42 protein-coding genes, 1 tRNA gene, 1 rRNA gene, 3 pseudogenes and 1 CRISPR repeat array are annotated in these 45,392 nt (G+C 72.2%); of the genes and pseudogenes, 13 read left to right on the top strand and 34 right to left on the bottom strand.

The genetic code is table 11. The features are described 5' to 3' along the window. The 5 genes and pseudogenes from HF577_RS16350 to HF577_RS40185 all read right to left on the bottom strand — a co-directional run. A partial coding sequence (locus HF577_RS16350) for a transposase (protein ID WP_169396712.1) occupies positions 1–153 on the bottom strand: 153 nt, incomplete at its 3' end. 20 nt (positions 154–173) lie between these two features. Further along, positions 174–638 (bottom strand): AMP-binding protein, encoded by a 465-nt coding sequence (locus HF577_RS16345; RefSeq protein ID WP_169396711.1) that lies wholly within the window; start codon positions 636–638, stop codon positions 174–176. A 668-nt stretch (positions 639–1,306) separates the two neighbouring features. Further along, positions 1,307–2,064: a CRISPR direct-repeat array (repeat unit 28 nt; unit sequence GTGCGCCCCGCGGACGCGGGGGTGGTCC). Between the two features lie 43 nt (positions 2,065–2,107). Further along, positions 2,108–2,704, bottom strand: a complete 597-nt coding sequence (locus tag HF577_RS16340; protein WP_169396710.1) for a ParB N-terminal domain-containing protein — start codon at positions 2,702–2,704, stop codon at positions 2,108–2,110. Between the two features lie 325 nt (positions 2,705–3,029). After that, positions 3,030–3,563, bottom strand: coding sequence for a hypothetical protein (locus HF577_RS38435; RefSeq protein ID WP_246266445.1), 534 nt, complete (start codon positions 3,561–3,563; stop codon positions 3,030–3,032). A 137-nt stretch (positions 3,564–3,700) separates the two neighbouring features. After that, a pseudogene (locus HF577_RS40185) lies at positions 3,701–3,904 on the bottom strand (ATP-dependent DNA ligase); the annotation flags it as partial. Positions 3,905–3,991: 87 nt separating this feature from the next. Between HF577_RS40185 and HF577_RS16330 the strand changes: the two are divergent. The 7 genes and pseudogenes from HF577_RS16330 (at position 3,992) to HF577_RS16305 (ending at position 11,290) form a co-directional block, all read left to right on the top strand. Next, positions 3,992–4,837 (top strand): phosphotransferase, encoded by an 846-nt coding sequence (locus tag HF577_RS16330; protein ID WP_312859170.1) that lies wholly within the window; start codon positions 3,992–3,994, stop codon positions 4,835–4,837. A gap of 530 nt (positions 4,838–5,367) precedes the next feature. Next, positions 5,368–6,855: a tyrosine-type recombinase/integrase gene (locus HF577_RS39740; protein WP_312859169.1), complete on the top strand. Its 1,488-nt coding sequence runs from the start codon at positions 5,368–5,370 to the stop codon at positions 6,853–6,855. 249 nt (positions 6,856–7,104) lie between these two features. Next, entirely contained in the window at positions 7,105–8,613 is a 1,509-nt protein-coding gene (locus HF577_RS16320) for a serine hydrolase domain-containing protein (RefSeq protein WP_211174367.1), read from the top strand. A gap of 91 nt (positions 8,614–8,704) precedes the next feature. Then, positions 8,705–8,899, top strand: a pseudogene (locus HF577_RS40180) (nucleotidyltransferase family protein); the annotation flags it as partial. A 137-nt stretch (positions 8,900–9,036) separates the two neighbouring features. Then, positions 9,037–9,222, top strand: a pseudogene (locus HF577_RS40175) (nucleotidyltransferase family protein); the annotation flags it as partial. Between the two features lie 569 nt (positions 9,223–9,791). After that, positions 9,792–10,043 carry an excisionase family DNA-binding protein gene (locus HF577_RS16310; RefSeq protein WP_246266443.1) on the top strand — a complete coding sequence of 84 codons (252 nt, stop codon included), beginning with the start codon at positions 9,792–9,794 and terminating at the stop codon, positions 10,041–10,043. Beyond that, complete coding sequence (locus HF577_RS16305; RefSeq protein ID WP_169396707.1) at positions 10,040–11,290, top strand: site-specific integrase; 1,251 nt, start codon at positions 10,040–10,042, stop codon at positions 11,288–11,290. The genes HF577_RS16310 and HF577_RS16305 overlap by 4 nt, the downstream gene beginning before the upstream one ends. A gap of 50 nt (positions 11,291–11,340) precedes the next feature. Here HF577_RS16305 and HF577_RS16300 read toward each other — a convergent pair. From HF577_RS16300 to HF577_RS16280, 5 genes are all read right to left on the bottom strand, one after another. Next, positions 11,341–11,414: transfer RNA gene (locus HF577_RS16300), tRNA-Pro, on the bottom strand. A gap of 218 nt (positions 11,415–11,632) precedes the next feature. Further along, positions 11,633–12,673 carry an alpha/beta fold hydrolase gene (locus HF577_RS16295; RefSeq protein ID WP_169396706.1) on the bottom strand — a complete coding sequence of 347 codons (1,041 nt, stop codon included), beginning with the start codon at positions 12,671–12,673 and terminating at the stop codon, positions 11,633–11,635. Then, positions 12,670–13,917: a formamidase gene (fmdA, locus tag HF577_RS16290; protein ID WP_169396705.1), complete on the bottom strand. Its 1,248-nt coding sequence runs from the start codon at positions 13,915–13,917 to the stop codon at positions 12,670–12,672. Before fmdA ends, HF577_RS16295 begins: the two co-directional genes overlap by 4 nt. 47 nt (positions 13,918–13,964) lie before the next feature. Then, complete coding sequence (locus tag HF577_RS16285; protein ID WP_169396704.1) at positions 13,965–14,249, bottom strand: FmdB family zinc ribbon protein; 285 nt, start codon at positions 14,247–14,249, stop codon at positions 13,965–13,967. Positions 14,250–14,308: 59 nt separating this feature from the next. After that, positions 14,309–15,370 (bottom strand): substrate-binding domain-containing protein, encoded by a 1,062-nt coding sequence (locus HF577_RS16280; protein ID WP_169396703.1) that lies wholly within the window; start codon positions 15,368–15,370, stop codon positions 14,309–14,311. Between the two features lie 146 nt (positions 15,371–15,516). Here HF577_RS16280 and HF577_RS38420 point away from each other — a divergent pair, with 146 nt between their 5' ends. Continuing rightward, on the top strand, positions 15,517–15,969 hold the full coding sequence (locus HF577_RS38420) for a MarR family winged helix-turn-helix transcriptional regulator (RefSeq protein ID WP_211174365.1): 453 nt from the start codon (positions 15,517–15,519) through the stop codon (positions 15,967–15,969). A gap of 6 nt (positions 15,970–15,975) precedes the next feature. Here HF577_RS38420 and HF577_RS16270 read toward each other — a convergent pair whose 3' ends face one another. The 3 genes from HF577_RS16270 to HF577_RS16260 all read right to left on the bottom strand — a co-directional run bounded on the left by HF577_RS16270 (position 15,976) and on the right by HF577_RS16260 (position 19,365). Then, positions 15,976–17,133 carry a sensor histidine kinase gene (locus tag HF577_RS16270; RefSeq protein WP_169396702.1) on the bottom strand — a complete coding sequence of 386 codons (1,158 nt, stop codon included), beginning with the start codon at positions 17,131–17,133 and terminating at the stop codon, positions 15,976–15,978. Between the two features lie 48 nt (positions 17,134–17,181). Continuing rightward, complete coding sequence (locus HF577_RS16265) at positions 17,182–17,838, bottom strand: response regulator (RefSeq protein WP_169396701.1); 657 nt, start codon at positions 17,836–17,838, stop codon at positions 17,182–17,184. 96 nt (positions 17,839–17,934) lie between these two features. Beyond that, positions 17,935–19,365 carry an alpha/beta fold hydrolase gene (locus HF577_RS16260; RefSeq protein WP_169396700.1) on the bottom strand — a complete coding sequence of 477 codons (1,431 nt, stop codon included), beginning with the start codon at positions 19,363–19,365 and terminating at the stop codon, positions 17,935–17,937. Between the two features lie 198 nt (positions 19,366–19,563). Here HF577_RS16260 and HF577_RS16255 point away from each other — a divergent pair, with 198 nt between their 5' ends. Together HF577_RS16255 and HF577_RS16250 are read left to right on the top strand one after the other, a co-directional pair. Next, positions 19,564–21,063 carry an ATP-binding protein gene (locus HF577_RS16255; protein ID WP_169396699.1) on the top strand — a complete coding sequence of 500 codons (1,500 nt, stop codon included), beginning with the start codon at positions 19,564–19,566 and terminating at the stop codon, positions 21,061–21,063. Between the two features lie 9 nt (positions 21,064–21,072). Then, the gene (locus HF577_RS16250; protein WP_169396698.1) at positions 21,073–21,738 is read left to right on the top strand and encodes a response regulator transcription factor; all 666 of its coding nucleotides are present in this window, start codon (positions 21,073–21,075) and stop codon (positions 21,736–21,738) included. Between the two features lie 31 nt (positions 21,739–21,769). On the opposite strand, the gene der is transcribed toward HF577_RS16250, so the two are convergent. The 8 genes from der to HF577_RS16210 form a co-directional block, all read right to left on the bottom strand. Further along, complete coding sequence (gene der / locus HF577_RS16245; protein ID WP_169396717.1) at positions 21,770–23,194, bottom strand: ribosome biogenesis GTPase Der; 1,425 nt, start codon at positions 23,192–23,194, stop codon at positions 21,770–21,772. A gap of 71 nt (positions 23,195–23,265) precedes the next feature. Continuing rightward, positions 23,266–23,907, bottom strand: coding sequence for a lysophospholipid acyltransferase family protein (locus tag HF577_RS16240; protein WP_169396697.1), 642 nt, complete (start codon positions 23,905–23,907; stop codon positions 23,266–23,268). Then, positions 23,904–24,575 carry a (d)CMP kinase gene (gene cmk / locus HF577_RS16235; RefSeq protein WP_169396718.1) on the bottom strand — a complete coding sequence of 224 codons (672 nt, stop codon included), beginning with the start codon at positions 24,573–24,575 and terminating at the stop codon, positions 23,904–23,906. The genes HF577_RS16240 and cmk overlap by 4 nt, the downstream gene beginning before the upstream one ends. Positions 24,576–24,724: 149 nt before the next feature. Then, positions 24,725–25,087: a chorismate mutase gene (aroH, locus tag HF577_RS16230; RefSeq protein WP_169396696.1), complete on the bottom strand. Its 363-nt coding sequence runs from the start codon at positions 25,085–25,087 to the stop codon at positions 24,725–24,727. A gap of 2 nt (positions 25,088–25,089) precedes the next feature. Then, positions 25,090–25,887, bottom strand: a complete 798-nt coding sequence (locus tag HF577_RS16225) for a pseudouridine synthase (protein WP_407692212.1) — start codon at positions 25,885–25,887, stop codon at positions 25,090–25,092. 44 nt (positions 25,888–25,931) lie between these two features. Further along, entirely contained in the window at positions 25,932–26,630 is a 699-nt protein-coding gene (scpB, locus tag HF577_RS16220) for an SMC-Scp complex subunit ScpB (protein ID WP_407692214.1), read from the bottom strand. Further along, positions 26,563–27,417 (bottom strand): segregation and condensation protein A, encoded by an 855-nt coding sequence (locus tag HF577_RS16215; RefSeq protein ID WP_211174372.1) that lies wholly within the window; start codon positions 27,415–27,417, stop codon positions 26,563–26,565. Before HF577_RS16215 ends, scpB begins: the two co-directional genes overlap by 68 nt. 2 nt (positions 27,418–27,419) lie before the next feature. Then, positions 27,420–28,262, bottom strand: a complete 843-nt coding sequence (locus HF577_RS16210; RefSeq protein WP_407692213.1) for a ParA family protein — start codon at positions 28,260–28,262, stop codon at positions 27,420–27,422. A 222-nt stretch (positions 28,263–28,484) separates the two neighbouring features. Between HF577_RS16210 and HF577_RS37520 the strand changes: the two genes are divergently transcribed. Next, the gene (locus HF577_RS37520; protein WP_211174364.1) at positions 28,485–28,649 is read left to right on the top strand and encodes a hypothetical protein; all 165 of its coding nucleotides are present in this window, start codon (positions 28,485–28,487) and stop codon (positions 28,647–28,649) included. A gap of 4 nt (positions 28,650–28,653) precedes the next feature. Here HF577_RS37520 and HF577_RS16200 read toward each other — a convergent pair whose 3' ends face one another. Then, positions 28,654–29,568, bottom strand: coding sequence for a site-specific tyrosine recombinase XerD (locus HF577_RS16200; RefSeq protein ID WP_312859166.1), 915 nt, complete (start codon positions 29,566–29,568; stop codon positions 28,654–28,656). Between the two features lie 114 nt (positions 29,569–29,682). Next, a complete protein-coding gene (locus tag HF577_RS16195; RefSeq protein WP_169396714.1) occupies positions 29,683–30,669 on the bottom strand; it encodes an LLM class F420-dependent oxidoreductase in 987 nt (328 codons plus the stop codon). A 200-nt stretch (positions 30,670–30,869) separates the two neighbouring features. Between HF577_RS16195 and HF577_RS16190 the strand changes: the two genes are divergently transcribed. Continuing rightward, positions 30,870–31,796 carry a 2-deoxy-5-keto-D-gluconate 6-phosphate aldolase domain-containing protein gene (locus HF577_RS16190; RefSeq protein WP_169396692.1) on the top strand — a complete coding sequence of 309 codons (927 nt, stop codon included), beginning with the start codon at positions 30,870–30,872 and terminating at the stop codon, positions 31,794–31,796. A gap of 56 nt (positions 31,797–31,852) precedes the next feature. Next, positions 31,853–32,374 (top strand): DUF1707 domain-containing protein, encoded by a 522-nt coding sequence (locus tag HF577_RS16185; protein WP_169396691.1) that lies wholly within the window; start codon positions 31,853–31,855, stop codon positions 32,372–32,374. Between the two features lie 8 nt (positions 32,375–32,382). On the opposite strand, the gene HF577_RS16180 is transcribed toward HF577_RS16185, so the two are convergent. From HF577_RS16180 to rrf, 11 genes are all read right to left on the bottom strand, one after another. Continuing rightward, complete coding sequence (locus HF577_RS16180) at positions 32,383–33,015, bottom strand: NUDIX domain-containing protein (protein WP_169396690.1); 633 nt, start codon at positions 33,013–33,015, stop codon at positions 32,383–32,385. Then, complete coding sequence (locus HF577_RS16175) at positions 33,012–34,727, bottom strand: CTP synthase (protein ID WP_169396689.1); 1,716 nt, start codon at positions 34,725–34,727, stop codon at positions 33,012–33,014. The genes HF577_RS16180 and HF577_RS16175 overlap by 4 nt, the downstream gene beginning before the upstream one ends. A gap of 152 nt (positions 34,728–34,879) precedes the next feature. Beyond that, entirely contained in the window at positions 34,880–35,800 is a 921-nt protein-coding gene (locus HF577_RS16170) for a copper transporter (RefSeq protein ID WP_169396688.1), read from the bottom strand. Then, positions 35,797–36,981: a putative cytokinetic ring protein SteA gene (gene steA, locus HF577_RS16165; RefSeq protein ID WP_169396687.1), complete on the bottom strand. Its 1,185-nt coding sequence runs from the start codon at positions 36,979–36,981 to the stop codon at positions 35,797–35,799. Before steA ends, HF577_RS16170 begins: the two co-directional genes overlap by 4 nt. A 140-nt stretch (positions 36,982–37,121) precedes the next feature. Continuing rightward, the gene (gene recN / locus HF577_RS16160; RefSeq protein ID WP_169396686.1) at positions 37,122–38,945 is read right to left on the bottom strand and encodes a DNA repair protein RecN; all 1,824 of its coding nucleotides are present in this window, start codon (positions 38,943–38,945) and stop codon (positions 37,122–37,124) included. A 34-nt stretch (positions 38,946–38,979) separates the two neighbouring features. After that, on the bottom strand, positions 38,980–39,894 hold the full coding sequence (locus tag HF577_RS16155) for an NAD kinase (protein WP_169396685.1): 915 nt from the start codon (positions 39,892–39,894) through the stop codon (positions 38,980–38,982). Then, positions 39,891–40,682, bottom strand: a complete 792-nt coding sequence (locus tag HF577_RS16150) for a TlyA family RNA methyltransferase (protein ID WP_169396713.1) — start codon at positions 40,680–40,682, stop codon at positions 39,891–39,893. Before HF577_RS16150 ends, HF577_RS16155 begins: the two co-directional genes overlap by 4 nt. 2 nt (positions 40,683–40,684) lie before the next feature. Then, positions 40,685–40,867: a hypothetical protein gene (locus HF577_RS16145; protein WP_169396684.1), complete on the bottom strand. Its 183-nt coding sequence runs from the start codon at positions 40,865–40,867 to the stop codon at positions 40,685–40,687. Continuing rightward, entirely contained in the window at positions 40,864–41,979 is a 1,116-nt protein-coding gene (locus HF577_RS16140) for an HAD-IIA family hydrolase (protein WP_169396683.1), read from the bottom strand. Before HF577_RS16140 ends, HF577_RS16145 begins: the two co-directional genes overlap by 4 nt. After that, positions 41,976–43,580, bottom strand: a complete 1,605-nt coding sequence (locus HF577_RS38415) for a tetratricopeptide repeat protein (protein ID WP_246266442.1) — start codon at positions 43,578–43,580, stop codon at positions 41,976–41,978. Before HF577_RS38415 ends, HF577_RS16140 begins: the two co-directional genes overlap by 4 nt. A 1,734-nt stretch (positions 43,581–45,314) precedes the next feature. Continuing rightward, positions 45,315–45,392: ribosomal RNA gene (gene rrf, locus HF577_RS40330) — 5S ribosomal RNA — on the bottom strand; the annotation flags it as partial.

Raw genomic sequence — 45,392 nt, 5'->3', positions numbered from 1 at the left:
ATCCCGCCACGCCACCCCGGTCTTGGCCTTGTACAACATCCCGTTGATCACCCGCCGGTCATCCACCCGCGGACGGCCCGCCACACCCGAGGGCGGCAGCAACGACTCGATCTCCCGCCACTGCTCGTCGGTGAGTTCATGCCTGCGCACCACAAGCGCAAGATCAAACCAGATCAGCCAGACCCGCTTTGAGGACACGCCCTAGCGACGAGGCCGTCCAAGTGGTGCATACCCGACGGCGCCGGCCCGGTCCCGTCGACGATGACCTCGCTCACGACCGGGGCCAACTCACGGATGTCACTCACGAGCGGCGCGAACGTCTCGTCGACCAACAGAACGCCGGTGCCGGAGTCCTCGAGGGAGAACGCAATCTCGGAGACGGCCCATCGGGTGTTCACGGGAACAAAGGCGGCGCCCGCCCAGCAGGCGGCGAGCATGAACTCGTGGTAAATGTCCGAATTGGCGGAGAGGATGGCCACGCGGTCCTCGGGCTGAACGCCAAGCCCCCGCAGGAGACCGGCCAGGCGCGCTACTCGATCGGCCGACTCGGCCCACGTCCGGGTGCGCTCGCCGAGGATGGTGGCGGGTCTGTTCGGAATCTGCTGCACCGCGCGATGAAGGGCCTGGGTCAGTTCCACGACACCTCTCCTCTTCAGACGAATTGACGCCTGACTGAACGGGGAGCCCGGGCTACGTCGACCCGCTCCTATACCGTTGAACCCGCATGCTCTCGCGACGCTACCAGGAGAGATCGGGGCGGAAAGGTTCGAGCGTGCGTTGCTGGCACTTTGCCCGATTATTGCCGAGCGGGTCGGGGCACGTGGCACCAAATCATTTCACCGTCTCGCACGGCGGCGGTAAGGTCGGTAGAGTCAATCGACGTGGCACTGGTCGCTGGGGCCGCAGTCGCCGAGGAAGGCGTCACGCCGCCCCGTCGGGTCATGACGCCGCTCTCACCCCTGTTTACTGGAGGTCTCCACGGGAGTCTTCCTCGGCAAAGCGTCAGCCTGCGCCGGCGGCTGCTCTGGATCCACACCGTGGAATAGCCAAAGCAGACGAGTGATCATCGTCTACGCGGCCGACACCGAAAAGGCCTCTATTCCAAGATCCACCACCACGGGTGGACATCCGTCGAGGTCGAAGCCTCGCCCTTCGTGCTCCGACCCAACAGCAACAACCTCCGCCCCGGCAGAACATCCGGGCCAACCCAGGGCTGGAGCAGCGCAAACCGCCGACAGCGGTTCCGAGGGGCGGTAAGTCGATCTAAATTCGCTCAACGCTCGCGAGAACCAGCAGCTCAACAAGTGTGCGCCCCGCGGACGCGGGGGTGGCCCCACCTCGTCGGTGTGGGCGGCTCTGTCGGTGATGTGCGCCCCGCGGACGCGGGGGTGGTCCCCTCGGGCCGGCGCTCGTGTCGATCCTGCAGATGTGCGCCCCGCGGACGCGGGGGTGGTCCCGGAGGCGGCGATACGGTCCCGGTAGTCGATGAGTGCGCCCCGCGGACGCGGGGTGGTCCCGGGGCGATGACCATGGCTGCGTCCGGGTCGTCGTGCGCCCCGAGGACGCGGGGGTGGTCCCGCCTCCGTGGCGCTCTCGGCCAGCGGGACCCTGTGCGCCCCGCGGACGCGGGGGTGGTCCCCAGTCGCTCGCTCATCACGTCCTCGGTAGTGCGTGCGCCCCGCGGACGCGGGGGTGGTCCAAGTCCCAAAGATCGCGGCGGCACCAGCGGCGAGTGCGCCCCGCGGACGCGGGGGTGGTCCCGTGCGGACAAGAATCACGAGCGGGGTCAGGCGGTGTGCCCCGCGGACGCGGGGGTGGTCCCACCGGCCCCCAGCACGGCATGGTCACCGGCGGGTGCGCCCCGCGGACGCGGGGGTGGTCCTCGGCCCCAGGACGAGAGCAGCGTCCCCGTCAGGTGCGCCCCGCGGACGCGGGGGTGGTCCCCGGCTCCGGGGGTGTCGTAGCTGTACTTCCCGGTGCGCCCCGCGGACGCGGGGGTGGTCCCGCGGTGTCTTCACCGGGAACATCGATCCTAGGTGCGCCCCGCGGACGCGCGGGTGGTCTCAAGTCCTGGTCCTGCCCGTTGATGCAGATACGCCAGCCGTCATCACCGGTCCGGCGCCAGTCGCTGAAGCTGCGGGTCGTCACGAGCAGGAAACTGCCGTTGCTCCCGGCGAGCGCGGTCACCACGGTGAGCCATCCACGGCGATGTGCGACCTCGTGATAATGCAGGCCCAACGGCTCCGCGCCGGTGTGGCGGCAGATCTCGACGAGCAGCCCACGCGCAGCGTGGTGCGCGCCGAGCATGCCCACACTGCCCCGAAGCGGGATGTTCGATCCGCTCGATCTGCCCAGCGCCGTCCTCCTCAGCCGGATCAACCTCCGGGTCGACCAGGACCCGCACCAGCGCCTGGCCGGCCTCGATCGCACCCAAGGTGCGACGCTTCCCCTTCCGCACCACCAAAGCCCCATCGGCGCGGCGGCGGACCTGGATCGGCTCTCGGACACCCCGGTCACGGATCGACCGCACGAACTCCCGGTCAAGGACCACAGTGCCGCGGACGTTCGCGCCGATGATCAGCTGACGTGGATCGACCTGCAGCAGCTCCCCGAGCGGAGCGCCAGGGACCGCCGCGCCGCCGTCGTGCTCGGCCCTGACGTCGGCGGTCGCCTCGTTTTCGTCGTACTGGTGATCGTCGGTCATGGACAGGCTCCTTCGTAGTGGCCGCGTGCCCTGCGGGGCGGCGGCGGTTGGTCCCGGTGTGGGACGCACCCGGCAGGCAGCGCCCGCCCGGTCGGCCGGGGGTTCCGGGCTGGCCTGCCCGGCGTGGACCAGCACTCGACAACGCAGATCCGACTGGTCGGGCCAAGCTGCGGGTTCACCCGGCGCAGGCCGGCCAGGGTTCATCGGCCACTAGATCGGGCGGCGCTGCCACACTGCGTCGGCCCACCCGCAAGGACCACCGACCTGACACCACGGGACGCAGCCGCTGCCGAATCAGCCGCAGCACCGCGCGAGGTACTCAGCGCTACGCAGACGAGGATCGGGACACAGGTGGAGCGATGGACACGTCGCTCGGCCACAGGTCCCGCCGGACGCGGATGAACCTGGGCGGGTGGCGCCACCGATGATCCTCGAACGCCGTGTCGACATCGAGCTCCACGACGGTCGTCGGTGCGACCTGAACGTAGGTCACCGGTTCGCTGGGGCGCTGCCCGAACCGGCTGGAGGCAATGGCCGGGGGCCACGGATGCTCGGTACCGGGGGCGGTCAGAACCGCGGCGATGTCGTCGCGGGCAGCGCGGGGCAACGGGCTGGTCCGGCCGGCAACCCGCAGCCGGCCACGATAATCAGTCCGACCGACGATGAGCGCCTCAGGCTGTACCAGCGTGCCCAACACACCGCCGACAACGGCTTCCGCGGTGAAACGGGTACGGACCTTCCGCCACATCCTGCCGCCCGGCCGGTAGACGTGGTCGAGCCGTTTCGCCACGACGCCCTCGATGCCGGCGTCGGAGTGGTTGAGCAGCCACGCCCGCGCGACGGCTGGCTCGGTCGACATCGGCATGAGGACCAGGCCATGCGGGAGCCGGCGGGTGAGGAGCTCCTCGAGCAGTGCCCGGCGCACGCTGTAGGGCCGGTAACGATTGCCTTGCCGTCGAGGGCGAGGACGTCGAACACCACATAGGACGCCGGCATGGCGAGGGACAGTTCCCGAGCTCGCGAATCGGCAGGGTGCAGCCGCCCTTGCAGCGCGGCGAAGTCCATCCGGCCCTCGTGCCAGAGAACCAGCTCACCATCCAGCACCACATCGACGTCCAACTCGCTGACGGCACAGACGATCTCGGGAAAGTACCGACCCAGCGGGCGCTGCTGACGCGACTGCAGCGCGACCCGATCCATGCCGCGGTAGGCGAGGCAGCGAATAAGCGAATAGTTGACTGAACTCCGACCTTAGGCTGAGTCCGGTTCGGCGGTGATGGTCGCCGCGTGGTTGGTGTTGCCGGGTGGGTGGCCTCGTTGGACGGCATGATCGGGATCGAGAGCGAGATCACCGCGGGTCTTGTCCGTGACCTGTTGCGGGACCAGCATCCGGACCTGGCCGAGCTGCCCCTCCGCGAGGTGGAGGGCGGCTGGGGCAACCAGATGTGGCGCCTCGGGGACGAGTTGGCCGTGCGGATCCAGCGCATGGACATCGACCCCGATCACCAGCTCAACGAGCGCCGGTGGTTGCCGTTGCTCGCCCCGCGCCTGCCGCTGCCGATCCCTGTCCCGGTGCGGAGTGGTGCGCCCTCCGAGCGTTTCCCCAAGATGTGGACGGTCATGACGTGGGTGGCCGGCCTGCCTCTGGACCAGGGGTCGATCACCCGCGGCGAGGACGCGGCCGACACCTTGGCGGCGTTCCTCCGGGCGCCGCATGTGGCACCGCCCGCCGATGCACCGGTTGCTAGGGATGGCCGCGGCGCGCATCCCAAGGACTCCACGAACGGCTTCAACCACTTCTTCGACTCCGTTGGCGCTGACGCGATCGGCTCCAACGCTGCCGACGTCCGGGCCGTCTGGGACGACGCCGTCGCGGCCCCCGCGTGGGAGGGTCCGCCGGTGTGGGTGCACGGCGACCTGCATCCCGCGAACGTTGTCGTCGCGGACGGGACGTTGGCGGGCGTTGTCGACTTCGGCGACCTGTTCGCCGGCGACCCGGCGTTGGACCTGGCGGCCGCCTGGGTGTTGCTGCCGGCGGGCGCGGCCGCACGCTTCTTCGCCGCGTACGCGGAGGCTGATGAGGCGACGGTCCGGCGCGCCCGCGGGCTGGCCGCGCTGAAGAGCCTCTCCTGATGCTGATGGGTCAGAACGGGGACCGCGGCCTGCCCGGCGGCAAGCCGGCGTGGGGTCCGGCGGGACGGGCGGCGCTCGACCGGGTCCTGAGAGAGCGTCTCACCCGATTCCATGAGTAGATCCGCGGCATACGCCCGCGATTGGGCCCGCGACTGGGCCTGCGGTGCCGCCGCTCACTGAGCTGATCTGATCAGAGGGAGCTGGTCGGGCTGGGGTGCGACGTTGCGAAGGCAGGAGCCGCTGAACCCCACCGTTGATCCGGCGACTCGCCGCCAGAACGGCAGATCGACGGCCTGATGCGCAACTCGATCCTCGCAGTAGCGTGCCCGCGCCACCCATCCAGGGAGTATCGGGCGAGAACCGGCGCGTCTGGCGCTGGGCAACCCGCGGCACCGCAACGCTGGCCGGATGGTGGTCGCCGGCCAAGTCGGACGGGTCGAGTCGCGGGAGACGGGCCTGCGCTGGCGGGTGGCCTTTCCCGACACCGAACACCTCACCCCATCCCGCCGAGCGGGGTCCGGGATCTGCTGGTGGACTACCTCGGCGAGCTCAAACCGGGCATGGACTACGGCTCCCTGCAGGGGCTGGCCTACCGGCTGGTCCGCCTGTTCTGGTGGGGGATCCTGCAGATCAACCCCGACCAGACCGACCTACGCATCGCCCCTCAGACCGCCACGCGCTGGAGGGAGCGGTTCGCCGTCACCACCGACGGGCGGCCACGCGGGGAGCTGCATTCCACCCTGCTCGCGATCCGAGGTCTCTACCGCGACCTCGCCGAGTGGTCCCACCACGACCCCGTCCGCTGGGGCATCTGGGTCGCGCCATGTCCGATCCCGAGAACTGAGTCCCGGGCCGCCGCGACCGACCAGCGCCGGCGCAAGGCACGGATGCAGGCCCGGACCCGCGTGCTCACCCCGCTGCTTCCCGCGTTCGTCGCCGCTGGCGAGGCCCGCCGCGACTGGGGCAAGCGCCTGCTGGAATCTGCCCAAGCCACCCCGGAAGGCGAGCAATTCGTCGTCGACGGCGTCACCTTCGCCCGCTCCCGGCCGCACCCCCGCAGCCACTACGAGGTTCAGAAGGCCTCCCAGCTCTGGGCCGAAGTCCTCCACACCGAGCCCGGAGCCCGCGCCGTCCCACTCCACGGCGGCCGCGCGAACATCACCATGCTCGAACAGGACGCGTTCTGGGCCTGGGGCCTCGTCGAGACCCTGCGCCACACCGGCATCCGGATCGAGGAACTCCTCGAACTCACCCAGCTCTCGCTGCGCCACTACACCCCGGCATCGACAAACACGCTGGTCCCACTGCTGCACATCGTTCCGTTCAAGACCGACGCCGAACGGCTCATCCCCATGAGTCCCTTGCTGGTCACCGTCCTGCTCGCCGTCCAACGGCGCGCCAAGAACGGCACCGCGCACGTCCCGCTCTCGGTCCGCTACGACCCCCACGAGAAGACCCACGGCCAGCCGCTGCCGCACCTGTTCGCCCGCCGCCGCGGCACCCGCCACGAGGTCATCTCCATGTTCGCCGTCCGCACCCTGCTCGGTGTCACCGCCGACTGGGCCGGCCTCACCGACAACGGCGAACCGGTCCGGTTCACCCCGCACGACTTCCGTCGCCTGTTCACCACCGAGCTCGTCGGCGCCGGCCTCCCGCTGCACATCGCCGCCTCGCTGCTCGGCCACCTCAGCCTCGACACCACCCGCGGCTACACCACCGTGTTCCCCGAACACCTCATCGCCGCCCACGAAGCGCTCGTCGAACGCCGCCGCGCACTGCGCCACAGCGCCGAGCAGCGCACCGCCACCGGCGACGAGTGGGCCGAGTTCGAACAGCACTTCCTGCTCCGCAAGGTCGCCCTCGGCGACTGCCACCGTCCCTACGGCACCCCCTGCGTCCACGAACACGCCTGCACCCGCTGCCGCTTCCTCCGCGTCGACTCCGCCCAACTCGGACGCATCGAGGAGATGACGACCAACGCCGAAGCCCGACTCGCCGAGGCCCGCGACAACGTCTAGCTCGGCGAGTTCGCCGCCCTCGAGGAAAGCCTCACCCACCTCCGCCGCCGACGCGCAGAAGCCGAAGCCGGACGCACACCCTCCGCGGCGGAGGTCAGTTGAGGATGCAGAGCCGGCAACTGACCGGGTGATCAGCGCCGACGATCACAAACCGTTCGCGCCTGCCGAGTTGCCGTCTCCGGCGGGGCCGCTGCCGTTCGTCGCCGAGCTGCCTGGCGATTGGACAGTGTGATCGACATGATCGCGCGCATGACGAGCGACGAGCTGCCGGGCTGCGCGATCGTTTCCGGGATGCCGGGGATGCCTTCTCAGCGTGCCCTGTTGCCGCGGACGACACCGGCCGCCGTGGGGGTGTCGTCCCGCGCGGTCGCCGCGCTGCTGGACCGGCTCGAAGCGCAATCCATCGAATGCCACTCCATCATGGTGGTACGCCACGGTCACGTCCTCGCCGAAGGCTGGTGGGCGCCGTACTCGGCCGAACGCCCACACCTGCTCTACTCGCTGACCAAATCGTTCACCTCGGTCGCCGTCGGGCTGGCGATCGCCGACGGGCTGCTCTCGCTGGACGACCGGATGGTGGACGTACTGCCCGACCACGTTCCGGCTGACATCTCCGAGCAGGGACGCCGCATCACCGTCCACCACCTGCTGTCCATGACGGCCGGACACGACGCGGACAGCCTCGACGGGGCCTGGCAACTGGAACCGGGCGACCTCGTCAAGGGCTTCCTGCGCGTACCGTTTCCCGAGGCCGAGGGAACACGGCACACCTACGACAACTCGACCACCTTCGTCCTGGCCCGGATGGTGGAACGGGTCACGGGCCGCGGCCTGCCGGAGTTCCTCGACGAGCGTCTCTTCACGCCGATGGGTGTCGACCACGCCGAGTGGGACCGGGTGGCCAGCGGTGCCGCCTTCGGGTTCCACGGGCTGCACCTCACGACCGAGGCCGTCGCCGCGTTTGGCGAGCTGCTGCTGCGCGGCGGCCGTTGGGGCGAGCGGCAGCTCGTTCCGCGCGAATGGGTGGAGCTCGCGACCAGGCGGCACGTCGAGACGCTGCCTCCCGCGGACGGAGCCGGAAACCCCGACTTCCTGTGCGGTTACGGGTACCAGTTCTGGATGTCGCGGCACGGCTACCACGGAAACGGGTCCTTCGGCCAGCAATGCGTGGTCGTCCCGTCGCACGATCTCGTGGTCGCCGTGACCAGCGGCCACCCGAACGAGGACTCGCCGGCACAGGTCGTGCACGACGCCATCTGGGAGTGCCTGCTACCCGGCGTGAACGGGGCGGGTGACGCCGGGGGGGACGGCACCCGGGACGACGAGCTCCTCGCCGAGCGGCTGCGCCGGCTGTCCTTCGCGCCCGTGTCGGGTTCGGCCGAGCCGGGCCGTTCGGTCACGGCGAGACTCGACGCCTCCGCCGAGGGTTCGGCACTGCCCGACGGGACCAGGGTGGTCGTCGATCCCGTCGATGGTGGCTGGCTCCTGCGACTCGGGTCGTGCCTCGACATCGAGGCAGGCCACGGCCGATGGCGGGAGAGCTCGCCGCTCGGGCGCCCCGTCGTCGCGGCCGGCGCCTGGCAGGGCAGCACGTTCGTCGCCGAGCTCTACGTCATCACCACCCCGCACCGGGTGCGGCTGGTGGTCGACGCCGAGGCGCAGACAGCGGTGGCGACGTGGAGCACCGTGCCCCTGACCGGCCCCAGCCTGGAACGGCACGTGACGTCGCCGCTGATGACACAGCCCGACCTCGCGTAGGTGATCTCACACTGCACTGCACGCATGCCCCGGCGTCGATCCTGCCCTGGCCGACGAGCTGATCCGGCGGCTCCGGCAGGAGCCATGGGTGATGCGTGTTCTGCACGTAATCGAACGCAGCGGATTGCCCGACGCTTGGGCCGGCGCTGGAGTTCTCCGCGACATCATTTGGGGCCAACTCAACGGCGGTTTTGACCCCAGCGTCGTCCGCGACATCGACGTCGCGTTCCACGACCGCTCCGACCTGGGTCGGCGACGTGATGAGACGGCAGAACAAAGGCTGCGCACCTTGGCCCAGGATCTTGCTGGGAAGCCACCAATCAGGCCGCAGTTCACACCTGGCACCACCAGTACTTCGGGGGCCCGCCCGTGGAGCCGCTCACCACCGTCCACGATGCCGTTGCGACCTAACCGGAGACCGCCACCGCTGTTGCAGTCCGAAGTACATCGGACGGCATCGACGTCTGCGCCCCGCACGGCGTCGCCGACCTGCTTGAAGGTGTCTGGCGTCGAAACCCCACGCGGGTCACCGGCGCAGTCCCGCGAGCGCGACTTGCCCGCCAGCGTCCCGTTGAACGCTGGCCCAGCGTAATCGTCTTGGAGCCGTGAGGGTCGGTCACGGACCGGGCGTGAGCCCGGCGAACCAGGAGCGATGCATCGAAGGCGGCACACGACCAGGCTCACCCGATCGTGGAGTTCAGTTAAGGAAACCGTCCATTTCGGTTCCACGGGCCAACCGACAGGGTGGCTCGTCGGGAGCCGCAGTGCCGGCACCGCGATCATCGGGCGCATCGGGTACTCGACACCCGCTATGCCACCCCTTCGCCCATTCAGGGACAGTAAGCAGGTCACAGTGGGTTCGAGCTGCCGGACCGGCTGTGGTCACGGCGGTGGCTAACCGGTTGCTCTACGTCTGCAGTTCCTTCTGATCCGCGCGCCGAGATGCGGGCTCGCCACGGCACCTTCGATGCCAGCGCCCTCCCAGGTGGTTTGACGACAGTTATCCACAGTTGATCAACGCTAGTACCGATGCGTGGTCACAGCGACCATGCTTCGGCCTCGTGAAGGCTGCGAGCCACCACCAGATAGCCACGAACAGACCACGTGGCGAGCACTCGCGTCGGCAGGCTAATGGGCGACTTTCCCTGCTCCGTCCATCGTACCTGCTGGAGAAATCGATGAAGGCAAACGAGCGCCGTTTGAGCACCGCCGAAGGCGCGGAAATGAGTCAGAAGGAACTTTACCGAGTCAGCGAGGCAATGGACCTGCTGTCGCTGGGCCGCAGCGTAATATACGAGCTCCTCCGGAGCGGGCGACTTCGATCGGTGCGCGAAGGACGGACGCGCCTGATCCCGGCCTCCGCGATCACCGAATACGTTGCGCTTCTCGAACGAGAGGCCGATGCCAATGGCTTCGGCGCGGCGTCATGACATCTCGTCGAGGCCGGGGCGAGGGCGGGCTGCACTGGGATGAGCAACGGCAGCGATGGATCGCAACAGCCAGCCTCGGGTTCGACTCCCGCGGCAAGCGAATCACACGTAAGGCCAGTGGCCACACCAAGACGGATGCCAAGAACAAGCTCCGCACCATCCTCCGCGAGCAGGAGGACGGCCTCTCCGTCACGGGAGCTCAGAACTACACCGTCGCCGCCGCCGTGCGGGACTGGCTCGCGTTCGGACTTGTGGGCCGATCGGAGAGCACGACCGCGAATTACCACACCATCGCCGAGACGCACATCATTGCGCCGCTCGGGGCACGCCGGCTCCGCGACCTCTCGGCGGACGATGTCGACCGTTGGTTGAGCGCGGAATCTCGCAGGGTCAGCACGCGCACGCTCCGGCTCATGCACTCGCTGCTCAACCGCACGATGCGACACGCGATGGCACGCGACAAGGTGAAGCGGAACGTGGTGTCCCTGTGCGATGTACCAACCGGGATCCAGGGGCGGCCGTCGAAGTCGCTGACCTTCGAGCAAGCCGAAGCTGTCCTGGCCGCAGCGGAGGATTCGCCCCTCCACGCGTACATCGTGATGTCGCTGCTGACCGGCGCCCGAACCGAAGAACTGCGCGCGCTGCACTGGCGCGAGGTCGACCTCGAGGGGCGTCCGGACGCCAGCCCGCCGATACCCCCCTCAGTGGCGGTCTACCGCTCCGTCCGCGCCGGCGGCGACACCAAGACCGTCACATCACGCCGGCGACTCGCGATGCCGCAACGCTGCGTGGATGCCCTGCGCCGCCACCGCGACCGCTTGCCAGAGCCACCACCACCCGACGCACTGGTGTTCGCCACCGCCAACGCCACCCCACTCGACGCCCACAACGTGCGTCGGTCGTTCCGCCGCGTGATCGCCACCACCAGCCTTGACCCCACAGCCTGGACACCCCGCGAACTCCGCCACAGTTTCGTGTCCCTGCTCTCGGCGTCAGGAGTCCGGATCGAGGACATCTCCCGCCTGGTCGGGCACAGCGGCACCGCGGTCACCGAGCGGGTCTACCGCCATCAGCTGCAGGCCGTGCTCGACGAGGGCACCACCGCGATGGACGACCTGTTCCCCCACAACGAGCCCGACAGTCACTCACATAGTCACTCAGCAAGAAACCATGATCGAAAGCCAGCCGCGCCCGGCTTCAGTCCAAAGCCGGCAGCGACCCCACCTACACAGCATTTTCGCAGGTAGAAATGCTGATGGGCGGCTCCCCCGACGAAAGGGAACCGCCCATCATGCCGTCGGGACGACAGGATTTGAACCTGCGACCCCTTGACCCCCAGTCAAGTGCGCTACCAAGCTGCGCCACGTCCCGGCCGCCCCCGAAGGAGCGAGATCAGCCTACCGCATGGCCGATCGGCCCCCACCGGCCGGTCGTGGCTCCCCCCAACTGGCCCGGTAGTCCGCACTTTCCCGTCGGTCACCCCGGTGCGCCGGGGATCACGACCCGGCCAGTCTGTGCCGCACGGGCCCGGCGCACTACCGCCCTCGGTCGCCCAGCGGGGGCGACCTTGGTGGGTACCGATGGGTAGCTCAGATGCCCGAGGGCCGGCCCAGCAACTCCGACACTCCTTGGTCGATGAAGGCCGTGTCGACCGGATTGACGCCACCACCGGCGAAGTGGCCCCACACGCCGGGGATCACGCGCAGCTCCGCGTTCGGCATCTGCGAGACGGCCCACTTCTCGTCCTCGGGCGGGAAGTAGAGGTCCTTCTCGGCCGGCATGACGAGCGCGCGGGCCCGGATGGAGGCCAGCGCCTCCTCGGTGGAGGAGAAGCCCGGGGTGGTGCCGACGTCGCCGTGCCACCAGGTGTCGAGCATCGTCAGCAGGTCGTTGGGATCCTTGTCGACGACGAAGATGCCCTCCCAGAAGTCGACGATGAAGTCCTCGAGGGAGGTGTGCCCGAGCTCGCGCCAGACCTCGTCGTAGTAGAAGGCCTGCGAGAAGCCCCAGCCGGCGTAGACCCGGGCGAACGCCCGCAGGCCACGGGCGGGCAGGGCGTCCGGCGCGTACAGGCCCTCGGCGAACGCGGCGTCGGCGCGGAGGGCGTGGGCCAGCGAGTCGAGGAACACCTGGTTGTGCGGGGCCGTCCGGGGCGAGCCGCAGAACGGCAGGATCCGCTGCACCATGTCCGGGTAGCTCACCGCCCACTGGTAGCTCTGCCCCGCGCCCATCGACCAGCCGAGCACGAGCGGGAGCGTCTCGATCCCGAACACCTCGGTGACGAGGCGGTGCTGCGACGTCACGTTGTCGCGCACCGTGATCGGCGGGAAGCGGCTCCGGTCCCACGGCGCCGGCGTGTTCGACGCCGACGAGCTCAGGCCGTTGCCCAGCATGTTCGGCACGATGATGAACCAGCGGTCCGGGTCGAGCGCCATGCCCTCGCCGATCAGCCACTCGTTGTCCCAGTGCCGCCCCGAGTACCAGGTCGGGTAGACGATCGCGTTGTCCTTCGCCGCGTTCAGCGTGCCGTACGTCTGGTAGGCCACCTTGGCCGGGCGCAGCGTCGCGCCGCACTCGAGGGTGAAGTCCGGGATCTCGTGGACGTCGTACGGCGCCTCCCGGCCGGTCATGACGACACCGCGCAGCTCCCCCGGTCCGTCGTGACGGGACCGGAGGCGGACGGCCGGATGTCGAAGTCGAAGATCGCCGTGGGCAGGTAGAGCGAGCAGCAGGCGTTCGGGATGTCCACCACCCCGCTCACGCGGCCCTCGATGGGTGCGGCCCCGAGCAGCAGGTAGGCCTGCTCGCCGGAGTAGCCGAACTTCTTCAGGTACTCGACGGCGTTGAGGCACGCGTTGCGGTAGGCGACGGTGGCGTCGTTGTAGAGCTGGGTGTCGGTCGTGTGGTCGACGCCGATCCCGATGAACGTCACGAACTCCGAGTAGCGCGGCTCGACGTTGCCCGGCATGAGGATCGGGTTGGTCGTCACGCCGTAGGTCTCCATACCGCCCTTGATCAGGTCGACGTGGAAGTCGATGAAGCCGCCCATCTCGATCGCGCCGCAGAACGTGATCTCGCCGTCGCCCTGGCTGAAGTGCAGGTCGCCGCCGGAGAACAGCGCGCCGGGGACGTGCACCGGGTAGAAGACGCGCGAGCCGCGGGTGAAGTTCTTGATGTCGTGGTTGCCGCCGTTCTCGCGGGCCGGGACCGTGCGGGCGCCGTCGCGGGCGATGGCGGCCAGGGTGTCGCCGGTGGCCGTGCCGCCGAGGGTGGACTCCTCCAGCGGCGGCAGGGCCAGCGGCGGGACGCGGTCGGGGTCGGTGGCGATGAGCGCGCGCTCGCGGTTGTTCCAGCGGGCCAGCAGCTCGGCCGACGGCGCGGTGCCGAAGAGGCCGGGGTGGGTGATGCCGGTGAACTCGACGCCGGGGATGTGCCGGGAGGTGGCCTTCTGCCCGGAGAAGTCCCAGATCGCCTTGTAAGCGTCGGGGAAGGTGTCGGTGAGGAAGCCGCCGCCGTTGGCCTTGGCGAAGATCCCGGTGTATCCCCAGCCCTGGCCGGGGGCCTCGCCGACCTCCTGGGGGACGGGGCCGAGATCCAGGATGTCGACGACGAGCAGGTCACCCGGTTCGGCGCCTTCGACGTGGATGGGACCCGAGAGCATGTGCGCCCTGGTCAGGTCGACGTCGCGCACGTCGTTGGCGGAGTCGTTGTTGCCGATCTGGTTGTCGGTCCACTCGCGGCACTCCACCCGGATCGACTGGCCGGGCCGCACGGAGACCGCCGGCGGGATGTCGGGGTGCCAGCGGTTGTGTCCGGGCACGGCCTGGTCGCGCATGGACTTGGCCTGGTCGACGGAGAAGACGACGTCGGGCATGAGGGACCTCCAGAAGGGGGTACGGAGCAGGCGGTGCGGGTGGCGCGTCAGGGCCGGGGAAGGCGGGCGTGGCGCGGATCTTTGGTGACCGGCGTGGCGCGCCGGGACCGTCCGGGTAGGGACGTCACGACGTCGGGCGAGTCGGCGCTGCGCGCGCCGGCGTCGAGGGCTCGGCGCACCGCCGGGTCGAGGCTGCGCAGGGCGGGGCCGCCGAAGACCCGGCGCGCGGGTTCCCCGCAGTCCGGGCACCGGGCGGGCTCTCCGGCTTCGGCCATCGGCCGGACGAGGTCGAAGGTGTCCCCCGCGGGGCACCGGTATCCGTAGGTCGGCACTCGTCACCTCCTGAAGAACCGAAACTGTCAGATGAAACTATTTTGATGAGTAGTACCCGTCAAGGCGTGAGCTGGGCGACGACGTCCAGGCCGAGCCCGTCGGCCCTGGCCAGGTACACGCTCTGCAGCAGGTGGTTGCCCGCCATTCGGACGCTCCCCCGCGGACTGTCGTAGGCGAGGGTCTCGGCGGCGGCGGCGAGCTCGTCGGACCCGAGGCTGCCCGCCCTCTCGGCCATCCTCGCCAGCAACGTCACGCCCTCGTAACAGGATTCGCCGAGCGATCCGGGCACCGGAGCCTGCACGCCGAAGCGGGCGGCGTAGCGGCGGGAGAAGTCGAGTCCGGACGACGTGGGCAGCGCCTCGAAGTAGCCGGACGCGGCGTAGAGATCATGGGTAGCGGCGGCGCCTGTGGCGAACACCATGTTCTCCTCCATGAGCGGGCTGAGCCGCACGCAGGCGCTGTCGAGCCCCGCGGCGGCGAACGCCCGGTTGAACCGCACCGCGTCGGAGCCGACCAGCAGCATCAGCACACCGTCGGCACCGCTGCGCTCCACGCGGTGCACCGCGGCCGCGAAGTCCAGGGTGCCCAGTGGCACGAAGACCTCGTCGAGGATCCGGATGTCCGTGCGGCGGCGTGCGTAGTGGCGGGCCACCGCGGCCGACGCGAGCGGCCACACGTAGTCGTCCCCGACCACGCACCACGTCCGCACGCCCAGCTCACCCGCCATCCAGCGCAGCGCGGGCAGCAGTTGCCGGTCGGGGGTCTCCCCCGCCAGGTAGACGCCCGGGGTCCGCTCGCCACCCTCGTAGAGGGGGCTGTAGACGTAGGGGGCGCGGCCGGACACGATCGGCGCGACCTGCTGGCGGACCGCCGAGATGTGCCAGCCGGTGACCGCCTCCACCGCGCCGGCGCTGAGCAGCCCGTCGATCTCCCCGGCCACCGCGCGGGGCGCCCGTCCGCCGTCGACGACCCGCAGCCGCACCTCCCGCCCGAGCATGCCGCCGCCTGCGTTCACCTCGTCGACGGCCAGCAGGCCGCACGCCTCGCAGGACGGCCCGACGATCGCCGCGGGGCCGCTGCGCGGCACCACGAAGGCGACCTCCAGCGTGTCGCGTGCCATGCCCACCCCCGGTCCCGCACGGTGTCCGGTGTCGAGGTGATTCCTGCTCGGTCTGCTCTGCTGTGACGTCCTGCCGGTGACGGTGCCCGTGCCGAGGACAGTGTTTACGATGTCGGCTCCGGCGTCACGCGCCGAAGGAGGATGACGTGACTGCTTTCCGAGCGCCCGCGGCGCAACCCGCCGCGCTCGCGCCCGTACTGCCGGAGCTGCTGAACCAGGTGGCTCACCAGGCCTCCCGCCGGATGGAGGCGGCCCTCGGCCCGGACGGCCCCACGCTCGACCAGTGGCGGGTGCTCACCCTGCTCAGCGACGGCGCGGGCCATCCGATGACCGAGATCGCGAGCCACGCGATGGTGCCGGCCCCCACCCTCACCAAGATCGTCGACCGGCTGGTGGAACGGGCGCTGGTGTACCGGCGGCCCGACGAGACCGACCGCCGTCGCGTGCTGGTGTTCCTGTCCGACCACGGTCGGGCCCGGTACGAGCGGCTCGCGCCGGCCGTGACCCGCGTGGGGGACGAGCTGGCGGACGAGCTGGGCACCCAGGACGCCGCCCGGCTCGTGGAGCTCCTGGAACGCCTCCGCGCCTCGCCCGGCTGACTCCGGCTACGGGGCCGCCGTCTCCTCCGCACGGGACGGCTCGGCAGCGGGCGGCAGCGCCACGGGCTCGTGGCGCAGCGGGAAGATCGCCCGCACGGCGAACCCCCCGCCGGCCATCGGGCCCCACGACAGCTGCCCACCCACCGACGCGACCCGTTCGGCCAGGCCGGTCAGGCCGGCTCCGCCGCCGCCCACCGTGTCGCGCCGCGCGCGAACCGGGCGCGCCGGGGCCGTGTTGCGCACGCGTACCTGCAGCTCCTGCGGCTGCCACTGCAGCTCGACGCGAACCGCGGAGCCCGGCGAGTGGCGGGCCGCGTTGGTGAGCGACTCCTGCACCACGCGGTACACGGCACGCCCGACGGCGGGACCGACCTCGGTGGGCGTCCCGCTCGGCAGCAGCTCGACGTCGACACCCGCGGCCCGCGAACCGGCCACCAGCGCCGCGATCTCGGTGAGCCCGGCGGCGTGCTCGCGCCCGTCGAGCAGTCCGAGCGCGACGCGCATCTCCGCCAGCGCCCGCTTCGCCAGTGTGCGGAGCTGCTCGGCTCCGTGGCGCGTCTCGTCCTCCTTGGTGGAGGCGGCGATCGCCGCCGCTCCGACCGCGATCAGCGTGGCGTGGTGCCCGACGGCGTCGTGGATCTCCCGGCCGATCCGGGCCCGTTCCTGCGCCCGCGCGGCTTCCTGCGAGGCCGCCAGCGCCTCCTCGCGGGCATGTTCGAGGTCGTTCAGGCTCTCCGTCAGCCGTTCCCGGGTGGACATGAGCAGGCCCAGCGAGGTGGGTGCGATGGCGTACAGCGCCACGAACGCCACGGTCAGCACGATCCGCTGCCAGGGCAGTGCCTGCGTCAGCAGTACCGGCGTGACGGCCGCGACGACCGGCGGCACCAGCCACGGCGCCGTGGCGTAGGCGCGGCCGGCGCGCCTGCCGAGCGTGTAGAGCGCGACCAGGGTGGCGGGCCAGCCGAGGCCGCCTGCGAGACCCCACAGCGCGCCCAGGACGGCGAGCGGGGGCCAGATGTGACGCAACGGCAGCAGCCCGCAGGCCACCAGGGCCGAGACCACGGACCACGAGAACGGCGGCTGCGCCCACAGGACCGCAACCGCCGGGACCAGCACGGCCGCGAGCTCCGTCCCGAGGCCGCGCAGCCGCTTCCCGCTCACCATCCGACTCCCCCCGATCGGTCCCCCGTCACACGCTTCCCCGGCCGCTCCTCAGACGAGCCCCCAGCTCTTCGCCAACAGCGCGACCTGCACCCGGTTGTCCGCGCCCAGCTTGATCAGCAGCGCTGACACGTACTTCTTGACCGTGGCCTCGGCCAGCCCGAGCCGGGACGCGATGGCGGCGTTCGAATCGCCGGCCGCGAGGCCGCGCAGCACCTGCTGCTCGCGCAGCGTCAGGCCGGCGGGCTGCGGGGCCCAGCCCGTGGCGAGATGCGGGAGCAGGCGGGCGGTGATGCGCGGATCGAGCACGGCCCCACCCGCGGCGAGGTCACGCACCGCCCGGACGAGCGCATCGGGGTCGGTGTCCTTGAGCAGGAAGCCCTGCACCCCGATACGCAGCGCCTCGGCCACGTAGTCGTCGAGGTCGAACGTGGTGAGCACCGCGGCAGCCGGGGCGTCGGGACGCGACCGCAGGATCCGCAGCGCGGTGAGCCCGTCGGTGCCGGGCATCTGGACGTCGGCCAGCACCACGTCCGGTCGGTACGCGTCGACGGCGGCGAGCAGCGAGGCGCCGTCCCCGGCCACTCCGACGACCCGGACCGCGCCACTCGCCTCGAGGACGGTGCGCAGGCCGGCCAGCATCAGCGGCTCGTCATCGGCGAGAACCACACGTACGGGCCCCGGTCCGCGCCCCACGTCGACCGCCATGTGGCCGAGCGTAACCGGAGGAGCACAGGACAACCCATCCGTGCCTGCCCTTCCTCGGCCACTTCACCCCAACCCGCCCCGCATCGGCGCACGGCGTCACCGATCCGGCAGGTCCGCCGGGCACCCGGTACCCACCGGAGGCACGGTCAGCTCGGTCAGGTACCGGTCCGCATGGTCGATGACGCATCCGCTTCCGGACTGGTACAGGACGTGGCCGGGACCGGCGTAGTGGATCACTGACGAGCCGGGCACGGCTGCGACCAGCACGTCCATGGTCGGCGTCTCGTCCGGCGAGCCCGCGCCCAGTAACGGCGGAAGTTCGGCGCCCGACAGTGGGGCCGGCGGGTTCACCGGTGGTGTGGGCCAACCCGAGCAGTCCAACCGGAGAAAATGCGTGAGGCCGGAGAAGTTCGGCGACCAGGCCACGGCGCGCTCCTGGGCCTGTGCGTAGTCGTCGTAGTTGGCGTATCCCCAGCCGTCGTGGCAGTGGACCGCGGCGCCACCGGGAAACATCGGCTGCTTGGGCATCACCGCGAAACCCGAGCCGTCTCCGTTGCGCGCCAGGTCGATGGCCGCCGCGAACTGCTGCGGGGTGTCCCCCAGGGCCATCGAGTTGAACTTCAGGTCGAACCCGGCCAGCGCCGCCTCTGGCCCCTTGCCCGGCACCGGGATCGGCGAACGGTCGGCGGCGGCGACCAGCGACTGCCACACCGCCGGCACGTCCTCGCCGTGGAGCGCGCAGTCGGCAGTGGTCGCGCACCAGTCGGCGAACCGGGCGAACCGCTGTTCCACCTGCTGGTAGTGCAGGCGGTCGGCCGCGGCGCGGTCGGCGGTGTGGTCGGGCACACCGTCCAGGAATACGGCGCGCACCCGGTCGGGGAACAGCCGGGCGTAGGCGACGGCCGGCACCCCACCGTACGAACTGCCGATGAGGCTGAGCTGCGGCTCGCCCATGGCGGCGCGGACCGCGTCGATGTCGCGCGCCACGGACGCGGAGTCCAGATGGTCGAACCGCTCCGGGTCACCGGCCCGGCACTGCTGCATCAGCGCCTGGTTCTGCGCGGCCTGGGCCTCGTACTCGTCCGCGGTGCGCGGGGGAATTTGCACGGGGCCGGGCTGGTAGCACCCGGGCGCCAACGCACCGATGACGTTGCGGGGATCGAACGTCACCACGTCGAACCGTTCGCGCAGGGCGGTGAAGGTACTGGCGACGTGCTTCAGCTCCCCGATCCCCGGACTGCCCGGGCCGCCGGGGATCGCGAACACCGTGCCGATCCGCCGGGACGGATCGGTGCCGGGCAACCGGGCCAACTCCAGTGTGATCGTGCGGCCGGCCGGTTGTGCCCAGTTCACCGGTACGTCGATCGCGGCGCACTGCATGCCCGGCGGGTTGTCCTCGCCCGGGCACGCCCCCCAGACGAGGCCGGGATCGGCAACGGCGACGGCGCTGCCGTCGTCGGCACACGCCGACATCGTCATCAGTCCGGCCACCACCAGGGCGGCGATCAACGATCTCGCACTGCGCATCGACTCTCCAACCACCGTCACTTCGGGACCTGCTCAGAGTCAGGTCGCCGGGGTCCGGCGCGCGTCCCGCTGCAGGACGGTCCCGATCTCCGCGCAGGTACGACGGACGTGGCCGCAGGGTGACCCGCAGGTACGGGGTGCGATCTCCTCCGGGGTAGGACGCGTCACGGGCATCCCGGCTCTACCGTGGGCGGCGCCATGGCAGCAGGAACCGACGAACCCCCGCCGCGCCACCCGGCGCACGGCCTGCTCGACACCGTGGCGGCCACGATCTGGTCCGGCCGGCTCAGCCCGCCGGACGGCCGGCTCCGGTTGCCGAGCGGACCGGTACGACCACGCCGGGGTCGGCTGGTCGGGGGCGTCTGCGCCGGGCTCGCCCGGAGCCTCGGCTGGAACGTGTGGTTCATCCGCGCGCTGCTGCTGATCATCAACGGCCCGCTGTACGTCCTGCTGTGGGTGCTGATGCCACCGGAGGGCCCGGACGGTCGGGCGACCGACACGCGTGGCCGCAACGTGGTGGTGTGGCTCGCGCTCCTCGGGCTGGGCGCGGGCACGGCCGCAGTCACCGCTGCGCAGCTGGCCGGCACCGGGGTGCCGACCGGCCCGGCGATCGTGGTCGGCGTGGCCGTCGGCACGGCCTTGCCGGTGCTGTCGTGGTCACCGTTGCTCGCGTGGCGCATCCTGGCGGTGGCCGAACTGCTCGGGCTGGTGGGCTTCGCCCTCTGGACCGACGGAGTCGTCCTACGGCTCTGGCCGTGGCCCATCCCCGGACTGTTCCTCCTCGCGCTGGTGCTCTTCCTGGTGGCGCTGCGCTACGAGCGGCGGATCGCGGCGTGTGCCGGGGCCGTGACGATCGTGGTCGACGTTGCGGTCGCACCGGCGCTGACCGCCGTGCCGCTGTACGCGCCACTGCTGCTCGCGCTGGTGATGGCCGCCGCTCTCGTACTGGGCGACAGCATCCGCACCCGGCGGCACGTCGAGCGGCGGCTCGCACAGGAGACCGATCGTCGACGTCAGGACCTCGCCCGCCAGGCGGTACTCGAAGAGCGGGCCCGCATCGCCCGGGATCTGCACGACGTGGTCGGCCACCACATGTCGATGATCGCGATCCAGGCGGAGGCAGCCGCATACAAGGTCCCGGACCTTCCCGAGCCGCTGCGCGTGCCCTTGACGATGATCAACCAGGCCGCGCGCGCAGCCCTGGCGGAGACCCGCAGGATCGTGGGCCTGCTGCGCGTCGACGACGCCGACGGACCCGCGGATGAGGACGCCGAGCCCGACGCCGAAAGGTTTCCCCCACCGGGGCTCGACGGCCTCGACGACCTGGTCGAGCGGGCCAGACGGTCAGGAATCGACGTGAGCGCGTCCGTCCTCGGTATCCCCGTGCCGTTGCCGATCGCCGTTGACGTCTCCGCGTACCGCATCGTGCAGGAGGCGTTGACCAACGTGGCGCACCACGCACCGGGGGCCAGTGCAGAGGTGGTCATCGGCTACCACCGGACATCGCTCGCGGTGCGGATCACCGATGACGGCCCGGTGCAGGGTCACCGCAGCACCACCGGCGGGGGCGGTCACGGACTGGTCGGCATGCGTGAGCGGGTCGCGATGCTGGGTGGCCGGCTCAGTGTCGGCCCGGCCGACGCCGGCGGCTTCGTGGTGTCGGCGCAGCTGCCAATCGGTGCCGAGAATGGACACTAGGTTCGCCGCATGACCATCTCCGTCGTGATCGCCGACGACCAGCTGATGGTGCGTGACGGGCTGGCCACGCTGCTCGCGGCCGCACCGGACATCGAGGTGATCGGGCAGGCGGCCGACGGACGCCAGGCCGTGGACATCGCGCGTGCCCTCGCGCCGGACGTGGTGGTGATGGACGTCCGCATGCCGGTGCTCGACGGAATCGCGGCCACAGCGGAACTGCTCGGTGACCCGCCGCACGAGCACGGCCCGCGCGTACTCGTGCTCACCACGTTCGATCTCGACGAGTACGTCTACGACGCGCTCGGCGCCGGGGCCAGCGGGTTCCTGCTCAAGGACGCTCCCACCGCCGACCTGGTCCACGCCGTCCGGGTGGTGGCAGGCGGCGAGGCGCTGCTCGCGCCGTCGGTCACGCGACGGCTCATCGCCGACTTCGCCAGGCGGCGGCGCGCCGGCACGACGCGTCCCGAGGCCGTCGGTGCACTGACCCCGCGTGAGCTCGAGGTGCTGCGGCTGGTCGCCCGCGGCATGTCCAACGCCGAGATCGCCGCGGTGCTGGTGGTGCGCGAACAGACCGTCAAGACCCACGTGGGCCGGGTGTTGATGAAGCTGGGCCTGCGCGACCGCACCCAGGCCGTGGTGTTCGCCTACGAGAACGGCATCGCCGCCCATGCGTAGCGAACCGACGGCACGGGCAGACGAGCCGCACTCAGCTCTTCCGCCCCCGCTTCTCGCGCACGCGCACCGAGATCCGCACCGGCGACCCGGTGAACCCGAACTCCTCGCGCAACCGGCGCTCGAGGAACCGCCGGTACCCCGCCTCCAGGAACCCGCTGGTGAACAGCACGAACGTCGGAGGGCGGGTCTGGGCCTGGGTGGCGAACAGCACCTTGGGCTGCTTCCCGCTGCGCACCGGCGGCGGGGTCGCCGCGATCACCTCGGCCAGCCAGCCGTTGAGCCGGCCGGTGGGGATCCGCCGGTCCCACGACGCCAGGGCGGTGCGCAACGCCGGCGCGATCTTGGCGACCGACCGCCCGGTCAGTGCGGACACGTTGACCCGCTCGGCCCACTGCACGCGCACGAGGTCCCGCTCCAGCTCCCGCTTCATCGCCAGGCGCCGGTCCTCGTCGACGAGGTCCCACTTGTTGAACACGAGAACCAGTGCCCGGCCGGCCTCCTCCGCCATGCCGATCACGCGCTGGTCCTGCTCGGCGATGGGCTCACTCGCGTCGATCAGCACGACCGCCACCTCGGCGGCCTCGATCGCCGCCCGCGTGCGCAGGCTCGCGTAGTACTCCATGCCGCTCGCCATATGGACGCGCTTGCGCAGGCCCGCCGTGTCGACGAACCGCCACACCTCGCCGTCGAGATCGACGAGCGAGTCGACGGGGTCGACGGTGGTGCCGGCGACGTCGTGGACGACCGACCGGACCTCGCCGGAGACGCGGTTGAGCAGGCTGGACTTGCCGACGTTGGGCTTGCCGACGAGCGCGACACGTCGCGGGCCGCCCACCCCGGTGCCCGGAAGGTCACGCGGGCTCTCCGGCAGCGCGTCGAGCACGGCGTCGAGCAGGTCGCCCGACCCGCGCCCGTGCAGGCCGCTGACCGGGTGGGGCTCGCCGAGTCCGAGGCGCCAGAGGGCGGCCGTGTCGGAGGTCAGCCGGTCGTCGTCGACCTTCGTGGCGGCGAGCAGGACCGGACGGTCCGAGCGGCGCAGCACCCTGGCCACGGCCTCGTCGGTGGCCGTGGCACCGACGCTCGCGTCGACCACCAGCAGCACCGCGTCGGCGGTCTGGATGGCCATCTCCGCCTGAGCGGCGACAGCGGCCTGCAGTCCGGTGGCGTCGGGCTCCCACCCGCCGGTGTCGACGAGGGTGAAGCGGCGGCCGTTCCACAGGGCGTCGTAGGCGATCCGGTCGCGGGTGACCCCCGGGATGTCCTGCACCACCGCCTCGCGGCGCCCGATCAGCCGGTTGACCAGCGTGGACTTGCCGACGTTCGGCCGCCCGACGACGGCGAGCACCGGCGCGGGCAGCAGCCCACCCGACTCGGGATCGCCGTCCGCCCCGGACGGGTAGCCGTCGTCCTCGTCGGCGCTCACGAACTCACCGGGATCGAGTCCCAGTGCCGCCATCGCGGCCACGTCCCCGCCGTCGCTCGGCCGGGCCTCGTTGCTCGGCCCCACCTGCGGGCCCTCGGTACCACTCACGTCCTGCTCCGAACATCATCGAGTTCTCGGACCATCCCGGCCAGTGCGGCCCGGACGGTCTCGGTGGCGGTGGTCAGGCCGGCCCGGCCACCACCGGCGGGGATGGTCAGCGACTCCCCCACCAATACGTCCACGTGCGGTCGCCATCGCCTCCCCGACCCGTTGCGGCGTCGGGTACCCCGGCAGACCACCGGAAGCACGACCGCACCGGAGGTGCGGGCCAGCCACGCGGCCCCGTGCTGGGCCGCGACGACCTCGCCGCTGCCGCGGGTGCCCTCCGGGAAGACCCCGATCAGGCCCCCGGCGCGCAGCACGTCGACCGCCACCGTCAACGCCCGCCGGTCCGGCGCCCCGCGGAGCACCGACAACTGCCCGATCCGCCGCAGCCACCAGCCGAGCGCTCCGGCGAACATCTCCTGCTTGGTGAGGAACACCGCGCGGCGCCCCAGTAGTCCGAACAACAGCGGTCCGTCGACCAACGAGCTGTGGTTGGCGACGAGCACGACCGGCCCGGACGCCGGGATGCGCTCCCGGTGGTGCACCCGCACACGGAAGAACGGGCCGAGCAGCCACGTGCCGATCCAGCGGGCCAGGTCGTGCAGCCACGGCCACGTGCCCGGCGGCAGATCGGCGCTCACGTCACCAGACCTCGCTCCCGCACCAGTCGCAGCAGCTCGGCCAGCACGTCGTCGACACTGAGCTCGTCGGTGTCCAGCACGACCGCGTCGGACGCGACCTGCAACGGCGAGGTCCTGCGCGTGGAGTCGAGCCGGTCGCGGCGCCGGACATCGGCCAGCACGACGGCGATGTCCCCGGTGCGTCCGGCCTTGCGGTCCTGGGCGCCCCGACGGGCGGCCCGGACGTGCTCCGAGGCCGTGAGGTACACCTTCAGCGGGGCGTCCGGCACGACGACGCTGCCGATGTCCCGGCCCTCCACCACGATGCCGCCGTCCACCACCGCGTCGGCCACGATCGTGCGCTGCCGCGCCACCAGCGCCGCACGCACGGCAGGCACGGCCGAGACCGCGCTCACCGCCGCCGTCACCGCAGGCCCCCGGATCTCGGCCTCGACGTCCTCACCCGAGAGCAGGATCCGCGGAGCGTCCGGGTCGACCACCGACTGCAGGTTCGGAACAGCGCCGAGCGCGATGCGTTCCGCCGCAGGGTCGGCGCCGTCGAGGCCCGCGCGCAGCACCGCGAGGGTGAGCGCCCGGTACATGGCGCCCGTGTCGAGGTAGGCGGCAGCGCAGGCACCGGCCAGCCGCCGTGACACCGTGGACTTCCCGGTGCCCGACGGGCCGTCCATCGCCACGACCCCGCGCAACCGCCCTGTCACCGTTCGCCCCTGTCCGGGCCAGCGGCCCACCACCTGCCGCGCGCCGACCGCGGATCGCCGACCATCATGCCGTGCGGGCCGCCGATGATCTCAGGTCGGGGGCCCGGCGAGCCCGCCGCCTACTGGGGCAGGTCCGTACGCAGGGCCGTCGCCCCACGCAGGTAGACGTGCCGCACCTCCGCACGCGCCCGCTCCGTCTCGACGTGTGCGAGCAGCCGCAGCGTGCGCGGCAGAGCCCCCGGCACCGCGATCTCCGACGCACAGAGCAGCGGCACATCGGTGAGGCCGAGCATCCGCGCCGCGTAGGCGGGGAACTCGGCGGTGAGATCGGGCGTGGCCGTGAAGACGATCGAGATGATGTCGTCCGCGGTGAGCCCGTTGCGGTCGAGCACCGCGGTGACCAGCTCGGCCGAACCGTCGAGGATCTCCTGGCGGGTGTCCCCGTCCACCTGGATGGCCCCGCGCACAGCACGAACCGCCACCTCTACATCCCCACCGAGCGGTACAGCGATCCCACCTCTTGCTGCGTGAGCGGGCGGAACCGGCCCGGCCGCTGGTCGCCGAGGCGTACGTCGCCGATCGCGGTGCGCACGAGCCGCTGCACCGGGAAGCCGACCTCGTCGAGCAGCCTGCGCACCACGTGCTTGCGCCCCTCGTGGATCACCAGCTCGACCAGCGAGCGGCCCGGGGTGGAGTCGACCAGCTTGAACGAGTGCACGGTGACCAGCCCGTCCTCCAGGTCGACGCCGTCGCGCAACCGGCGCCCGAGGCCGTGCGGCACCTGGCCCATGACCTCGGCGAGGTAGGTCTTCTCCACCTCGAACGACGGGTGCATCAGCCGGTGGCCGAGCTCGCCGTCGTTGGTGAGCAGCAGGAGGCCCTCGGTCTCGGCGTCGAGCCGCCCGACGTGGAACAGCCGGGCGCGGGGCGCGCCGTCGAAGTGCTCGTCGACGATGCCCCGCTCGACGACGAGGTCGCCGACGCAGGGCCGGCCCCGGTCGTCGGACATCGTGGAGAGGATCCCGCGCGGTTTGTTCAGGGCGAGGTGCACGAGGTCGTCGCGCAGCACGATCCGGGCGCCGTCGACGTGCACGACGGCCGTCTCCGGGTCGACCCGCCTGCCCATCTCGCGCACGATCTTGCCGTCGACACTCACCCGGCCCGCGGCGATCAGCTCCTCCGCCGCACGCCGGGACGCGACGCCGGCCTGGGCCAGCACCTTCTGCAGGCGCACGCCGTCGGGCCGGGCTCCGGTCGTCATTCCACTCATCTCAGTGCTCATGTCTCGTACTCATCGGTGGTGCTCATGTCTGGGCGCCTTGGTCGTCACAGCTCGTCGATCGCGTCCACGTCGGGCAGCAGCGGCGCCAGCGCGGGAAGCTCCTCCAGCGACGACAGCCCCAGCCGCTCGAGGAACAGCTCGGTGGTGCAGAACAACGTGCCCTGCGTGGAGTCGTCGACCCCGGCCTCCTGCACCAGCCCACGGGTGAGCAGGGTGCGCAGCACGCCGTCGCAGTTGACCCCGCGCACCGCCGACACGCGGGCGCGCGTGACCGGCTGCCGGTAGGCCACCACAGCCAGCGTCTCGAGGGCGGCCCGGGTGAGCCGGGCCCGCTGTCCGTCGAGCAGCAGGCGTTCGACGTAGGGGGCGTACTGGTCACGGGTGTAGAAGCGCCATCCCGCTCCGACGTGGCGCAGGTCGATGCCCCGCCCGGCTTCGGCGTAGCTCACCGACAGGCGCTGCAGCGCAGCCCGCACCCGCGCGACGGGCTGCTGCACGGCGAGCGCGAGCGTCTCGTCGTCGGTGGGTGCGTCGACCACCAGCAGCAGCGCCTCGAGCGCCGCGTCGAGCTCGGTGTCGCTCAGCACGACCTGCTCGACAGCGGCGCCGTCGGGGTCGGGGGCGCCGTCGGGCTCGGGGGTGGTGGTCACATCGGTGAGGCTCACGGGCCTGTCGTCACTCATCCCGCTCGTCGGGGCCGGCCGCTGCGGTATCGGGCCCGGATGCGTGTCCGGGCTGGTCAGCCGGACTCCAGCGTACCGTCAGCTCGCCGAACGGCTCCGGCTGCTCCAGATAGACGCTCGCCTCCCGGTACAGCTCCAGCAGCGCGAGGAAGCGGGCGACCACCTCGAGCGGCCCGGCGCAGTCGGCGGTGAGCACGGCGAAGGTGGCGACCCCCAGCTCGGCGAGCCGCTCTCGCAGCAGCGCGGCGTGCTCGGCCACCGACACCTTCGCGAAGTGCAGGTGGTCGAGCCCGACGGTGGGCGGCGGCTTGGGTCGGAACACCGAGGCCGCGAGGTCGGCGAACGTCTCGGGGTTGACGCCCAGCAGCACCTCGGGGAGCAGCACGGCGAAGCGCTCCTCCAGCGCCACCGACCGGGGGAACCGGCGCATCGCGCCGGCCTCGAGCTCCACGAACAGCGCCGCCACCTGCTTGTACGCGCGGTACTGCAGGAGCCGTGCGAACAGCAGGTCCCGGGCTTCGAGCAGCGCGAGGTCCTCGGCGTCCTCCACCTCGGCGTCGGGCAGCAGCCGGGCCGCCTTCAGGTCGAGCAGGGTGGCCGCGATCACCAGGAACTCGGTGGTCTCGTCGAGGTCGGCGTCGTCGCCGAGCGCGGTGAGGTGCGCGATGAAGTCGTCGGTGACGGTGTGCAGCGCCATCTCGGTGATGTCGAGCTCGTGCTTCCCGATCAGCTGCAGCAGCAGGTCGAACGGGCCCTCGAAGTTGTGCAGGCGCACCTGGAACCGGGGGCGGGTGCCCTCGGCCAGTGGCGGACCGTCCCCGATGGACGACCCGGTCTCATCGAGCAGCGTCACCGTGCGATGACCTCACGGGCCAGCAGGCGGTACGCCTCGGCACCGTTGGACGTGGGGGCCCACGAGGTGATGGGCTCGCCCGCCACCGTGGTCTCCGGGAAGCGCACCGTCCGGTTGATCACGGACTCGAACACCAGGTCACCGAACGCCTCGATCACCCGCTGGCGCACCTCGCGGGTGTGCAGCGTGCGTGGGTCGAACATCGTGGCCAGGATGCCGAGGATCTTCAGGTCGGGGTTGAGCCGCTCCTGCACCTTGTCGATCGTGTCCATCAGCAGCGCCACGCCCCGCAGGCTGAAGAACTCGCACGCCAGCGGGATGAGGATCTGGTCGGCGCACGCCAGCGCGTTGATCGTGAGCAGCCCGAGTGACGGCTGGCAGTCGATGAGGATGATGTCGTACTTGTCCAGCACCGGCTTGATCGCGCGGCCGAGCGCCTGCTCGCGACCGACCTCGGTGACGAGCTGCACCTCGGCGGCGGACAGGTCGATGTTGCTCGGCAGCAGGTCCATGCCCTCGACGGAGGTCTCGAGGATCACGTCCTCGATCTCCACGCCCCGCTCCATGAGCAGGTTGTAGATCGTGGTGTCGAGCTCGTGGGCCTGCACGCCCAGGCCGACCGAGAGTGCACCCTGCGGGTCGAAGTCGACGAGCAGCACCTTGCGGCCGTACTCGGCGAGAGCGGCACCGAGGTTGATGGTCGACGTCGTCTTGCCGACGCCGCCCTTCTGGTTGGCGACCGCGATGACCCGCGCCGGGCCGTGCTCGGTGAGCGGAGCCGGTTCCGGGACCTTCACATACGGCCTTCCCGCAGAGTCGGCAGCCACGTCCGGCTCGATACCGTCGTGATCGTCGGCATAGCTATCCTCGTCGAGCGGCTCCGGTTGGGGGGCGAAGGGCCGCGGTGTGTCCAATGCGGGCTCCGGTCTCTGGCGGGCGACCCCACGGAGGGCCGATCCGGGCAGACTAGGAGGCCGACTTGACGACGGGCAACGCGCCCCGCCGTACGGCGGCCGACCGATCGACCTCAACTGGCCGACCGGAGGCCCACGTTACCCGTGGTGACGGCCGGCCGTTCGGGCGGCGCCCGCTCACACCGGACGGGTGATCAGCTCACCAGCAGCCACGCGATCACGTACGGCGTCGCCATCGCCCGGGAACGCGGCATCCCGGTCCACACCCGGCTCGAGGACGTGCCCGGCTGCGCCGTGGCGGCCGGCGGCTGAGCACCTACCCGAGAGCCCGCGGGTGCGACGTCGCGTAGACCTCGCGCAGCGTGTCGACCGTGACGCTGGTGTAGATCTGCGTGGTGGTCACCGACGCGTGGCCGAGCAGCTCCTGCACCACTCGGACGTCCGCTCCGCCCGCGAGCAGGTGCGTGGCGAAGCAGTGCCGCAGCGTGTGCGGCGAGACGGCGGCAGAGAGCCCGGCCGCCTCCGCCGCGGCGCGCAGCACGTGCCAGGCACTCTGCCGGGACAGCCGCCCGCCGCGGGCGTTGACCAGCAGTGCCGGGGTGCCCCGTCCGCGGGCGGCGAGGCCGGGACGCGCCCGCACCAGGTAGGCCTCGACCGCGGCGAGCGCGGGGCGCCCCACCGGGACTATCCGCTGCTTGCCGCCCTTGCCGCGCAGCAGCACCGTGCGGTTCGCGGCGTCGAGGTCGTCCCGGTCGATCCCGACGGCCTCCGAGATCCGCGCTCCGGTGGAGTACAGCAACTCGAGCAGGGCCCGGTCACGCAACGGTCCCGGCCCCTCCCCGATGCACCCGGCCAGCAGCTGTTCGACCTGGTCGAGGGACAGAGCGCGGGGCAGCCGCGCCGGCAGGGCGGGCGGGCGCACCTCACGGGCGACGTCCTCGGCCAGCAGGCCGTCCCGCACCGCGAACCTGTGCAGTCCGCGCACGGCCGCGAGGGCACGGGCGGCCGAGGACGCCGCGAGCGGGGACGGACCGCTGCGCAGCGCCACCACGAACCCGGCGACGTCGTCCTCCCGCACGGCGGCGAGGTCGTCGATCCCGCGGGCCGCCAGGTGCTCGAGGTAGCGCCGCAGGTCGGTGCCGTAGGAGCGCAGGGTGTTGGCCGCACTCCCCCGCTCCACCATGAGGTGGTGCAGGAAGGCCTCCACGACGTCACCAGGCCGGGCACCCACGGGAGCATCCTGCCGCACGGACCCGCCCCCACCTTGCAGCAAAGCCACTTTCACGCAACGACGTTGCATGAAAGTGGCTTTGCTGCAACGGGGCGGGGGCCGGTCGGGGGCCGGTCAGCTCAGCGCCGGGATCACCTCGCGCTCGAACATCTCGATGCCCGAGCGGTCGTAGGCCGCCTCCGGGAAGTTGAAGATCCCGTAGGTCAGGCCCATCTCCCGCAGCGCCCCGAGCCGCTCGACGATCTGGGCCGGGGTGCCGAAGGTGGTGGTGCCGCGCGTCTCGTTCACCACGGCCTCGGCCTTCTCCGCGCCGATGTACGGCTCGATCCGCGCCCTGGTGGCGGCCAGCCGCTTCTCGGCGTCGGCCTCGGTCTCGCCGATGGCCACGCGGAAGTTCGACGAGCGGACGATGGCGTCGAAGTCGGTGCCGACCGTCTCGCAGTGCTGCCGCAGCAGTTCGGACTTGTGGGTGAAGACGTCGGGCTCGCCGGTGAAGTTGGTGTAGCGGGCGTACTTCGCCGCGATCTTCAGCGTCACCTTCTCCCCGCCGCCCGCGATCCACAGCGGGATGCCGCCGTCCTGCAACGGCAGGGGCCGGACGATGGCGTCACTCACCTGGTACTGCTTGCCGTCGAGCGTCGCACGGCCCTCGGTCCAGGCCTGACGCATGATCTGGACGCCCTCGTCGAGCATCTGCAGGCGCTCCCGGGCGGGCGGGAACCCGTAGCCGTAGGCACGCCACTCGTGCTCGTACCAGCCGGCGCCGATGCCCATCTCGATGCGGCCACCCGAGACGATGTCGCAGGTGGCGGCCACCTTCGCCAGGTAGACGGGGTTGCGGTAGCTCATGCAGGTGCACATCTGCCCGAGTCGCACCCGCTCGGTGACGGCGCCGAACGCCGACATGAGCGTCCAGGCCTCGTGGGTGGCCTCCTCGGTGGGGACGGGCACGGTGTGGAAGTGGTCGAAGACCCAGATCGACTCCCACGGGCCGGCGTCGGCGTGCTGCGCGAGGCCCTTCATGGTGTGCCACTGCTCGTGAGGGTCGATGCCGACGAGGTCGTGTCGCCATCCTTGGGGAACGAACATTCCGAAGCGCATTCCGGTCACGGACTTCCATACTAGTCTCGATCACCCGTTGACACCGAACGTGCACGGCACGACGTGCAGTCCGCGTCGGGGTCCTCTCGACGGCCGCCGGATCGGCACACTGGACGTCGATACCCGACAGCGGCCGCTGTGCTCGCTCATGCCGCGCGCCGCGGCGCCGCTCCCGCCACCGCACGTACGAGGGAGACGACATGAGCACCGCCCCGACGACCACGCCCGCCACCGTCGCACCCGACCTCCTGATCCTGGCCATGGACCACCGCGCGTCGCTGGCCCGGACCGTCTACGACTGGCGAGACCCCCTGACCGACGAGCAGGCGGCACGGATCGCCGACGGCAAGCAACTGGTCTTCGCGGGCCTTCGCGCCGCGCTCGACCGCGGTGCCCCGGCCGGGGCCGGGGTGCTGGTCGACGAGCGATTCGGCGCGCCCGTCGCCAGGGCGGCACGCGGGGCAGGCCTGAGCCTCGCCATGCCGATCGAGCGCTCCGGGCAGGAGTGGTTCACCCTGGAGTACGGCTCCCTGTCCGACGGACAGTGGCTGGAGCACGTCGCCGACTTCGACCCGGACTACGTGAAGGTCCTGGTGCGCGACAACCCCGGCTTCGATCTCCGGGCCCGCCGCGAGCAGCAGGACGCGCTCGCCCAGGTGACTGGTGAGCTGCACCGGGCCGGACGACGGCTGCTGCTCGAACTGCTGGTGCCGCCCACGCCCGAGCAGCACGAGAACCTCGGCGACGACTACGACCGCGCGCTGCGTCCCCCGCTGACCGAACAGGTCATCACCGACATGCAAGGGGCCGGAGCAGCACCGGACATCTGGAAGATCGAGGGCCTGGACCTGGCCGAGGACGCCGAGCGCGTCGTCGCCGCCGCGCGTCAGGGCGGCCGCGACGACGTCCGGTGCGTGGTGCTGGGACGCGACGCCGACCAGTCACAGCTCGACCGCTGGCTGCGCGTGGCCGCCGGGGTCGACGGCTTCCACGGCTTCGCCATCGGACGCACCATCTGGGAGAAGCCGCTGCTCGCGCACGTCCGCGGCGAGCTCGACGAGACCGGCGTGGTCGATCAGGTCGCCACGGCCTACCGGCACTACGCCGACACCTACCACTCGGCCTGAGCGGCGGGGGGGCCGGAGCTGACCAACGGGAAGAAACGCCCGGTACCGTCGCTCCCATGAGCACGTCCGACCCCCGTCCGATCCGGATCGGCAACGCGGAGCGGGAGGCCGCCGTGCGCGCGCTCGGCGACCACTACGCACAGGGCAGGCTCGACCAGGACGAGTTCGAGGAACGTGTGACCGCGGCGTACGCCGCCCGCACCTCCCGCGATCTGGCGCCCCTGTTCGAGGACCTCCCCGGCGGCGACGAGCAGCCCACCACCGTGCTGCCGGCTCCGCCCGCCGTCGCCGCGCCGTTCTCCCCTGCCGCGCGTCACCCGCACGACCTCGCGGCGCCCTACGGCCGCGACCCGGCGACCGGCGCGCCCTACTCCGACCGCTACAAGGTCGCGGCCGGGGTGATGCAACTGCTGCTGCCGTTCGGGATCGGGCGGTTCTACACCGGGCACACCGGCATCGCGGTCGCCCAGCTCGTGCTGAGCTTCGCCGGGATCGGCCTGCTCTGGGCGTTCATCGACGGCATCGTGATCCTCGCCGGCCGGCCGACCGACCGCCACGGACGCCCGCTGCGTCCCTGAGGCGGGCGCTACTTCCGGCGCGACCGTTCGGCGAACTGCGTCGGCCTGTCCGGCCACGCCGCGTCGGCAGGCCGCGCTGCCGTCGGCGCTCCGGAGAGGACGTGCGCCGCGAGCACCCCCGCCACCGTCGCCGCGTTGACGATCGTGCCGGACAGCACCATCCGCACCGCGACGGACAGCGAGACCCAGCGCGTGGTGAGGTCGGACTCCTCGTCGTCGCCCAGGTCCGGCCGGCCCACCTCGGTGATGCCGCGCGCGAGGTAGATGCGCACCGACTCGTCGGAGAACCCGGGGGACGGCACCACGTCGAGCAGCGTGGACCAGTCGGCGGCGACCAGCCCGGCCTCCTCAGCGAGCTCCCGCTTCGCCGTCTCGAGCGGGTCCTCCCCGTCGACGTCGAGCAGCCCGGCAGGCAGTTCCCACAGCCGCCGCCGCACCGCGTGGCGGTACTGGTGGATCATCATCAGCCGGTCGTCGGCGTCCAGGGCCGCGATCGCGACGGCTCCCGGATGCTCCAGGATCTCCCGGACGGCCACCTTCCCGCCCGGCATCACCACCTCGTCGGAGCGCAGGGCCATCACCGCACCGGCGTAGATGTCCGTGCTGGCCTTCACGGGGAAGTCGTGGCGGGGAGCGCTCATGACGCGGCCCCGTTGACGGCCGCCGCCGCGCGTTCCCGGGGCGGTAACTCCACCGGCAGCCGGTCGGCGGCCCGGTAGTCGAGGGCGGCCCGCACGAAGGCGCTGAACAACGGGTGCGGACGGGTCGGGCGGCTCTTGAGCTCCGGGTGGGCCTGGGTCCCGACGAAGAACGGGTGCTTCTCCGCCGGTAGCTCGACGAACTCCACCAGCGTGCCGTCGGGCGACGTGCCCCCGAACACCAGCCCGGCCTCCTCCAGCCGCTTGCGGTAGGCGTTGTTGACCTCGTAGCGGTGCCGGTGCCGCTCGGACACCTCACGGGTCCCGTACGCCTTCGACACGACCGTGCCGGCACCGAGGACGGCCGGGTAGGCGCCGAGCCGCATCGTGCCGCCCATGTCACGCTCGCCGGCGACGACGTCGCGCTGATCGGCCATCGTGGAGATCACCGGGTGCGGGGTGCGCTCGTCGAACTCGCTGGAGTTGGCGTCCCCGAGGTTCGCGAGCGACCGCGCCGCCTCGATCACCATGCACTGCAGCCCGAGGCACAGCCCGAGCGTCGGGATGCCGCGGGTGCGGGCGTGCCGGACGGCGCCGAGCTTGCCCTCGATGCCGCGCACCCCGAAACCGCCGGGGATCAGCACCCCGTCCATGCCCTCCAGCGCGGCCGCCGCCCCCGCGGGGGTGCGGCACTCGTCGGACTGGACCCACACGATCTCGACACGGGCCCGGTGGGCGAACCCACCTGCCCGCAGCGCCTCGGTGACCGACAGGTAGGCGTCCGGCAGGTCGACGTACTTGCCGACCAACGCGATACGCGCCGTCTCGTCGGGGTGGTGCACGCGGTCGAGCAGGTCGCCCCAGACCGTCCAGTCGACGTCGCGGAAGGGCAGGGAGAGCCGCCGCACCACGTAGGCGTCGAGCCCCTCGCGGTGCAGCACGCGGGGGATGTCGTAGATCGACGGGGCGTCCGGCGCGGCGACGACACCGTCGGTCTCCACGTCGCACATGAGGCTGATCTTGCGCTTCATCTCGTCCGGGATCTCCCGGTCGGCACGCAGCACGAGCGCGTCGGGCTGGATACCGATGTTGCGCAGCGCCGCGACCGAGTGCTGCGTCGGCTTGGTCTTCAGCTCGCCCGACGGCGCGAGGTAGGGCACCAGTGACACGTGCAGGAAGAAGCAGTTGTCCCGCCCGACGTCGTGGCGGACCTGGCGCACCGCCTCCAGGAACGGCAGCGACTCGATGTCGCCCACCGTGCCACCGACCTCGGTGATCACGACGTCGGGAGTGGTCCCGTCGTCGTCGGGTTCGCCCATCGCGAGGATGCGGTCCTTGATCTCGTTGGTGATGTGCGGGATGACCTGCACGGTGTCGCCGAGGTACTCACCACGGCGCTCCTTCGCGATCACCGACGAGTAGACCTGGCCGGTGGTGACGTTGGCGTTGCCGTGCAGGTTGCGGTCGAGGAAACGTTCGTAGTGGCCGATGTCGAGGTCGGTCTCGGCGCCGTCCTCGGTGACGAACACCTCGCCGTGCTGGAACGGGTTCATGGTGCCGGGATCCACGTTCAGATAGGGATCCAGCTTCTGCATGATCACCCGCAGCCCGCGGGAGGTGAGCAGTTGTCCGAGGCTCGAAGCCGTCAGACCCTTACCCAGCGAGGACGCGACCCCGCCGGTGACGAACAGATGACGCGTCGCGCGTGGGTGCACGGGGTTTCAGGGTACATAGGACGACGGGGACCGGCCGCCCCCACCCGCGTGTTGTGCGACTACCCGCCCGATTGAGCCCGCTGTCGCAGCAGAAACGGTGACGGACGGCTCACGTCCGGCCCCCCTGCGTGGCCGATCGCTGGTCCGAACGGTCACGCGGCCGGGGCCACCCCGTCCGCCGCCGACATCGCGGTGCCGTAGCGCCCGGCGCGCCCGTCGAGCTGCTCGCGCAGGGCCAGCACCGCTGATACCTGACCGGCGCCCGTCTGCACGTCGTCGACCGTGGAGAGGGACGCGGTGACGTTCGGGTCGGACCGGGCCACCCCCACCGCACCCATGGCGTCGGCCGAACCGGTGCGCCCGGCCAGCACGGCCCCACCGCCCGCCCGGTCGAGCTGCGCAGCCAGGCGCGCCGTGACGGCCGCGGCGTCGGCGCCGTCTACGCCGGGAACGGCGCCGCCGGTGAGCACGAGCACGAGGTCGGCGGGCCGGGGCCGCTCCCCGGGGGAGACGAACCCGGCCGACGTGAGCCCGGTGAGCACCGCGTCGGCCTGCTCCGGGGAGACCTGCCCGGACGAGGCCAGCACGACGCCGCCGAGCAGGCCGCCCACCAGGCTGCCGGTGTCGGACGCCGCGGGCAGCTGCGCCCCGGTGGGCAGCAGCTGGGAGGTGAGCTCGCGGAGCTGGTCGGCGCGGGCGGGGTCGCCGACGGCGTCGGTCAGGGCGATCTCGCCGGTCACGGTGGCACCGGCCGGATCGAGCAGGGCACGCACGGCGTCCCGGTCGCCCTGGTCGGCTCCCGCGGTGACCAGCACGACCGAGCGGCCCTGCAGCAGCCCCCGGACCGCTGCCGGCCCCGTGCGCCGCGCGAACTCGTCGGAGCCGCGCTGCGCGGCGGCCAGCGCGTCGCGTTGGGCCGTGAGGGTCTGCACCTGACCGCCGAGGTCGTCGGCCCTGGTGGCGACGGCCGAGAGCAACCGGTCGGACACGCCGCTGGCGCCCAGGACGACACCGATCGCCAGCGCGAGGAACACCGCGGTGATCGATATCGCGTGGTAGCGCAGCGAGATCATCGGAACAGACCCCTGACCTGCCCCACGAGCGTGGCCCAGACCTGGGACAGCCAGACCAGCACCGCGTCACCCGCGTCCGACACCAGCAGCGCGGTGACCACGGCCACCACCGCCGCCGCGATCATCAGCAGCACCGCTCCCGAGGAGATCCGGCTGCGGTAGAGGGTGGCGATCACACGACCGTCGACGAGGGTGCCGCCGAGCTGCAGGCGGGTGAGGAACGTGGACGCGATGCTTCCCGAGCGCCCACGGTCGAGGAACTCGGCCATGCTCGCCGACAGCCCCACCGTGACCACGAGCGACGCGCCGTGGTGGGCGGCGATCAGCAGCGCGAGGTCCTCGGGGTTGGCGGAGCTCGGGAACGTGACCGCGCCCGTCCCGAGGTCCTGCACGCGGTGCAGCCCCGGCGCGTGGCCGTCGGAGAAGGCCGGCACCACGACGTCGGCGCCGGACGTCAGTGCCTCGTTGGACACCTCGCCGGGGTCGCCGACGATGAGATGCGGCTGGTACCCGGCCGAGAGGAGGGCGTCGGCGCCCGCGCCGACACCCACCAACACCGGCTTGTACTCGCGGATGTAGTGCTTGAGCCGGGCGAGCTCCGCCGCGTGGTCGAAGCCTGCGGCGACCACGAGCACCTGCCGGTCGGCCAGGTCGACATCGACGTCGGGGACACCGGCACCGTCCAGCAGCATCGCGCGCTCGCGCCGCATGAACTCGATGGTGTTGGCGGCGAACGCCTCGAGCTGGTGGGTGAGCCCGGACTTGGCCTCCACCATGGCGTCGGCCACGGTGTCGGCGGTCTGCTCGACCCCGTCGGCCAGGTGCAGATCCCCGGCGTAGACGGCACCGTCGAGCAGCCGGATCCGGCTGCCGTCCTTGATCGCGTGCAGCGCCTCGGCCCCGACGTTGTCCACCAGCGTGATGCCGGCGTCGATGAGCACCTCGGGTCCGAGGTTCGGGAACCGCCCGGAGATCGACGGGGAGGCGTTGACGACGGCGGTCACCTCGGCCGCGACGAGGGCGTCGGCTGTGGCGCGGTCGAGGTCGACCTGGTCGAGCACGGCGATCTCGCCCTGCTTGATGCGACGGAGCAGACCGTCGGTTCGCCGATCGACCCGCGCGACGCCGGACAGCCCCGGCAGCTCGGGCCGCGAGCGGTGCAGCAGACCGGACAACTTCATTCCAGGCACCCGCCTTCCATGAACGCACTGTGGCATCTGGGCCTGGTGATACGAGGAAGGCACGCCGGGAGGAACCCCGACCGTCCACCTTCCGACGGGTGGCTCCACCCCAGGTGGCGGGGTGGGGTGAGGCGCGACCTTCAGGCGCGGCTGGGCGCCTTCTTGCGGTTCCGGGGCGTGGCCGCGTCGGTGGCTGCGCCGTGGGGACGGGCCCGATCGGCCTCACGGTGGGCCCGGGCGGCTCCCAGCAGCTCCTCGGCGTGGGCACGACCGGTGTCGGTGTCGTCGAGCCCGGCCAGCATCCGCGCGAGCTCGACGATGCGGTCGCTCTCGGCCAGCGTCCGCACCCGGCTGCGGGTGGGGCCGGAGCCGTTGCGCGCCGTCTTGTCGACCACCAGATGCCGGTCGGCGTACGCCGCGACCTGGGGCAGGTGGGTCACCACGATCACCTGGTGGCGCGCCGCGAGGCGGGCCAGCCGGCGCCCGATCTCGACCGCGGCGCGGCCCCCGACACCCGCGTCGACCTCGTCGAACACCATCGTGGGAACGGGGTCGGCCCCGGCGAGCGCCACCTCCAGCGCCAGCATCACGCGCGAGAGCTCACCACCGGATGCGCCCTTGTGCAGCGGCAACGGCGTGGCACCGGCGTGGGCGACCAGCCGCAGCTCCACCTCGTCGACGCCGTCGGTGCCGGCCACGAGGGTGGCGCCGCCGACCCGCAGTGCATCGGCGGCCCCCGGTCCGGCCTCGCGGGGAAACACCTCCACGAGCAGCCGCGCGTCCTGCATCGCCAGGCCGCCCAGCTCCGCCGTGGTGTCGGCGGCCAGGCGGGCGGCGGCCTCGGTGCGGGCCGCCGTGACGGCCGCCGCGTGCTCGGCCAGCTCGACGCCCAGCTCGTCGCGGCGGGCGGCGAGTGCGGCGAGGGCCTCGTCGGAGGTGTCGAGCCCGGCCAGCCGTTCCCTCGCGGCGTCGGCCCAGGCGAGCACGCCGTCGATGTCGGCCGCGTACTTGCGGGTGAGCGCCTTGAGCTCGGCCTGCCGCGTGAGCACCTCCGACAGCCGTTCCGGGTCGGCGTCGAGGCGGTCGAGGTAGCCGGTGAGCTCCGTGCCGACGTCGCCGAGCAGCGCGAGCACCTCCCCCAGCCGCGCGTCCAGCGCGGTGAGGTCGGGGTCGCCTGCGCCGGCGAGCCGGTGGCGCGCGTCGCCGATCAACGCGAGCGCACCGGGGGTGTCCAGGTCGCCGTCCTCCGGACCCACCAGCGCCAGCTGGGCACTGGATGCGACCTCGCGCAGGTCGTCGGCCGCGGACAGCCGGTGGGCCAGGTCGACCAGCTCCACGTCCTCACCCGGCCGCGGATCGACCGCCGTGATCTCCGTGAGGCCGTGGCGCAGCAGGTCGGCCTCCTGCGCGAGCCGGCGTGCGCCGTCGCGCCGCTCGACGAGCTCGGCCGCCACCCGCTGCCACTCCGCGCGGACGGCGCGGTAGCGCTCCAACGGCAGGCCGACCCCGTCGCCGGCGAACCGGTCGAGCAGGGCCCGCTGCTCAGCGGGGCGCAGGAGCCGCAGCTGGTCGTTCTGACCGTGGACGGCCAGCGTGGCCTCCGCGAGCCGCGACAGCACCCCGACCGGCACCGAGCGCCCGCCCAGATGGGCCCGGGACCGGCCGTCGGCACCCACGGTGCGCACCGCGATGAGCGTGCCGTCGTCGTCGGCGTCGGCGCCCACCTCGTCGGCCACCTTCATCGCCGCCGGGTCGGCACTGAAGCGACCCTCCACGACGGCGCGCCGCGCACCCTCGGCGACGCGCGAGGACTCCGCGCGGCCACCCCCGAGCAACGACAGCCCCGTGACGACCATGGTCTTGCCCGCGCCGGTCTCACCGGTGAGCACCGTGAGCCCGGGATCCAGTTCGAGCGTAGCGTCGTCGATCACGCCGAGGCCCTGGATCCGCATCTCGGCCAACATGGGGCGAAGCGTACGGCGCCGAACCGACAACGCCTCAGTTGCCGGACTGCGGCGCGCCCCGCCATCCCCGAACGGGCAGGTCGAACTTGCGCACCAGCCGGTCGGCGAAGGGCTGCCCGTCCAGCCGGACCATCCGCACCGGGGTGGCGCTGCGGGCGAGCTCCACCCGCGCTCCGGGCGGCAGCGCCACGGTGCGCCGTCCGTCGCAGTCGAGCACCGCGGGCGGCCCCGACGGGTCGACCTCGATGGCCACCTCGCTGTCCGGGGCGATCACCATCGGCCGGGCGAACAGCGCGTGCGCGTTGCTCGGCACCAGCAGCAGCGCCTCGACCTGCGGCCACACCAGCGGGCCACCCGCGGAGAACGCGTAGGCGGTGGATCCCGTCGGCGTCGCGCAGAGCACGCCGTCGCACCCGAACGCGGAGACCGGCCGGCCGTCCACCTCGAGCACCACCTCGAGGATCCGTTCCCTGCTGACCTTCTCGACGGTCGCCTCGTTGAGCGCCCACGTGCGGGCGAGCACGTGCCCGTCGAGACGGGCGACGGCGTCGAGCGTCATGCGTTCCTCGACGCAGTAACCGCCCTCCACGATGGCGTCGAGCGCCTCGTCGAGCGACTCCTCCTCGGCCTCGGCCAGGAAGCCGACCCGCCCGAGGTTCACCCCGAGCAGCGGCACCCCCACCGGCCGGGCCATCTCCGCGGCCCGCAGCAGCGTGCCGTCCCCGCCCAGCACGAGCACCACCTCGGCGGTCTCGGCGCATCCGGGACGGCCGTCGACGATCCGCGGGGCGAGCGGAGCAGGCAGGTCGCCGTTCTGGACCTCGGCCCACTCCTCCCCCAGCACGCGCAACCGGATGCCGGAGGCGGCGAGCCGGTGTGCCACCGCCGCCGCCGTGCGCCGGTTGGTCTCCCGCCCGGAGTGCAGGACGACCAGAACCTCCCGTGTCACGGGCCCTCCTCGATCGCCGCGGCCAGCACCGCGTCCCCAGCGTCGACGCCGTGGCGGGACAGCCGCAGAAAGAACTCGACATTGCCGGACGGGCCGGGCAGCGGGCTCGCCACCGCCCCCAGCAGGACCAGCCCCGACGCCCGCGCCGCGGTGGTGACCTCGGTGAGCGCGTCGAGCCGCAGGCCCGCGTCGCGGACCACCCCGCCCGAGCCGAGCCGCTGGCGGCCCACCTCGAACTGCGGCTTGACCATCGGCAACAGCTCACCGTCCTCGCGGGTGCACGCGACGAGTGCAGGGAGCACGGTACGCAGCGAGATGAACGACAGGTCGGCGACGACCAGGTCGACCGGTCCGCCGATCGCCGACGGTTCCAGAGCGCGCACGTTGGTGCGGTCGTGCACGTGGACCCGCTCATCGCTGCGCAGCCGCCACACGAGCTGCCCGTAGCCGACGTCGACCGCCACGACCTCGGCGGCCCCTCGGTCGAGCAGCACGTCGGTGAACCCGCCGGTCGACGCGCCCGCGTCGAGGCAGCGCCGCCCCGTGACGTCCACGCCGAACGCGTCCAGGGCGCCGATCAGTTTGTGGGCGCCGCGGGAGGCCCACTCACGTTCGTCGGTCTGCGTGACCGTCACCGGGGTGTCCCGGTCGACGACGGTGGCGGCCTTGCCCGCCGGTACGCCGCGGACCGCGACCCGCCCCTGCTCGATCAGCTCTCCGGCCTGCTGCCGGGAGCGGGCGAGGCCCCGGCGCACCATCTCGGCGTCGAGGCGAGCTCGGGTGACCACCGTCACGCAGCGCCGGAGGTTCCCGCAGCGAGCGCCTCGCCCAGCGCGGCGTGCACGCGCTCGAACACCTCCACGTGCTCGGCGAGCGGCCGGTCGCCCAGCGCGTCGAGACCCGCCATCGCGCGGGAGACGATCTCCTGCGGATCCGCTGGTACTGGTGGGGGCCCCGGCCTGGGGACGGTCATGAATGCGCTCCCGCGTTGTCGGTCCCGGTGGCACGGCGCGCTCCGTCGGCCAGGGATGGGGCACCGTCCACACCACCCACGGTAGCCGAGGATGTGTCGGCCCCGGCGAGCCCGAGAGCCCGCAGGGCACGCGCGGCATCCGGGCCGTCGGCCGTCACGACGGCGGGTCCGCCGCCCGCGCCCCAGTGCACGGAGCACAGCGTGCGGAGCGCGTCGAGCGGGTCCGTGCCCCCGTCCGCCGTGAGCGTCAGCGCGCCGTGGCCGGTGACACGCGCACCCCAGCCGGGCCGCACTCCGGGGGCGAGCTCCTCGGGAGCCCGGGTGAGCGCTCCCAGGTCGGCGTCGACGTAGTCGGGCCGCAGCGCGGGCGGCACGGCGAGCAGCTCCGCCGGGTCGGAGACACCGGTCAGGACGAGCAGGGTGGGCAGGCCGGCCGCGCGCCCACCCTCCACGTCGCTGTCGAGCCGGTCGCCCACCATCAGGGCGGCCTTCGCCCCGGTGCGCTCCACCGCGCTGTACAACAGACCGGGAGCGGGCTTCCCCGCCACCTGCGGCTCCCGCCCGGTGGCGACCCGCAGCACCGAGACCATGGCCCCGTTGCCGGGCAGCAGACCACGTTCGGTCGGCAGCGTGGAGTCGAGGTTGCACGCGACCCACACGGCCCCGGCCCGGAGCGCGACCGATGCCTCGGCCAGCAGCCGCCACCCGGTGTCCGGGCTGTGGCCCTGCACCACCGCCACGGCGTCCTCCGCGCGTTCGGTCACGGCCAGCCCGACGCCGACGACCTCGGCGGCCAGGGCGTCGGTGCCGACGACGAGCACCCGCGACCCGGCCGGGAGCTGCTTCGCGAGCATCGCCGCCGCCGCCTGCGAGCTGGTGACCACGTCCCCGTCACCGGCCGGGTAGCCGAGCTCGGCCAGGTGGGCCGCCACGTCCGACGGCCGCCGGGAGGCGTTGTTCGTGACGTAGCTGGTGGGCACACCGCGCTCCCGGGCGGCCTTCACGGCCTCCACCGCCCCGGGCACGGCGAGCTGCCCGCGGTACAGCGTGCCGTCCAGGTCGGCGAGTACGACGTCGTGCTTGCTCAGCAGATCGGTGGCGCTGTCGGTCACGACCGTGCATCCCCTCTCGGCGCGGCCGGATCCCCGCGCACCTCGGCATCGGCACCCGCGGCAGGAGTGCCGGCGGCCTCGCCGATCGTGGCGTCGCCGCTGCCGTCCGCCGCCGTGTCGTCCGTCACGACCTCGGTGCCTGCGGCCTCGGCATCACCAGCCACGGCGTCACCGTCAGGGGCGTCATTCCCTGCGGTTGCCGTGTCAGCGCCGGTCTCGGCGCCGTCGTCATCCCCGACCTTCTCGGTCGGAGCGTCGTGGCCCACGACCTCAGGGTGCGTGGCTGCAACGGCGGTGTCGCTCACGGCGGCGTCCGCGGTGTCGTCGCCCGCGTCCGTCGGACCGTCCGGGACATCGGCATCCGCACCGGGACGGTCGGAGGCCGGTTCCCCGGACTCGTCGGCGACGTCCCCGCCGGCCGGGAGGTCGGTCAGGTCCTCCGGGCCGAACTCGACGTCGTCCTCCGGGAGCAGCGGCTCCCCGGTGAGCTCGGCGATGCGGATCTCGGCGTCCGTCTCGCCGTCGGCGTCGGCGTTGGCGGCGTGGACGAACCACTCCAGCGCATCCGACTCTCGACCGGCCGCGAGGAGGTTGTCCGCGTGGGCGTAGAAGAGCCTGCTGCTCCACGGCTCGCGCCGCGCCGGGTCCAGCTCCGGCACCTGCAAGCCGATCACAGCGGCGTCGAGCTCACCCAGGTCGCGCCGCGCACCTGCAGCCACGATGAGCAGCTCGATGGCCTCGGCCCGGCCCAGCTCGCGGACCTCGGGCCCGCGGCTCAGGTCGAGCGCGCGCTCCGGACGACCCAGTGCGCGTTCGATGTCGGCCATCACCGCGAGGTGCCCAGGTCCCCCGCCCATCCGGCGGGCGGCCCGCAGCTCACTCAGCGCCTCCGCCCATTCACCGGCGTGGTAGGCCGCGATGCCCGCGGCCTCCCGCACCACGGCGATCCGGGAAGCGCGGGTGCGCGCGAACCGCGCGTGCTCGAGAGCGAGTTCGGGATCGTCGTCGACGAGCATTCCCGCGGCCACGAGGTGGCGCGCCACGCTGTCGGCGGTGTCCTTCTGCAGGCCACGCAGGTCCCGGCGCACCTCGGGGTCGAGGCCCGCGGTGGTGATGTCGTCGCTGAGCGGCGGCTCGGCGACCCGCGCGACGGGCACGCCCTCGGTCGGGCGGGAGCGGCCCGAGCGCTCGGAGGATCGGCCACCACCGGCGGCGCCGGCTCTGGGCCCCCCGCTCCTGGCCCCGGCGCCACGGCCGTAGCTGCTCGCACTACGGTCACGCGCCGGTCCGCGGTCGCCCGACCGGTCACCGCGCCCGCGCGCCTCACCGGACGGCCGGTCACTGCGGGCACTCGGGCGGCGCTCGCCGCTGCGGTCCTGGGAACCGGACGGCCGCTCATTTCCGACGCTCGACCGGCGCTCGGCGCCTTGGTCCTCGGAACCCGACTGCTGCTCATCGCCGACGCTCGACCGGTGGTCGGTGCCGCCGTCGCTGCCGGCGCCCGCCGGGCGGTCACCGCTGCGGTCGTCGCGGTCCTCCGCGGCCGCCGACCGGGCAGCGGGCCGCTCCGCGTCCTGTCGCTCCGTGGGCGCAGCGCTCACCGACTCGTCGGTCCGGGTGCCGCGCTCGTCGCCGCGGTCGGTACTGCCGTGCTCCCGAGCGGCACTCGGCCGGTCGTCCTGCCGACTCGAGGTGGGGCCACTCCCCCTGGTCCCCGGCCGGTCGCTCCTGCTCTCCGAGCGGTCGTCCCTCGAGCGCTCCGCGCTCTTGTCGTACGGACGGCCGGCACTGCGGCCGCCGGAGTCGGCTGCGCGGAAGCCACCGCGGCCGCCCCGGTCGTCCCCGCGGTATCCACCGCGGTCGTCTCCGCGATAACCGCCACGGTCATCGGTCCGGGAGGCACCACGGTCGCCGCCGGCGGCACTGCCACCGCGATAACCGCCACGATCGTCGCTGCGCTGGCCGCCCTTGTCGTCGCGCCGATACCCGGCCCGGTCGCCACCCGAGCTCCCGCCGCGATAACCACCGCGGTCATCCGCACGGGAACCACCGGCATTCCCGCGAGAACCACCGCGGTCGCCACGCTCGTCCGCGCGAGAACCACTGCGGTCACCACCGGTGTTTCCGCCGCGATAACCGCCCCGGTCACCACCGGTGTTTCCGCGGTAGCCCCCGCGATATCCGCCGCGGTCGCTCCCGGGACCGCCGCGGTCGCCGCCGGCGTCGCTGCCGCGGTCCGACCCGGCCTTTCCGCGGAAATCGCTGCCGCGAGACTCGCTCCCCCGGAAATCATTGCCCCGGAAATCGCTGCGCCCACTCTCACCGCCTCGGTATCCGCCGCGGCTCGCACCGGTATTGCCGCGGTATCCACCGCGGTCTCCCCGGTCGTCTCTGCGGTAGCCACCCGAGCTCCCGCGGTTCCCGCCGCGGTCGTCCCCGCTGCGATCTCCGCCGGCACCGCGATAGCCACCCCGGTCCCCGCGGTCGTCCCCGCGGGCCCGGCCCTGGTAGCCACCGCGGTCGTCACCCGTCGACCGCTCGTACCGTGGGGTGCCACTCCCGCGCTCATCCCGGTCACGACTCCACGGCGCTGCTCCCGCACCCCGGTCCTCCCGGTTCCCACCGCGCGGGGAGTCGGACGGCCGCTGCCCGCCAGATCGACGCTCGGACCAGCCGCTACCGCTCCTGGGGCGGTCCTCGGACCAGCCTCGGCGATCCGTGCCCCCGGTCCGGTCGGCGCCGGTCCGGTCACCACGGCTGCCGCGGTAGCGGTCGCCTCCCGAAGCCTCGTCGCGGCGCGGGTACGAGCTGCGGTCCGCGTCGGACCGCCGGCCGCCCGCACCGCCGGAGCGGGGCCTGTCGGATCCCTCGGATCCCCGGTCGTACCTGCTGTTCCCCTGGTAGCCGGACCGGCCTCGATCACCGGAACGGTCGGTGCCACGCCTGTCATCCCGGGCACGGTCGTCCCGCCGTGCCGCGTCCCGGCCGGAGCCCCCGGCACCACGTGCCGGTGCTCCCGCGCCCCCGTACGACTCGCTGCGGGGCCGGTAGCCCCGGTCGGACTCCCGGGACCCACCACCGGACCAGCCCGAGCCGACGCGGCCGCCGGCTCCTCCTGCACGTGCGTCACGACGGCCGCGTTCTGCACCGCGACGCTCATCACCGCGCTCCGGGCGGTCTCCACGGGCACGTGTCTGTCGGCTGTCGGGTCCCCTGGCGCCGTCGCGATCATCTCGTCGCGGGCGGTTATCGCCGGAACCATCCGCGATACTCACCTGCAGAGGATACAAAAAAGTGGGCCCCCGCCAGACGGCGGGGGCCCACAAACAGTTTGATGTCGGCGGCGACCTACTCTCCCACACCCTAACGAGTGCAGTACCATCGGCGCTGGAGGGCTTAGCTTCCGGGTTCGG

The organism is Pseudonocardia xinjiangensis (assembly GCF_012911925.1).
Classification (GTDB): Bacteria; Actinomycetota; Actinomycetes; order Mycobacteriales; family Pseudonocardiaceae; genus Pseudonocardia; species Pseudonocardia xinjiangensis.
Note: the sequence above shows the minus strand (reverse complement) of the source record. Positions and strands in the feature narration are given on the sequence as shown.

Excerpts from the sequence above, each read along its gene's own strand:
- HF577_RS16340 (WP_169396710.1), bottom strand. The coding sequence starts at position 2,704 with ATGACCGACGATCACCAGTACGACGAAAACGAGGCGACCGCCGACGTC.
- HF577_RS38435 (WP_246266445.1), bottom strand. The coding sequence starts at position 3,563 with ATGTCGACCGAGCCAGCCGTCGCGCGGGCGTGGCTGCTCAACCACTCC.
- HF577_RS16320 (WP_211174367.1), top strand. The coding sequence starts at position 7,105 with ATGACGAGCGACGAGCTGCCGGGCTGCGCGATCGTTTCCGGGATGCCG.
- HF577_RS16310 (WP_246266443.1), top strand. The coding sequence starts at position 9,792 with ATGAAGGCAAACGAGCGCCGTTTGAGCACCGCCGAAGGCGCGGAAATG.
- HF577_RS16305 (WP_169396707.1), top strand. The coding sequence starts at position 10,040 with ATGACATCTCGTCGAGGCCGGGGCGAGGGCGGGCTGCACTGGGATGAG.
- HF577_RS16295 (WP_169396706.1), bottom strand. The coding sequence starts at position 12,673 with ATGACCGGCCGGGAGGCGCCGTACGACGTCCACGAGATCCCGGACTTC.
- fmdA (WP_169396705.1), bottom strand. The coding sequence starts at position 13,917 with ATGCCCGACGTCGTCTTCTCCGTCGACCAGGCCAAGTCCATGCGCGAC.
- HF577_RS16280 (WP_169396703.1), bottom strand. The coding sequence starts at position 15,370 with ATGGCACGCGACACGCTGGAGGTCGCCTTCGTGGTGCCGCGCAGCGGC.
- HF577_RS16270 (WP_169396702.1), bottom strand. The coding sequence starts at position 17,133 with ATGGTGAGCGGGAAGCGGCTGCGCGGCCTCGGGACGGAGCTCGCGGCC.
- HF577_RS16265 (WP_169396701.1), bottom strand. The coding sequence starts at position 17,838 with ATGGCGGTCGACGTGGGGCGCGGACCGGGGCCCGTACGTGTGGTTCTC.
- HF577_RS16260 (WP_169396700.1), bottom strand. The coding sequence starts at position 19,365 with ATGCGCAGTGCGAGATCGTTGATCGCCGCCCTGGTGGTGGCCGGACTG.
- HF577_RS16255 (WP_169396699.1), top strand. The coding sequence starts at position 19,564 with ATGGCAGCAGGAACCGACGAACCCCCGCCGCGCCACCCGGCGCACGGC.
- HF577_RS16250 (WP_169396698.1), top strand. The coding sequence starts at position 21,073 with ATGACCATCTCCGTCGTGATCGCCGACGACCAGCTGATGGTGCGTGAC.
- der (WP_169396717.1), bottom strand. The coding sequence starts at position 23,194 with ATGGCGGCACTGGGACTCGATCCCGGTGAGTTCGTGAGCGCCGACGAG.
- cmk (WP_169396718.1), bottom strand. The coding sequence starts at position 24,575 with ATGGACGGCCCGTCGGGCACCGGGAAGTCCACGGTGTCACGGCGGCTG.
- HF577_RS16225 (WP_407692212.1), bottom strand. The coding sequence starts at position 25,887 with ATGAGCACTGAGATGAGTGGAATGACGACCGGAGCCCGGCCCGACGGC.
- HF577_RS16195 (WP_169396714.1), bottom strand. The coding sequence starts at position 30,669 with ATGCGCTTCGGAATGTTCGTTCCCCAAGGATGGCGACACGACCTCGTC.
- HF577_RS16190 (WP_169396692.1), top strand. The coding sequence starts at position 30,870 with ATGAGCACCGCCCCGACGACCACGCCCGCCACCGTCGCACCCGACCTC.
- HF577_RS16185 (WP_169396691.1), top strand. The coding sequence starts at position 31,853 with ATGAGCACGTCCGACCCCCGTCCGATCCGGATCGGCAACGCGGAGCGG.
- HF577_RS16180 (WP_169396690.1), bottom strand. The coding sequence starts at position 33,015 with ATGAGCGCTCCCCGCCACGACTTCCCCGTGAAGGCCAGCACGGACATC.
- HF577_RS16170 (WP_169396688.1), bottom strand. The coding sequence starts at position 35,800 with ATGATCTCGCTGCGCTACCACGCGATATCGATCACCGCGGTGTTCCTC.
- steA (WP_169396687.1), bottom strand. The coding sequence starts at position 36,981 with ATGAAGTTGTCCGGTCTGCTGCACCGCTCGCGGCCCGAGCTGCCGGGG.
- recN (WP_169396686.1), bottom strand. The coding sequence starts at position 38,945 with ATGTTGGCCGAGATGCGGATCCAGGGCCTCGGCGTGATCGACGACGCT.
- HF577_RS16145 (WP_169396684.1), bottom strand. The coding sequence starts at position 40,867 with ATGACCGTCCCCAGGCCGGGGCCCCCACCAGTACCAGCGGATCCGCAG.